This window comes from Natrinema sp. CBA1119 (assembly GCF_002572525.1).
Taxonomy (GTDB): Archaea; Halobacteriota; Halobacteria; order Halobacteriales; family Natrialbaceae; genus Natrinema.
The window spans coordinates 342,748-397,848 of record NZ_PDBS01000008.1 but is presented as its reverse complement, the minus strand read 5'-3'; the positions used below and the strand labels follow the sequence as shown (position 1 = coordinate 397,848).

Below are 55,101 nucleotides of genomic sequence, written 5' to 3'. Positions count from 1 at the left end.
GGGGCGGCTGGAGCCTGGGCTATCTCACGAGTTTCGACACGGCAAGCGCCGCGGTCCTCATCCTAGCGACGGTCGTCGGCGGCTACGACATCGCCAAGACCGCCTACTACGAGGTCACCAACCGGACGCTCGGTATCAAGACGTTGGTGACGCTGGCCGCTATCGGTGCCATCGTCATCGGGGAGTACTGGGAGGCCGCGGCAGTGGTCTTCCTGTTCAGCCTCGGCAGCTACCTCGAGGGGCGGACGATGCGGAAGACCCGGACGGCCCTCCAGGAACTGCTGGAGATGACGCCCGACACCGCGACTGTCCGTCGCGACGGGGAGCTTCAGGAGGTGCCCGCCCGCGAGGTCAAGGAGGGTGAGATAGTTATCGTCAAACCGGGCGGGAAGATTCCGGTCGACGGGTCTGTCGTCGACGGTGAGAGCGCCGTCAATCAGGCGCCAGTCACCGGCGAGAGCGCGCCCGTCCACAAGGCCGACGGCGACGAGGTCTACGCCGGGACTGTCAACCAAGAAGGTGCACTGGAGATTCGGACGACGGGCGCGGGTTCGGACACGACGCTCGAACATATCATCCGCCGCGTCGAGGAAGCCCAGGAGGCCCAGTCGCCGACCGAGAGTCTCATCGACCGGTTCGCGAAGTACTACACGCCGGCCGTCATTGCCCTGGCTATCGGCGCGTATGCAGTCACGCAGAACGCGATCCTGTCGCTGACGCTGTTGGTCATCGGCTGTCCGGGCGCGCTGGTCATCGGGCCGCCGGTCAGCATCGTCTCCGCTATCGGGAACGCCGCCCGGTCGGGCGTGCTGATGAAGGGCGGTGAACACCTCGAACGCGCCGGCAAGATCGACCTCGTCGCCTTCGACAAGACCGGCACCCTCACGAAGGGCGAGACCACCGTCACCGACGTCGAGGGATTCGGCGTTGCTGATGACGAGGTCCTCTCGCTCGCGGCGACCGCCGAGAAGAAGAGCGAACACCACCTCGCCGACGCCATCGTCGACGCGGCGCGCGAGCAACCGACGGCTGCGACGGACGGTGGGGCCACAGTCGCCCAGGCGGACGATACGGACGCGGGGCGCCAGTCGATCCCCGATCCGGACGACTTCGACGTGGTCGCCGGCAAGGGCGTCATCGCCCACGCCGACGGCCACGAAGTCGTCGTCGGCAACCGGGCACTGCTGGACGACCGCGACATCGACATCCCCAGTCGGGTCGCCGAATACGTCCGCGAGCGTGAGGAACGTGGCGAAACGGTCGTCCACGTCATCCGGGATAGGGACATCATCGGCGCAATCGCGCTGCGGGACGAACTCCGGGAGTCCGCCCCCGGCGTCGTCGCGGCACTCCAAGACGCCGGCATCGAGACGGTGATGCTCACCGGCGACAACGAGCGAACGGCCGCTGCCGTTGCCGGGGAGGTCGGTATCGACGAGTACCGCGCCGAACTTCTCCCCGAGGACAAGCAGTCCGTCATCGAGGCCTACCAGTCCGACGGCCACGTCGTCGCGATGGTCGGCGACGGCATCAACGACGCGCCATCGCTGGCGACCGCCGACGTCGGCATCGCGATGGGTGCCGCGGGGACGGACACCGCCATCGAGACGGCTGACATGGCACTGATGGCCGACGACCTCGAACGCATCCCGTACGCGGTCACACTGAGCAAAGCGACGCGCTGGAACGTCCTCGAGAACGTCGGGCTCGCGGTGCTGACCGTGACCGTCCTCCTCGCGGGCGTACTTACCAGCTACGTCACCCTTGCGTCGGGAATGCTGGTCCACGAGGCCAGCGTCCTCCTCGTCATCCTCAACGGGATGCGACTGCTCCGCTACTGACCACGAGACACGATCACCACCACCACAACTCATGACATCGAATTCCACTGCGACTGACGCGACCCAGGCTAGAACCAATTGGCAGGTAGACTACGACGTCGATCCGATCGAAATCCGCGACCCCGTCGCGGAGGCCCTCGGCGTCCTCGAACCGGGCGACCCGTTCGTCATCACCTATAGAGACGCGGTGAAAGAGGCGGGACACTCCTGTCCGACTGCCTCGGGCGCCTACCGGATCGTCCAGCTCGGGCTTGACGCCCTCTACCCCGACGGCTATCCAGTCCGGAGCGAAATCGAGGTTCAGGCGGCCGGCCCGCAGGACGATGCTGCGTACGGCGTGATGAGCCGTATCATCTCGTACGTGACTGGCGCGACCGACGACGACGGATTCAGCGGGCTCGCCGGCGGCTACGGCGGCCGCCGTAATCTCCTGCGCTTCGACGTGTTCGACCCGGACACGGCGGAGCCGACGTTCCGGTTCCGGCGAGCCGACACGGACGAGACCATCGAAGTGACCTACCACGTCAGCGACGTTCCTGACGGTGGGCCCGCAATCGGGAATCTTCAGAGGATTCTGGATGGGTCCGCGAGCGAGGAGCAACGGGAGGCCTTCGCTGACGCCTGGCACCGCCGGGTACAGGTCGTCCTCAGCGACGACTCGCTGTTCACCGTTGAAGCGGTGTGAACGTGTCGGTCTACCCCTCACACTCGAAATAAGTTACTGCGGTATACTATCAATCTCCTCGAGCGCCTCAGTAGCGACATCACCGAGTTCTCCGGCCTCGATATGTGAATACCGCTCTCTCACCATCTCCTCCGAATTGTCGAGATACCGGGCGGCAACCGTGTATCCGAATGCTCGAACGAGAACTTCACCCATCCCACGCCGGCCGCCGTGGGGAGCCAGATAGTCGTGTTTCGGATGGTCGATGTCGATTTCTGCAGCGTCCGAGAGTCGCTGGAGAATGGACCGAGCACCATCAGTCGTGATCGACGGGGGCCGCACATCCTCGTCGAGCGCCAACAGAAGATCCCGAGCATACTCGTTACGTCGCTCATCGATTGCATCCGGCTGTTCCCCTCGGTCAGCGAGTTCCTCCTGGACGAGCCCCGCAAGTGTTCGTTGGTCGAACGTCGGAAACACCGCCCACCGTTCGGTCGGTGGGTCCATCAGCTGGCGGTAGCTCCGCAGCGGCGAAATTACCGGGTCGGGGAGACTGGCTGCGTCCCACTGCTGTTTCTCCCGGTAGACGTCCATACTCCCGCCGTCGATCGAGAGGTCCTCCCATCGGACGCCGCGCCGGCGCGGGTCGTTCGGGTCCCGGAGTAGTTCCCCGACGCGAACGGCGGTGTACGCGAGAACGAACACCAGGGCCCGGTCACGAGCCGCCTTCAGCGCCGCGTAGTGCGCTCGCTGCTTGTCGACCGGATCAGTACCCTCCGGAAGTGTCATGTACGCCTCGGCGGCGTCGCGGGCCCGTTCGTCGACGTAGCGGGTGAGGGCGTGGCGCTGTTCCGACGTCCAGGCCTGCTGGTCGCCGGGCTTGCGGCCGTCGTCCTCCGGCAGCGGGGGGCCATTGCACTCGCCTGCTGGGCGTAGTGCGCCTCGAGGTACCCCTCGTTGATGCACCAGCCACACCACGCAGAGATATAGCGGTAATATAGTAACCGTTAGAATTTCCCGCCCGCAGATTGTCACTGTAGACAATGGACCATCTCGACGAAATCTCCGTCGAAGAACTCCAAGACGCCCTTGGCAAGGTTGAGGGAAACAAGCCGACACAACGGTTGTTAGCAGCGATTGCGTACAAGAACGGCCTGACGCAGACTGAACTTGCAGAGTGGCACGACACTGGTCGAAGAACTATCTACAGTTGGCTCATGCGACTCGATACGGACAAACCGCTTGAGCAAGCTGTCCCTGATGCCCATCGATCCGGGAGAAAACGAAAGCTCTCAGAAACACAGCAAGATGAGTTTGAACAAACCGTTCACGAACCTCCCAAGGAAGTCGGTATCGACGCGCCGGCGTGGACGCCGGCGCTCGTCCAGGAGTTTCTTGAAGAAACCTACGGCGTCGAGTACTCCTATCCGAGTTGCCGTCGGTTGCTCAAAGAAGCTGGACTGAGCTACCAAAAACCGCGCCGTACAGCCGCCGAAGCCGAGGAATCAGACACAGAAGAGTTCCGCGACGAACTCAAAAAAAAAGCGAGCGGAGATGGACGCCACAGTAGTCTGCATCGATCAGACCAAGGAATCCGTCCAGGTTGAGCCGCGTGCCGCATGGTTTCCGCGCGGCACGCGGCCGACCGTCGAACTTTCTGGCCAACGCGACTGGACGTGTCTGCTCGGCGCGATTACCGAAGACGGCGAGTGCTTCTTCTCACGATTCACCGAGTACGTCACCGCCGATCACGCAAAACATTTTATCCTCCCGTTATGCAAAGAATTCGAAGAAGATTTGATCGTTGTACTCGATGGAGCGCCGTATTTACAGGCATCAGCCGTCACGGATCTGGCGACCCGTGACGACCTCGTCTTCGTCACGTTACCAGCAATTCCCCGGAACTCAACCCAGTGGAAGAGTGCTGGAGACAGCTGCAATCAGCACTTAGCAACCGATTCTTCGACTCGCTTTCTGAGCTGACAACAGCGATCGATACCGCTCTTGATCAACTCTCTATCCATAGTCTGAGCAATTATTTCTAACGTCTACTATAGGTTTGTACAGTGTTCTGTTTGAGCCCTCGATCACCGGCGAGGTGTCGGGCATACTCCCGAAAGACGCGTTCGTCGAGATCCTCGAAGGTGGGCTCTCAGTCAACATCGTCGGGGACGATCCCGGTCCAGTCGTCGTCGCGGTCGCCGTCGGCCCACTCAGCGAACCGCTCGAGCTCGCGTGCTGCGTTTCGTCGGTAGTTCCCGCCGTCCCCACCGCGGCCTTTCCCCCTTGTCTTGGAGGTAGCGCTCGAACGAGTCGATAAATGGGGTCAATTGCGTTCCTCCTGTGGATGTATTCCGGTCCATAGTGTTCTCTCTAAGTGCCTAATGGAGTCAGTCACACAGACAGACGCTGCCCTCCCGGATCTGACTCACCGCGAACTGATGGACAGCGATTGCGAGTTCGGTCATTGCGTCCGCTTGTTCTTCGGTTGGACGACCGCCACCGTAATAACTCTCAGTCCGGTTCTCATTGTAGAGGTTCCTCATCTCCTCTGCAGTCTGCCTCTCGAATAGCCCGATCTGATGGGCACGTTCGTAGCTGAACTGATGGTCCTGGAAATCTTGGAGTGTATCGGTCGTCATCGAGAGGGCATACGCCTCGATGGACCGTTCAATGGCCCCGAAACAGACCTCGATGACGGCAGTGTAGTACCCGTCTTGTGCTTGGAGTGTGTCGACAACTTCGAGAAGGCGACACGCTTTCGTCAGCTGTGTCTTCCAGTCTGCATCAGCACTAATCCGTCCGACCTCGTCCAACCATCTCGAAGGCGTCCTGCGCACGCTCAAGTGCTGCGAGCACAGATGACGGGTCTGAGCCGCTACTCATCGGCAGCTCCTTCCTCCAGAAGGAGGTTTTCGACAGTTTCGAAGTCACTCGTCTTGTAGACTGGAATTCCCGAGACGATGATTTCCCGAATGTCATCGGTGTAGGCCGGAATCGCTTGGACGGCCTCGACGTCGATATCGTACGCGTACCGGTCACCATCGAATTCCATCTCTTCGAGGTCGCGTGCGATGGCGTTCGCTTCTCGTTGGCTTTCGGCCCGCCCAGAGCGAGCCAGCACCCAGAGATCGATATCGCTTCGTCGGTCAGCATCTCCCCGGGCAACACTCCCATACAGGATGATGCCGACGACGTCACTAATGTTCTCACGGAGCTTCGTTACAGCAGTTTTGACCGGCTGGTGATACTCCGATTGGGGAATCCGAAGAATCGGATCGTCTGGGATAGAAAGGCGCTGTCTGTTGATCTGAATAAGGCGCTGGTTGCTTTTGGGAGATTCTGTGACCAGATCATTCGAACTGAGAACATTCACAGCCCGTCGAACGGACTGGTGTGAATGGCCGATCTGCGTCGCAAGTTCTCGCAGGGAAAAGTCACTGAATCGATGGTTTGTTAAAAATAAAAGGACATCACTCGTCGCCTTATGTTTAAATAATTCCGGATCTGAAGGGGGTATAGAAAGCGAAATATATGCTCCGGGCGAATCCGTACTTTCCGTCTCGCGGTTCATATGCCGTGACACGGACTACTACTATAAAAACATTATATGTGGTTCAGATTCTGCTTAAATACTCACTATCGGATCAACGTGCTTGCGGAGAAAGACATTCGGATACCGAGTTCGTCGACGATCTCGGAAACAGTGACGGGACCGTGCTGCAAAATGGGGGCATAAATCTGAGCGAGTATTGACGTCTCAAGAAGGTCGACGACCGTCTGAAGCTGCTGAATGGGTGGCTGGCCCGCCCGGGGAGGTGAGTTCGCCATCCCGATCACGAATTATCGATAATTCGTGATCAGGCTTCCGGCTGGGGAGGTAAATTCGAAACCCACTCGGTAACTGCAGAAAGACCCCCACTCTCAGCGTCTCTACCCCGGAGAAAGCGCCGTCGTGAGGCGGTTGCAGCATTCGTGCTTCACCGACAGCGTCGGGGTACTTCAATTTGATCGTGATTACTCTGATAATCACGACCAGCAAGCAAACCGAAGGAACCCATCGGTTTTGGGAGTTTCCAGACGCCTACCCGCCGATAGACGATAGTGAAACAGTTCTAAACTGTATACACAATATTGAATTGTCGGGGAACTTGCGAAGCCGGTTGATCCCGCTGGATGACCAAATTCCCTTTAGTCAGCCCGCCATACAGTCGATAATGGTAGAGACTCCGGATTCGTTACGCCTTCTCTACGAGACGCCACTCGAAAAGCGCGGGGACCAGTACACGGTATCGATCCCGAAGGCGTTCGTCGACGAAAGCTCACTCACAACTGGTGACGTCTACCGGGTGGCGCTGCTTGCCTCAGCGAACGGAGTTCGAGATAGACAGGCCAACTCGGGACTGCGCCAAACGACTACCGTGCTCGGAATCGCCACGTGAATTATAGTACCCACTGAAAGTCACTGTACATCTAATCGCATGACCACGTTGCGATCAGTGTGTAAATCGTTTCAGTGGCTACTATAGCTATCCGATCTCGAGTGCGACGGCCTCGGTAGGCCCGACGTCGTGATCGACGAGGGAGCTCGCTGTGAGATGCCATGCCTTTCCGCGAGTTCGGGATCAACTTGCTCGTAGTGAACGCTGAACTCGGTCAGAGCGACGGCGAGCAAGAGGTTTTTGCGTCTCTCGGTGAGAGACATCGCCGGCGTTAGCCGCGGCTTCTCGTATAAACTCTTCCGTCATAGAAACGCCGGCCAGAGGCCAGCGTTGAGCCCCATCCAATATCAATGGGTATCGACTTGGGTGGGTCCGAAATCGGGTTTGACAATTTGGCTATTGGCTTCACGTCGGAACGTGACTCGATTTCGGAAGACGAGGGACCGTATGTCTCGGGTCGGGCGGATTCTGTCGGGCAACGACTAGAACCCATTCCCCCTCGTCATCATCATATCGAGTCCGTTTTCGAATAACTCTATTGGCCAGATACGTTGGTAACAATGATGTTACCAGCGGCTGAAGGCAAGTCCCGTTTACTCGTCGGCCGACTCGGCGCTGTCGTCCTCGTCCAGGTGCCGTTCTTTCTGGGCGACGTCGGTAGCCGGCCAGTCCTCCCGTTGATACTCTTCAGCATGTTCGGTGTTGACGTGCTCGAGGCGTTCGGCCGTACCGCCGGCCGTGAAGTCGTAGTCGTCAAGCGACGGGCACCCGTAGATCCGAACGGCGGAGTGGCGGTCTGAGTCAGTTATCTCTGAGGAGTTTGAGAAATGATGGTAAGCACACATGCGAACTTAACGCTGGGTCATCTATACGCCATCAGTGATATTGGCAGAGTCGTACTAAACACACAGCGGATGCAACTGACCAGTCAACGATCGAAATCACCGTTCACACCACTATTTTCCCCGTCGACATCACCTGTTGATTGGTCAGTTCATGAGGGGGATCTTGTGCCGTCCAATGTTCAAGCGATCGCTCGTATCGCGGCTCACTCGTAGACGTAAACCGCGCCCGCGTCCTCGCCGTTCTCGTCATCGTAGGGGCGGCCGACGAGTGCGGTGTCGCCGCTCATCGCGACGGCATCGGCGAACCCCTTCCCCTCGCCGCCCTTGACGAACCGGATCTCGCGTTCCCATGAGCCATCCGTTTCCTTGAAAACGTACGCCTCAGCCGTTACGTTGATCGCGCTGGGAGAGCCAACCAGCGTCGTCGAGCCGACCAGTGCGAGCGTCTCGCCGAAATCAGCGCTGTCACCGGTCTGGGTCAGCCGTCCCTGTTCTTCCCAGACATCCCCGGATCGGCCGTAGACGAAGACCGAACTCCCCTCGTGTTCGCCACTGTTGTACTGCATGACGAGTGCGCGGTCTCCCTCGAGGGTAACCGAGCGGCCGAACGCGTCGTACTGTCCGAGTCCACCCCGGGTGATCGGCTCCCGCTGAGTCCACGCCCCTTCCTCGCGGTCGAAGACGTACACCGCGCCCCCATCGGTCCCGGAGTCGGTCGGGTCGGCGTTGTCGGCCGCCACGAGGGCAGTCCCGTCCGACAGCGCAACCCCGTTCCCGAACTTACCGCTTCCGAGCCCCGATTCAGGGGTCAACGTCGTCGACTCCTCCCAGGTGCCGTCGACCCGCTCGAAAACGTCGACCGGCCGGCCGTCATAGAACCCGTCGTCGGATCCGACCAGCGCCGTGTCGCCGTCGATCACGATCGGGTAGTTGACGCCGTCGCCGGTGACCGATAGTTCCGGCCCGCTGTCCCACGAATCGCCGTCGCGTTCGTAGACGACGACAGTGTTGTTATCGGCTGCGACCATGATCGTTTCACCGTCGATCACGACCTCGTCGCCGTTCGCCGCCTCGAGCGTCGTCCGCTGCTCCCACGAGCCGTCGGATCGCTCGAAGACGTACGCCGAGCCGTCTACTGACCGGGTTCCCATCGAACCGACGACAGCGGTGTCGCCGTCGAGCGCGACCGACTCGCCGAAACCCCCCATTTCCGAGTCCTCCACGAACAGTGTGGCAACCTCCTCGGCGTCCGCCGAGAGTTCCGGGACGGGTTCGCTGGATCCGCTTTCAGTTCCATTTCCGTTATCGTCGCCATTTCCGGTTTCGTTATCGTCGCCGTTTCCCCCATCGCTTCCCGCACAGCCCGCGAGACATCCGAGCCCGAGACTCGCTGTCGTGGCGAGGACTCGTCGTCGACTCCGTTCCATACTCTCAAATTAAGAGACAGTCACATGAATGTGATGAAGCGATGATCCAGCCGGTCAGTTTTGACTCCCGTAATAGGGCTTCTATCAGTGGGTACCGGCACATCTGTCCGCCGTCGAAATTAAGAACGACGGTCGTGAACCATCGATTTCATTGGTGTAATTCCCAGCAGCGATTAACACATTGCGTATGGTACGCTGCTGGAGGACTTGAGCATCCGCGAGCGAAGCGAGCGGTTCACCGCCGGAGCAGGGTAACACCCCGCGACGGCGGCCTTTTGGCATCATCAGAACCGCAAAGCGGTTCTGATTAGCAGTCAGAACGCATTGCGTTCTGACAGCATCAACGGGTTTTGCCAGGGGGTGAGGCGAGCGTCTCCGACGTCGCCGATGCCCCCGGTAAAAGAGGTTGCTGTACTTACCGCTCGGTCATAGTCTCATCTCTTCCCTCCTAAGCGGACTCGACAATACTCGTTATCGATGTCCCATCCTCTCCTACTGCTGGAGCAGCACCGTTGTCCCGTCTCGAATCGGCTAGTTTAGTCTTCACCAGCGCGGCGCGCGCTCTGTGCGCCGCGCAATTGCCCTCTCCCCTTTGAGGCACTATCGGAGGGAAACCTGGCAACCCCAATATCCGAGCCAACCGCTGAAACAGCGGCGGAAGCGCAAAATTTTTTCTGTTTCAGCGGTTTAATTTCGCACTTGAATTGAATCCATCGACGTACTGGTCTTCCCACTCGCGCCGGGCCTCGAGCTCGCGCTGGCCGCGAGCAGTGATTGTGTAGTAGTTCGTTCGCTTGTCGAGTTCGCCTTTCTCGACGAGGCCCTTGTTGACGACCTCGTCGAGATTGGGATACAGCCGGCCGTGATGGACCTCCGTCTCGTAGTAGTTCTCGAGTTCGTCTTTAATCGCAAGACCATGCGGCTCGTCTTGGCCGGCGATCACATACAAGACATCACGCTGAAATGAAGTTAAATCGTACATATCGAAATTATTGAGTATAGTGCTATAAGCGTTCCGAGAACTGGTGAACGAAAACACACTTCAGGGGCAGCATGTGCGCGAGAAACGGGTGTCTCTTTCTGACGAACCCACAGCGAGAGAAACTATTCTGGAGTATACTCGTCGCAGCGAGCCTCATGTTCGGTTCATTACACCATCTTAATTATACTGGAACCATCTCAGAGATCATTCAGGTTCCGCTGTTATCGTTTGCGTTAGCCTTGTTTTCGGCACAGTATACGAAGTTAGTGGATCACTCTTGAATCCAGCCATTGTCCACGATCTGTACAATGCTTTCCGTATGATTGCTAGTTATTTGAGATCTAATACTAAATCATCTCACCGATCCGATCGACTAGCAGACTGCAGGGACGACTATGGAGCAACCTCGAGCGCAGTCTCTTCCGTCCGTTCAAGCGTCTCGAGGTAGGCTTCGGCGTCAAGCGCTGCCATGCTGCCGGTGCCAGCGGCGGTGATCGCCTGTTGATAGTGCGGATCGGCGACGTCGCCGGCGGCGAAGACGCCCTCGACCATCGTCTCAGTCGTCGCGCGGCCGGCGTCGTCGGTTCGAGTGGAGAGGTACCCGCTCTCGTCTCGATCGACGGCGGTCCCCTCGAGGAACTCGGTGTTGGGCGTATGACCGATCGCGTAGAACACGCCGCCGACATCGGCGGTTTCCCGGTCGACGCTGGTCTCGGCCTTCTCCGCGGGATAGCCGTCGGGATGGGAGACGAGCGTCGCGCCGGTGACGCCCTCCTCCTGTGAACCGTGGATCGCCTCGAGTTCGGTGTTCCAGCGGAACTCGATGTCCTCGTTGTCACGGGCTCGGTCGGCCATGATCTCGGATGCGCGCAGTTCCTCGCGGCGGTGAACGATTGTCACGCTGTCGGCGAACTTCGCGAGGAAGAGCGCTTCTTCCATCGCCGAATCGCCGCCGCCGATCACGAGGACGTCGTCGCCGCGGTGGAACGCGCCGTCGCAGGTCGCACACGTCGAGAGTCCGTATCCCATCAGTTCGTCCTCGTTCTCGGCACCGACCCAGCGAGCGCTCGCGCCGCTCGCGACGATCAGCGCACGCGTTTGCAGAACGTCGCCGTTCGAGCGTTCGAGTTCGAACGGGCGCTCTTCGAGTGTCGCGTTCTCGACGGTTCCGTGCGTGAATTCGGCGCCGAAGCGGGTCGCCTGGTCCTTGCCGTTCTGGATCAGTTCCATTCCACCGATACCCTCGGAGAAGCCGAGGTAGTTCTCGACGTCGGTCGTCAGTGTCAGCTGACCGCCCGGTTCGGGTCCCTCGAGCACCAGGGGCTCGAGGTCGGCCCGCGCGGCGTAGACGGCCGCCGAAAGGCCGGCGACGCCGGAGCCGACGATCACTACGTTGTGAACGTCCGCAGTCGTTTCAGTTTCCTCGTTCATTCGGTGTATCCCTCGATCAGGGTACGGAGTCGGTCTTCCGGCAGCACGCCGGAGTGCTGTTCGACCTGCTCACCGTCCGCGAAGAGGGCGAGCGTCGGCACGCCGCGAACGCCGAACGAACCCGCGAGTTGCTGGTGGTCGTCGACATCGACCTTGGCGATCACGGCCTCGGTCGTACTCGCCAGCTGCTCGAGGACGGGATTGAGCATCTGACAGGGGCCACACCAGTCAGCGTAGAAGTCCACGAGAACGACGTCATACTCCGTCGTGACGTCCTCGAGGTGACTTCTCCCGTCGATGTAGATCGGTTCGTCGAGCGATTCTCCGGAGGCATCGCGTGCATCAGTTGCCATCACCACTACGTATGGACTGATAGCGTTTAAAGGTTTTGTGCGAATTGCACAATATAAGCACAGACACGTTTGAATCACCTCCGTACCGCGTACACTACGATGAACGTCCAAATCTGCAAAAATCAATAAATTGCCGATTCAGAGCGGATAAAGGGATATGACGACGCTTTTGATGATTGAATCGGCTCGAATGGTTTTACGCACTTCACGAATCGGCCTGGTCGGTTTTGTGCAGATATCTAACAACCGGTTATTCGACGGAGTCGGTCGACTCCTCCGAGGGATCCGCGTTGAAGCGGGCGAAATACCCGGCTCGCGTTCCGACGCGCGCTTCGAACGCCAGTCCACGCCGTTCGACGCGGCGTCGCAGCCGTTCGAACCCGACGAAGTGCGGGTCGGGGAGCGATTCGCCGACGACGAGCCGGCCGTCGGGTTTCAGGACCCGCTCGAGTTCGTCGAGAGCCCGCTCCTGATCGGGTATCTCGCCGAGGACCAGGACCAGATACGCGGCGTCGAACGTGTCGTCCGGATACGGAAGCGAGCGCGCGTCGCTGCGGATCGCGTCAACGTTCGACTCTCCCTCCTGTCGCATTCGCGTTCGGAGGTGCTCGACCATCTCCGATTGGACGTCCGCGGCGTGCAGCGTCCCCGACGGTCCGATCGCCCGCGCGACCGTCCCCGTGTAGTAGCCGGTTCCTGGTCCGACCTCGAGAATACGTTCCCCGGGCTGGGGCTCGAGCACGTCGCGCAGCCTCGAGCGAGTGATGACCGGGCGCGGGAGGTCGATCGCGTGGCGCTGGGCGTACGGACACGGTGACGGATTCGACCGCCACCGGAGGGCGTATCCGAACCCGGCGAGCAGCGCGAGTCCGAGTAGGGCGGCGATCGCTCGCGAGGTGCGACGAGAAAGCATACGGATACCGTCACCGCGGACGGTCTACAGTCTTTCCCGACCGACGCGGACGCCGCGGGCTTGCCGTTGCTGCCCCAATCACAATCCCTCTCGAAACCGATCGTGTAGTATGTCCTATACGCTTCGCACGCAGGTCGACGGCGAGTTCGACGACGTCGTCGCGGAAACGACCGACGCCCTCGAGGACGAGGGGTTCGGCGTGCTCTGTGATATCGACGTCCGGGAAACGCTCGAGAAGAAACTCGACGAGGACTTCAGACAGTACAGAATCCTGGGTGCATGCAACCCGCAGTTGGCCCATCAGGGACTCGAGGACGATCTCGAACTCGGAACGTTGCTCCCGTGCAACATCGTCGTCTACGACGATGACGACGGCGTCGTCGTCAGCGCGGTCGACCCGCAACGTCTGATCGGCGTCGCCGAAAACGACGACCTCGACCCGATCGGTGACGACGCGTACGAGCGCTTCGAACGGGTTCTCGAGTCGCTATAACTCGAGTTTGGAGCGGCAATTCGGAGTCGGTCTCGCCCTGTCATACGTTTCACCTAATTGCAGGCGCTAAGGCCCTTTCCTCAACGAGCGACCGGAGGGAGCGAGTAGGGAGGGGATACAGCGCCGTCATCATCTTTCATCAATACGATACTGCTGGCCCGCAGGCCCACGCTATCGGTAACTTTATGCGTATCTACCTCGTATATACACTCAATGGATCGGTACGAGGTCGAAGGACACGAAGTTCTCGAAGCACAAGCCAAACGATCCGGCAACGGAGCGCACGTTTACGTTCCGAAAACGTGGGCCGGCGCGACCGTCAAAGTGGTCCGCGTCACCGATCCATCCGACGAAGACGAGTAGACCATGCGCTACAACTACCGGTACAGGCTCAAACCGACCGACGAACTCCACGAGCGGTTAGCGTGGACAGAACCTCTGCCTACTCCGAGCAGAAGCTCCTCCCGGACCTCAAACGCGAGTGGACAGACCTGCAGGACGTCCACTCGAAGGTGCTTCAGAAAGTCGTACAACGTCTGTATGACAACCTTTCGACACTGAAGGGGCGGAAGGACAACGGCTACCGCGTCGGAGAGCTTCGGTGGAAAGCCCCGCAGGAATACCGTTCGATCAAGTACAGTCAAACCGGCTTCAAGCTCAACAACACGAGCGGTCGGCCTGTACTCTCCCTTTCCAAGATCGGCGACGTTCCGATGGTCTCCCACCGCGAGGTCCCGGACGACGCCACGATCAAGGAGGTCGTCGTCAAGCAGGAACCGACCGGTGAGTGGTTCGCCGTCCTCGGAATCGAAACCGAGAACGACGCGGCACCGAAGCCCGAGAATCCCGAGAAATACATCGGAATCGACGTGGGGATCCTGAAGTACGCCCACGACAGCGACGGGACCGCCGTCGAAGGTCCCGACCTAACCGACGAACGCGAGCGGTTAGAACGCGAACAACGCAAGCTCTCGCGGAAGGAACACGGCTCGGCGAACTACCGCACGCAACAGCGCATCGTCGCCCGACGCCACGCCGACCTGAAGCGGAAGCGTCGGGACTTCCTGCACAAACTCTCGAACTACTACGCCCGGGAATACGACCTCGTAGCGGTCGAAGACCTCGACGCGAAGGGGTTGATGGAACTCCCCTCGAACAGCCGCAACCGCGCCGGAGCGGCGTGGGGAACGTTCCTTCGGATGCTCGAATACAAGTGCGACCGCGAAGGCACGCACTTCGTGGCCGTCGAACCGGCTGGAACGACCAAAGAATGTTCCAACTGTGGCGTTGCGACCGACAAACCGCTGTGGGTACGCGAACACTCGTGTCCCTCATGCGGATTCGAGGCGGACCGCGACCTCAACGCCGCCTACAACATCCTTTCTCGCGGACTCACCGAAGTAGGGGTGGTTCACCCCGATTCAATGCCTGCGGAGACTGCGCTCCCTACGGGAACCGATTCGGTTCCTGCAAAGCGCGTCTTAGAAACAGGAAGCCCCGTCCTCAGCGAGGCCGTCAGGCCGAGCAGGGCGGGGTAGTTCACGTCGGCACCGCATTCGCTTATGAAACGTGGCGGTGTCCGTCATGCATGGCGGATCCGAACGATGACGACTTCGACCCCACGACGCCCGAACAGCGGGAGATCGGCCGCGAAATGGTCGACGAGAGTACGGGCCTCGGCTCGGTGATGGCTCACGCGTACCGGGGGGAACTCGGCCGGGTAGATACGTGGCGACAGCGCCTCGATCAGACGACGACGTGGGCGGTGACCGTGATGGCGGCGATCCTGACGTGGGCGTTCTCGAGTTCCGACAACCCTCACTACATCCTGTTGATCGGAATCATAGTCGTCACGGTCTTCCTCGGCATCGAGGCGCGGCGGTACCGGGACTACGATGTCTTTCGGGCGCGCGTTCGGATGCTTCAGGAGAATCTGCTCGCAACTGCCCTGGACCCGTCACGGGACGTCGAACGCACCGACTGGCGAGTAGAACTGAGTCAGGACTACCGCGAGCCCGCGGTGAAAGTATCGATGCAGGAGGCCCTCGCGAATCGCCTGCGGCGCGTGTATCTCGCGCTGCTCGGCATCCTCCTCGTCGCGTGGCTCTTCAGAGTGACCGCGTTCGCGGCGAGGGAAGACTGGATCGAAACCGCCGCGATCGCTCGAATCCAGGGACCGGTCGTGATCGCGGTTGTCGTCGTGTTCTACGTCGCGTTGCTCGTGATCGCGCTGTGGCCACGAGAGCGCCAGGCGAAGGGCGAATTTCGCAACGGAAAAGAAACGGAGGGCGATTGGAAGGATTCGGACACGGAGGACGAGTCGCAGGACCGATAATCGACCGCAGGTCCCGATTCGAGTCCGACCGCGCGAAACCAGGGCGCGCAGTTGTTCGGCTCCCGCTCGAGGGCTGTCGCCTCAGACTCGACGTATGGACTGAACGAAACGCTCTCCGCACCGTGAATTTACCACTTCTCGCACCTATCTATAAACAGCGAGAGAATCCCGCCGTTCACGGCGGGCGTGAATCGCATCACTCGGCTACACTCTCCACCGTCGATAGCAGACTGGATATTCACTGTGAATCCCATCATTAAGTAACCAAACCAACATAGGCTATGTATGGCGATTCAGGTCACTCGTACCTACGTTGGTTCCATTCAAAACCAGCGACAGGTCTGCGATGACCTTGACTCGCTCGTCGATTCCGCCTCAAAAATTTGGAACGTCGCACGATGGACGGCAGGCCGTGTGTGGGATGCAATCGGTGAGATCCCCAACGAAGCCCCGCTAAAATCGTACATGAAGAACCAAGCGTGCTGGAAAGACCTGAATGCACAATCCAGTCAGAAAGTCATCGAAGAACTTTCCGACGCTTTCCAGTCATGGTTCAACCTGCGACAGACGGACGACGAGGCGAATCCGCCCGGCTACCGCAAACACAGCGATGAACGCCCGCGTAGTACGGTCACGTTCAAAGCAGACGGGTTCAAACACGACCCCAAGAACAATCGCGTACGGCTCTCAAAGGGGAGGAACCTGAAAGAACACCGTTCAGATTTCATTCTTTGCGAATATCATACATGTCCAGATATTTATCTCTCAGAAATCAACAAAGTACAGAACGTTCGAGTGGTTTGGAATGGCGACGAGTGGGAACTACACTTCGTCTGCAAAGTTGAACTCGAAACTACTGACTCAACAGGCGACGGAGTAGCAGGCATCGACCTCGGCATCACAAATATCGCCACGGTCGCATTCCCTGATGAATATGTTCTGTATCCCGGCAACTCGCTCAAGCAAGACAAGCACTACTTCACTCGTGCAGAGTACGACACTGAAGGCGAGAGCGATCCGTCTGAGAAGTCAATGTGGGCGCGTCGAAAACTCGCAAACCGTGAGACACACTACTACCACGTTCTTACGGATGCCATCATCACTGAATGCGTCGAACGGGGTGTTGGCATACTCACAGTGAGTTGGCCTGAAGATGTGCGAGACTCGGACTGGGGCAAAAGGGGAACAAGAAGTTGCACTCGTGGGCGTTCGATCGCATCTACCAGTACCTCGATTACAAGGGAGAGATACGCGGTGTTGATGTGTTGAAAGAGAACGAGTGGGACACGTCGAAGACCTGCTCACGGTGTGGCGACGACACGATGTCTAACCGTAAGCACCGTGGCTTGTACATCTGCTCGTCGTGTGAATTGGTAGCCAACGCGGATTGTAATGGGGCGGAAAATATGCGACAGAAGATAACTCCGAGTCCTCACGGCGAGGATAGGAGTAACGGCTGTGTGGTGGTTCGAGAGACCGGAGGTCTCTCGTCATCACGAAAGGCGCTATGCGCCTTTCGAACGACACAGCCATCGGTACACCTGTTCGACCGCGAGAGCGGGACGTTCAACACGAGAGAACAGGTCGTATCGTAGACCGGCAAATATCCCACCCGCGGTACGGGAAGCCTCGCCGTTTACGGCGAGGAGGATGTCACCTTCGGGGTACGTATCGATAACCGTGAGCGACTCGTCTGCCCTCCGACAGCGGTCCTACCATTCCCGTTCCAGTCCGTCGAGCAGCCGATCGACATCGGTTGCAGTATTGACCGCGTGGACGGACGCCCGAACGGCGTTCGGAGATGGCAGTTCTCGAACAACAATTCCGTCGGCGGCCAGCCGTTCGACCGTCGCCGCCGGATCGTCGACATCGATCGTTACGAGCCCCGATTCCGGCGCCGAGGGACTGAGAAGGCGGTCAGCTGGGATACCAGCTATCAGTCGATTGGCAAGCTGGCGGACCCGGCCTTCGATCCGGTCGGTCCCGACTTCTTCGATCGCGTCGATCGCTTCCCGGAGCGCGACGTGCGGTGCCGGGTTCGCCGATCCGACCTCGAACCGCCGCGCACCGGCAGCGTACTCGTAGGGGTCGGCGGACGGTGTCTCGACGCTCCGATAGCCGACCGTCCGCGGCTCGAGGCCCTCGGCAACGTCACGGTCGACGTAGAGGAAGCCGCCGCCCCACAGCCCGAGCAGCCACTTGTGGCCGGCGGCGGCGACAGCGTCAGCGCCCCACTCCGCGACGTCCATCGGGAGCTGTCCAGGGACCTGGACGGCGTCGACGAGGGCGAGCGCACCGGAATCGTGGGCGATATCGACCAGCTCCGCTACCGGAAGCTGCGTCCCATGGGTCCACGTGACCGCGCTGAAACAGGCGAGCCTGGCGTCGGCGACGGCCTCGGCGAACCGATCCGGATCGATTCGGCCGCCCTTCGTCTCGACGACGCGAACCTCGACACCCTCTCGTTCGAGGCGCTGCCACGGGAGGACTCCAGCTGGATGCTCGAGATCCGTCCGGACGACGAGGTCGCCGGACTGCCAGTCGATCGCATTGGCGATCGCGTTGATCCCGGCCGTGGTGCTTTCAGTGAGTGCGATCTCGTTCGGTTCGGCGCCGACGAACGTCGCGACCCGCTCTCGAGTGCGGTCGAACGCCTGAAACGCAGTTTCGTAGGGGTCGTCCCCGACCGGCGATTCATACTCGTGGGTGCGGACGAACTCGTCGGCGGCGTCGACGACGTACTCCGGGCTCGGTCCGTGGGCGCCAAAATTGAGGTAAACACCCTCCTTGAAAGCGGGAATGTCCGCCCTGAGTTCGGTCGGCGTCATCGTCGTATTCGGTTGCATACGGTATCCGACGAACCCAGTAGATAATAATCTTGGGAAAACTGTGAAATACTGAGACTGGCTGCCCTGAACGAGCGGTTCGTCGACGAGTGACGGCGATCACGCTTGACGGCTACGAACTGATCGACATCGCGGAATGTAGCTTTCGGCTGTGTATTCGGACGTCGCGTCGCTCGGCGCAGACCGTCGCTACCCGCTACGGACGAACAGTCGATCGGAGTCGGTCGTCACCGTCGCTTCGAGACCGATATACGAACCGAGCCGTCTGACGACCTCGTCGATGAGCCTCTCGTCGAGTACGCCGAGCTCGCGATCGGTTCGAGTCGCGTCGACTGACGTGACCGCACCGGCGGGTCCGGCGACGGCTGACGTCCACGGCTAGTCCTGTTCACGCGCTCGGCTGCCCTCTCGAGAGAGGCACAACTCTCGTTTAGACATCGCCATTCCAGCTGCCCGCGGTTGCTCGACGGGGTCGGATAGCAGTAGGTCCGTTTCTCGTGTGCTCGTCGCCGGTCGGGTTCGACGACACTCGTGCTGAGTCTGTCCGAGGACAACAACTGTCGCCGGTATCGACATCTCTGTCTCATCTCAAGAACGTGCTATCGTGGGTTTCGGATAGCTTCGAGGGAATCCGCGACCAAGAGCCGTCGCTGATACAATAGATACAATAGGCAGCTATTATCGGTACTTCCCAACTGGTGTGAGAGCTGAAGCTATAGTAGCCGTCTACCATCGTAGCTGGACGGCCGCGTACGACACCGACGAAGAGGAGGCAGAGTGATGCAGCAAACGCTCGTTGACTGCGCCTTCTGCGACGCCCTGCCCGGCACCAAGACTGGCGAGGCGCACACCTGGGAACAGGACGAGCGGGTCACCCACCCGATCTGTGTCGACTGTGCCATCCGAGCGGAGCCGGATCCCGAAGAGTGCGATCACGTCGCCTGTGACGGGTGTGGGCTCGTCGTCGACACGCTCGCGGCACTGACGGGGTTCCGCGTTGAACTCGAGCATCTCGAAGGGGCGCTCCAGCTTTGTGCCCGCTAACCCCGGTGGCCTTGAGACGTACTGGACGCGCGACCTCGAAGAACACCTCGTCGCGACGCCAGCAGAGTGACCCAAACACTCTTTACTGGTTCACTGTAAACTGTAATCAAGAACAACCCGTGTCACGCACCTCAAACCGCGCCGACGGCGACATCGTCCGCGACTTCCTCTCGGTTGCAGACCTGCTCGAGGAGCCACAGCTGGCCCAGCTGTACGCGTATCTCGCTCGGGAGGGGGAGGCGACCGTCCAGGACGTGATGGACGACCTCGAGCTCGCCCAGGGGACGGCCTACAGCTACGTCAACCGGCTCGTCGACGCCGGCGTCGTCGAAGTCACCCACGACGAGCAGCCTCGGCGGTACGCCGCCCGCGAGATCGACCTGACCGTGACGACGACCGTGGGGGACCGGGAATACACGATCACGCCGGCGCTCATCGATGCCGTCGGCCGGCGCGAGACGAACGCCGACATCGATACCTACATCGACCGCCACGGCGTCGCCGGCCTCGCGACGGCGCTCACCTACGCCGTCGCCCGCGAACGCGGCGAGGTGACCCACCGGCTAATGGCTGAAGATCTCGATATCTCCCCGCTGGCTGCGGAGCTGATCCTCCAGGCGCTCCGGCCCGTCGTCCACGAGCACTACGACATCGAGAAAGGAGGAGCGGGACTCGACGAGTTGGACATCGACGACGGCGACGTGGCTGACGACGCGTGAGCACGCTTCATATCGCCGACACCGGCCTGTTCGTCGCGATGGGGCAGCCGTCAAACAGCCGTTACCAGGCTGTTCGGCGATTCGCTCGCCGGAACGACATCACCTTCGTCCTCCCGGAACGGGTGTACGAGGAGCTGACCGTCGACGACCCCGACGTCAAGGCACCGCCCGTCGACGCCGCGATCGACGAGGGCTGGACGACGGTTGCGTCGCCACTCGAGTTCTCCGAGCCTGTCGTCTCGCGGGTGATGGACGGGGTCCAGCGGTACATCGCGAACGCCGATGACCGACCCGCCGACGAGGTCGAACGCGCGGACGTCGCCCTCGCTGCGCTAGCTGCCCAGCACCTCCGTGCGGGGACGGCGGCCGAGGTCTCCATCTACACGACCGATATCGCGGCCGGCGAAGGGGCCGAGACCGTGCTCGCGAGTGAGGGGTACGGTGACTCGGTGACGTTCGTGAACGGCTTCCGGTTCATCGAGGACTTGGTCACCGGAGACAGCTGACGGGATTTTGGTCTGTTTCGGTGGAGAGGACACTCGAAAGCCCTCGACCGCTCGATGTCCCGCGATCGCCGCTGCGCGCCTCGTACCTGCGGTGCTTGCGGGGCCGGGGGACGACCGAGGCGGCCTCGCCCTTTCTGAGTCCGTCAGGACTGTAGATGGCCCACCGAGCGACGTGGCCGGCTGGACAGGTGTGTACGTCCCGGCCCGCCCCGCTCGCCGCTGCCGCCCTCCGCGTCGCTCGCGACCGCCCATTCCTGGCGTGCGGGCGCTCTCCGCACCGCCCGCGCCCGTTCCGTCGAGGCGAGACCGTCTTGATAGTACGTTTTCGCCCGATGATCGCGCCAGAGGTCGGCGAGATCCGCGGCCATAGATTCGACAACAATACCGACTGCGGCTGCCTCTCGGTATACGCCCGGATGCGTTCCGGGAAGATCGTCCGGTTCCATCGTGCCCCGCTCGAGGAGTCGGAACTCGATCGTCCGTTTGATTGCGACGAACGAGGCTTCGATGACGAGCGTATAGTATGCAGCATCGTACAGGGCTTCAGCACCAGCGAGCAACCGACAGGCCTTCCGCAACTGGAGGAGCGCTGCGTCTTCTACGTCGAGTCCGGGCTCGACTTCTGCCGGTCGCCGTTCGAACGCCGCCTGTGCGTTGTCAACCAGCTTTTCGATTCGTGTACTACTCATCGGTGATCACCGCTTTCCGGATGGATTGGAGTCGATCACTGCCGTATATCGTCACGCCCTCCGTGAAGATTTCACGGAGTTTCGGACCCGCTCGTCGTGCACTCTCCGCAGATTCGACGTACGGTTCGAAATCGAATCGATCGCCGTCGAATCGCTGCTCGCTGAGGTCGGCGACGACATCCGTAACGACGCGTCGGGCGCTCGTCCGATCACCGTCGACGACGACGAACAGATCGATGTCGCTCTGCCGGTCAGCATCGCCTCGAGCGACGCTTCCGAACACGACGATACCGAGAACGTCATCGATGTCGTCCGTTTCGGTTCCTACATCTCGGACGTGGGTTAGTCAACCAATCCCGTATCGGGGAGTCACCCAGACGCGTCCGTCTCGTCGACCGCGGCCGCCCATAGTTCGGGGAGGCGCGCATAGCTCGTCGCGTTCCCGACGAGCGCCTCGACGGTCGTGTACTCGTCGACGGCGTGGACGGTGTCGGTTCCGAGCGCGAACTCGACCGTCGGAATCCCGGCGTTTCGCAGCGTCTTCGCGTCGCCGCCGCCGGTGGCGCTCCGTCGGTACACTCGCTCGCCGGTCGTTTCCTCGGCGCTTGAGGACACGGCCTCGACGAGCGGACTCTCGACCGGTTCGGCGGTGCCGACGCTCCAGGAGACGTCGGCGACTGTGATCCCCTCGCAGTCGGCGACGCAGTCCCGGATCTCCGAGAGGACGTCGGGCGTCCGGACGCCGGCCGTCAACCGAATATCGACCTCCGCGCGGGCGGACCCGGGGACGCTGTTGATCGCCTCCCCGCCCTCGAGGACGCCGAGGTTGATCGTCGGGGTCTCGAACAGTTCGCGGGCGGTCTCGGCGCCCATCGTCGGTTCGTAGAAGGCGATCGATTCGTCGATGATCGGCTCGATGGCGGGATCGACCTCGAGCCGTCGCGTCCCGAACCGCTCCCGCAGCGTCGTTACCGCGTCGTAGAGTCGGTCGATCGCGTTCTCGCCGAGCACCGGCCGCGAGCCGTGTGCGGCCTCGCCGGTCGCCTCGAGCGTCAGCCAGATGCTCCCCCGATCGGCGACCGTCACGGAGTGACGCCCCACCTCGCAGGTCGGTTCGCCGATGACGCAGGCGTCGGCCTCGAGGCGGTCGGCCTCGAGCAACGCGGGGAGGCCGGCGTCGCCGCCGACCTCCTCGTCGCTGACGAACGCGAACGCGAGGTCGACGGGCGGTTCGACGTCCGTCTCGGTGAACGCGCGGATCGCGAACAGCATCGCGGCGACGGCTCCCTTCATGTCGGTCGCGCCGCGGCCGTAGAGGCGGTCGTCGACGCGCTCCCCGAGGGGATCGAACGACCACACGTCGGCGTCGAACGGCACCGTATCGAGGTGCCCGTTGTACAGGAGCGTTCGATCGCTCGCGCCCGGAAGCGTCACGAGGAGATTCGGCTTCGCCGGATCGACGGCGAACCGCTCGACGTCGACCGGAAACTGCGAGAGGTACTCCTCGAGCAAGGCGGCGATCTCGCGCGTGTCGCCGGGCGGATTCGCCGTGTCGACCGAGAGCAGATCGAGCGCGAGGTCGATCAGGTCCGAGCGACGGTCGGCGACGTAGGCTTCCAGTTCGCCGGATTCGCCGGTCGTCATCGTGATCTCACTCGAGCTTCCCGGCGAGAACCTTCGCCGCGGTGAGGATCGGATCCCAGACGGGGCTGAACGGCGGCGCGTACGCCAGATCCGCGTTCTGCAGTTCGGTGACGGTCATTCCGGCCGTCAGCGCCGTCGCGACAGTGTCGATGCGCTTTGCGCCCTCGCGGCCGACGACGGTGCCGCCGAGCAGTTCGCCGCTCTCGCGGTCGGCGACCAGCGTGACCGTAAGTTCCGCGCCGTCGGGATAGTAGTGGGCGCGCGACGACGCCGAAATCGTGATCGAAATCGGATCGAAGCCGGCCTCGCGAGCCCGTTCCTCGTCGACGATCCCCGTTCGGGCGGCCCCGAGGTCGAACGCCTTCACGATGGCGGTGCCCGCGATCTCGCCGACCGGCGTCGGGTCGCCGGTGACCGTCTGTCCGATCGCCCGTCCCGCGCGGTTGGCCGTGAGGGCCAGCGGGACGTGGTCCGGTTCGCCGGTTACGACGTGCATCGCCTCGGCGTTGTCGCCCGCTGCGTAGACGTTCTCGTAATTCGTGCGTCCGTACTCGTCGGTCGCGATGGCCCCGGTCGGCCCCAGTTCGATACCGGCCGTCTCGGCAAGTTCGGCGTTCGGTCTCACCCCGACGCCGACGATCGCGATATCGGCGGCGACTGTCTCGTCCTCGAGTGCAACGCCGTCAACCCGCTCGTCGCCGACGAAGCCCGACACAGCGGTATCGAGGTGGAGTTCGACCCCCTGCTCGCGCAGGTGGTCCTCGACGACCTTGGCGACGGCCTCACCGAACGGCTGGAGGACGTGGGGAAGCATCTCGTAGAGGTGGACGTCGACGCCGCGGGCCGACAGCGCTTCGGCCATCTCAATCCCCACGTAGCCGCCGCCGACGATCGCGGCCGTCTCGGGTCCGTAGTCGGTGACGTACTCCTCGATGGCGTCGGCCTCGTCCATGTCGTGGATGGTGAACACGCCCTCGAGTCCGAGTCCCTCGAACGGCGGTTCGATCGCGCTCGCGCCGGTCGCGACGAGGAGGTCGTCGTAGGGCTGCTTGTGGGTCTCGTCCTCGGTCTCGACCGTGACCGTTCGCGCCTCCGGATCGATGTCGACGACCTCCGCACCCGTCCGCAGGTCGACGTCCCGTTCCTCCCGGAACTCCTCGGGCGTCACGGTGACGAGGTCGTCCAGTTCGTCGACCGCCCCCTTGACGTAATAGGGCATCCCGCAGGCGGCGTAGGAGACCCACTCGCCCTTTTCGAAGACGATCACCTCTCGCTCGGGATCCTCTCGTTTCGCCTTGCTCGCGGCGCTCATTCCCGCGGCGTCACCGCCGATAACGACGAACGTCTCGGTCATACGTGAGAGGTAGGACGGCAGCGCAAAAAGTATTTCTGGAAATTCCCAATACTATACAATCAACTACGGCTATTGCTTCGGTGCAGTATCTGTCGTCACGAGTCTCTGCTCGACGAGTTCGGTACGGTCCGCAGCGTCATGATCTGTGTGGAAGCGTTCATCACTCAGGTCGACGGATCACTCGAGGTCCGCGTTTCGCTTCACGCCCGCGGATCGCTGCGTCTCCCGGTCAGCGTTACGGGCCGAACACGAGCAACTCGAGTGAAGTCGGATCAGGAGCCCGATGATACCGAGCACTGCGAAGATCACCACACCCTGTGCGATCCCAACGATCATCCCGACTGACGTTCCGCCGGCGATGGCGGCGGTCCCCGGTCCGACACAACAGAGACTCGCGAGCCCTGCCAGCCCGAGCAGCGATTGACTGGAGACGTCCGAACCCATACGTGAACTTGCAGGCAGAAGGTAATATGCGTTCGGCCGATTTTCCGAGTCAGCGATTGCGGTCTCGAACTGACCGCTCGTCGATCCCACCCGCGACGTTCCCATTCTCGTGTCGAACAATGCAGGAGGCTCTTGCACGCGATTCGTTTCCCGGTCTTCGCTGGCGCAGCGTTCGGTGATGTACTTCCACGAGTCGGTGGCGATCTCGTAGCGGTCGACGGTAAAATCCAGAACTGATTTTTGTGGTGGGCCCAATACTCTCCACGAATGACGCTGCCAATCGACCCCACCCGGATCGATCCGGACGACATCGGTGGGAAACAGACGACGCTCGAGATGGACCACGAGGACGCCATCGAACACGTTCGTGAGGTGTTCACCGACGCGGGGTTCGGCATTCCCGTCGAGTTCTCCCCGTCGGAACTGCTCAACGAAAAGGTCAATGCCGACCGCGACCCCTACTACGTGCTCGGCGCGTGTAACCCGACGGTGGCCGACCGGGCACTCGAGGCGACCGACGGTAAACTCGGCGCGCTGTTCCCATGTAACGTCGTCGTCTGGGAGGAAGAACCCGGTCGACAGCGCATCTACCACGTTTCGATCATGCGGATCGCGCGACTTGTCGGAATGGCACCGGACGACGACGAGATGGCAGACATCGTGGCGGAGACGGGCGAACTGGTCGATACTGCGTTCGAGAATCTGTAACCATGGGATACCACACCTTCGACGCGTCGCGGGCTGACAAGTTAGAGGAGGCCGGGAAGCGATATCGCTTCCTCTCGGCCGAGGAACTACTGTGGGCGCTTTCGCTCTCACCGGACGACACCGTCGCCGACCTCGGCAGCGGGACCGGCTTCTTCACCGACGACGTCGCCCCGTACGCCGGCGAGGTCTACGCAGTCGACGTCCAGGAGGAGATGCAGGATTACTACCGAGAGAAGGGTATCCCGGAGAACGTCGATCTCGTGACCAGCGACGTAAGCGACCTGCCGTTCGACGACGGCGGCGTCGACGCTGCGTTCTCGACGATGACCTACCACGAGTTCGCGAGCGCGGAGTCGCTGGCCGAGATTCGGCGGGTCCTCGCGCCCGCCGGTCGGCTCGTCGTCGTCGACTGGGCGGCCACCGGAACCGGCGAGAACGGGCCGCCGGTCGACGAGCGCTACAGCGCCGACGAGGCGGCGGACGCCCTCCGCGAGGTCGGGTTCGCCATCGAACACGAGGCCGTCCGACCGGAGACCTTCCTGCTGATCGCGGTGCTCGAGTGAGAACGCCGGCGACTCGTTCGAACGCGGTTTCCAGCCCCGAGGTCACGTTTCTCGGACGCGAATCGAGAAGAGCGCGCGCTGGCATGCCCTTCCTTTTTCCCGGCAGTTGTGGGCGGTTCTGTGATGGACGATACTGATCGAACCGTCCCACGACGGCAGGCGCTACGCATCGGCGGTGCGACGCTGTTCGGAATCGCGGGACTACCGAACGGGATCGGAATCGGAGCGGCCGCACTCGAGCGGACCGCACAGGGGGACGAGGACGGCGGGACCGGAGACGACGGCGGACTCGAAGAAACGCTGGTCGCCTCGAGCGGGGAAGTCGACGTCGGAGCGGACGAGAGCGTCGAGACGTGGCTGTACGAGGAGCAGTTCCCCGGACCGGAGCTCCGGGTCGGCGAAGGAGAGACGCTCCGCATCTCGCTCGAGAACGGGTTGTCCGAGGGGACGACGATCCACTGGCACGGCGTTCCCGTACCGAACCCGATGGACGGCGTTCCGGACGTCACGCAAGCGCCCGTCTCGTCCGGCGAGACGTTCGAGTACGAGTACGAGGCGTCGCCGGCGGGCACGTACGTTTACCACAGCCACGTCGGGTTACAACTCGACAGGGGACTCTACGGACCGCTGATCGTCGAAGAGGAGTCGACCCACGTCGAGTACGACCGCGAGTACACGTTGCAGCTCGACGACTACCTCGGGGAGGAGCCGGCGCTCGACTCGATCGAAGCCCCGCCGGGCGGCGGTGGCATGGGCCCCGATGGCGGGCCAGGCGGAGATGGCGACGGGATGGGGCCCGATGGCGGGCCAGGCGGAGACGGCGACGGGATGGGGCCCGATAGCGACGGACGCGGTGACGGTCGCGGACCGAACGATGGAATGGGACCGGGTAGAGACGGCAACGGAATGGGACCGGGTAACGGAATGGGTCCTGACGACGGCATGAGTCCCGGCAGTGACGGCGGACCTGGCGACGGTCCCGGGCCCGGCGACGGCATGGGACCGGGCAGTCAGATGATGGGTCAGCGACCCCCGTACGAGGGACTGCTTGTCAACGGCCGCCTCCCCTCGGATCCGGCCGTATTCGAAGTCGAAGAGGGCGAGCGCGTTCGGCTGCGGTTCATCAACCCCAGCAGCGCCACGACCTATCGCGTCGGGGTCGGCGGCCACTCGCTGACCGTCACGCACGCCGACGGGCGACCGGTCGAACCCGTCGAGGTGGATTCGTTCGTGATGAGCATGGGCGAGCGCTACGACGCGATCCTCGAGGCCGACGCCCCCGGCGAGTGGGCCGTCGTCGCCGAACCCGTCGTCGGCGAAGAGGACCCCGCGGAGGCGAGACTGCGGTACGCAGACGCCGCCGCCGACGGCTCTGTCGACCGGCCGCAGTTCGACGGCGACGAACTCGAGTACGAGGATCTCGAGGCGCTCGAGCCGCTGGATCTCGACGGGGAGCCGGATCGAACGTTCGACCTCACGCTGTCGGGCGGGATGATGGGCAGCGCCGACGCCGACGCGTGGACCATCGACGGCGAGACGTATCCCGACGCCGACCCGTTCGAGATCAGCGAGGGCGACCACGTCCGCGTGCAGATGGTGAACCGCAGCCCGGCGATCCACCCGATGCACCTCCACGGCCACTTCTTTCAGGTCGGCGACGCGGTCAAGGACACCGTCCTCGTCGCGCCCCGCGGCGATCAGGTGACGTTCGACTTCCTGGCGGACAACCCCGGCGACTGGCTGTTCCACTGTCACAACGTCTATCACCTCGAGCGAGGGATGGCACGCGTGTTCGAATACGAGTGACGGCGGCCGCACGATCGCGCGAGGCGGTCGCCGATCATGTCGACCGATCGGTCGTCGGACGCTCGTCTCGATCGCGACTGATCTCACGCGTCTTCGATTCGTTCGATCGCCTCATCGAAGCGCTCGATGGGCTGTGCGCCGACGAGCGTCCCGACGGATTCGGAGTCCGGATCGAAGACAGCGAACGTCGGCGTCCCCCGAACGCCAAACGAACGTGCTTGCTCGTTATCCGCGTCGATCTCGTCTTCGAGCGCCGACCATCGATCGTCGAGACACGACTCGAGCGAGTCGGCGTCGACGCCGTCGACCGAGCGCGTGTACTCGAGGAGGTTCTCGGCTGTAGCCCAGCCGGAGTTCTTCTCGCCCTGTTCCTCGAAGATCGCCGCGTGCCAGTCCCAGTACGTCGATGGGTCGGCGTCACGAACTTGGTCCCACACGCACTTGCCGGCGATCGCGGCCGTCATCGAGTCCGCACCGAAGTACGGCAGTGAGATGAATATGATTCGAACCGTCCCCTGTTCGACGTACTCTCGAACGAGGTCGGGGAGCGTCTCCCGTTCGAACTGTTCGCAGAACGGACACTGGAAGTCCGTCCAGTAGTAGATATCGAGCGATGCATCGGACGCACCCATAATCGGCTTTCCCCGCAATTCGACGCCGAGTGGGGACGTCTCGTCGCTCGAGTGAAACGACGGGGAGAGGTCGTGAGCGGTGTCGTCGGATCGCGTGAGATAAGTAAGCGCCGCCGACGCCGAGAGTTCCAACGAGACCTGTAACGAGAGCGCGACGAGACGGCTGATCGAGCGACATCGATTGTTCGCGCTCACGTTTACGCTACCCGCCCTAAACGGATCCGCCGATTTGCTGGGTCAGCAAAATTGGATCGAGAGCTCGTCCGTCCCGTTCCGATTCGCCCATTCGGTCACTCCCGACGGTCCGACGATGAGCAGTGATCGAACAGCGGAAACGGTGTCGAGCGCAACGAGTGTTTCGAGCGATCGAATCCAGTACTACGAGTCCACGACCTCGAGCGTCCAGTCGCCGTCGGCCTCGACGTTGAGCCAGACGGGGCCGCCCGCCTTGTACGACCGCGAGTTATCGAACTCGCCGGTCCGGTGGACGAGTATCTCCCGACTGCCGTCCGCATCGTAGCCGTCGACGATGAACGTGCCGTCACCATCGTGTGTCGCGACGACCCTGATGCCGCCCTCGGTCCACAGCGGCCCGACGAACGCCGATCCCGTCCCGGTCGCCTCGAGCGGAAGGTCCTCGAGTTCATCGCTGTCGACCGTCGGCTGTGAGAGGTCGATCGACCATGCGCTGTCGGCGTCGACCTCGAGTCTGTAGGCGTCGTCGTCGACGGCCATGATCGATTCGCCGGTGGCATTCCCGGACGTGGTCAGCAGATTCTCGTTGCGTCCGGTACCGTCGGGTTTCGTCACGTCGACAGCAATCTCCCCGCCGTCGTGGGAGACGTTCGCCACGAGGATCCCCTCGTCGAGGTCGAACGTGGCGGTGTCGCCAGAGCCGGATCCCTCAAACGTGTGGGACTGGCCCGCCTCGAGAATCGTTCCGCTCGGTCGCTCTCTGTTCTCGGTTTCGTCGGTGCCGTTGGCGCGCTCGAACGTCTCGTCGACCAGATCCGAGGGAGTGATGACGTCGAGGCCGCGGTGCTCGATGTGATCGAGGAGCAGTCCGAAGTCGTCGAGTGACATCCGATTTTCGTTGACACCGATGTCTTCTTCGTCGACGATCCGCGGAACGCGCACCACGGTGAGATGGTTGTACTGATCGGAAAGGTTGGTGTGGCGGCGAACACCGGTGTGAAGTGCGGGACCCCAGATGAACGGAATCATGTGCATCTCGGTCGGCGGCACGCTCGTCGTTCCGGCGTTGTACAGGAACGTTGACTCGTGAATCTCTCTCGCGAGGTCGTAGGTCGTTGCATCCATTCGGTCCTCGGGAACGAACAGGTGACGCGATCCGTCCTCGAAGCCCTCGTCTGCGAGCGCGTCTCGAGCAGCTTCGAGGACCTGTCGCTGCTGGTCCTCGGACTGTTCCGGCAGGGGCGTCGACACCTGTGGGAGCGAACAGACGTCCCAGCCGCGGTCTCGGAGGTCGCGTAATTCGGTGCGCCCCATCCGACCGGCAGCTCCGATTTGCTCGGGGCTGACCGGAACCGCCGCGGTCCAGTCGCGCTCCTCGAGAATCTCGGCCGCGATGTCGTAATGCGAACCGTGGCCGCCGTAGAACGCGAGGATTGCGGCACCGTTGGCGGCCGATTCGGTTCGGCGAAGGTCGTCGACCAGCAATTTGGTCGGTCCGCCGTCCGGCCCGTCCGCGATGATATTGAGGCCGGTGACGTTCGACAGGTCCGGGTCTTCCCCCGGCTTCTGCTGGTAGCCACAGTCCATTCGGAACCAGCCGTCGTACCCGTCCGGAACGATTCGAATACTGGTGAGGCGTTCGCTCCGCGTCGGTGCGAGGAACTCGACGATGATCCGATCGGCGGATTCCGGTTTGACCGCCAGCGAGGTGTCCCAGTCCTCGAAGTCGATTCCGTCGTCGAACCGAACCTCCATGCCGGCCGTCGCCTCGTCGCTTTCGACGACCGCCGCTTGGGATCCGAGTCGCGCCTCGTCGGAAGCGGCCGAGAGTTTGCCAGTTCGGGAGGACCACTCGTCGAGATCCTCGAAGTCAGAGACTACCTGCCCCGTCTCGATAGCGGGCCAGTGCGTGGGGCCGGACGACATTTCGCCCCTGCCGACTCCGTTGCCGTCGTCGTCCGATAGAATGTCCATACAGCCAGCGACCGTCGTCGATGCGGCACCGAGTGCGGCGAGCATTCGCCGTCGAGACGGCCCCTCGTTTGCGTCGCGTTCATGACTCATTGTAGATAGGTTACTCGTCGTTACGTTCTCTCTCCGATGGCGTAAACGGAACCGTTGATTTGCTGACCCAGCAAATCGGAGTCGGTGATTTCAGTCATCCCTGCATCGGTGCAGCTAGATGTTCACGCGCGATTCGATCAGCGGGTACCTGACGAACCTCGCTGCAGCGGTCTCGTACCCGTTCGAGACGTGGCGAGGGACGATCGGACTGGTACTCGTGACGGTCGCCACCTACGTTCTCCTGATCCTGAGTACGATGCCGGGATTCTCGCTCCAGATGCTCGGCGACGGATTCCACTGGTTCGAGTACGTCCTCGTCTCGCTCACGGAGACAGTTTACCGGACCGACGGCTGGTCGGGGCTCGCGGTCATCGTCCTCTACGCCCTGCTTTCAGGTGTCGCGGTCGTCAACGCCGTTGCGCAACTGCGGATCGTTGGTCTCTCGAGTCTCACCGATCTCTCCGGCATCGTCCCGGGGCTCCTCGCGTCGGGCTGTGCGAGCTGTGGTGCCGGCCTCCTCGGCTTTCTCGGGTTCGCCGGTGGGATGGCAGTGCTCCCGTACGACGGCGCGTTGCTTCGCGTCAGCGGGCTCGCCCTATTGGTGTTCTTCCTCGGACGTGCGGGCCATCCGGAACACTGTGTGATCACGACGGAGGCGACGAAATGACGGCACACGACTTCGTCCGATCGATCCGATCGGATCGGCGAGCGATGCTGTGGGGAACGGCCGCCGGAATCGGCGTGGTCCTGCTGTTCGGCCTCGTCACCGGTCTCATTCCGAACCCGCTGTACGTTCGGATGGTCCCGCGGACGCCCGTCGACTACCTGTTTCTGCTGTTGACCGCGCTGCTGGCGGGCGTCTACGCGGCACAGCGACTGGCGACCGAAGTGGTCGATCCCGACCTCGAGGGTGACGACGAGAGCGAGGCCGGCGGTGCGAGTAGCGAGGATCGCTGGGCGCTCGGCGGTCTCGTCGGCGGGTTCCTGGCGGTCGGTTGTCCGATCTGTAACGTCGCCCTGCTCGCCCTGTTCAGTTCGTCCGCGCTTATGACGTACTTCGATCCGTTACGACCGGCCCTCGGTGCGCTCTCCGTGGCGATTCTGGCGGGACTGATCTACGCTCGCCATAGGCGGTCGTGTCCGGCCTGCACACCGTGATGCGTTCGTCGACGTGGTCCGTGCGCTCGAGGCGTTCCGGTTCGATGCCGTCTGGTTACCGTTGGGAGACGAAACGGACGACGAACGTCCGTAGTCACGAGTACCACCCGAGTGTGGGTACAAGACAGTGACGACGATTTGCTGAGTCGGGGAATCGTGGCCTATTTGGCACTGAACGACGGGGTCTATCGTGTGCAACACGGAGGCTCCTCGGATTCGGCGGAAATCTTCCAGATCCTCGCGGACGAGTACGCACGGAAGATACTCCTCGCCGCGGATCACGGGCCGAAGACCGCGAAAACGCTCAGCGAGGAGTGCAACGCCTCGCTCACGACGATCTATCGGCGAGTGTCGACGCTGCAGGACCACGACCTCATCGAGGAGCGGAACACCGTCGATACGGACGGCTCGCATCGAAGCGAGTTCCAAACGTCGCTCGAGGAACTCCACGTCGATATCACCGATGGCCAACTCTCGCTGACGCTGGAAACGCGCGACGAGCTCGCTGACAACTTCACGTCCCTCTGGAGCGATCTCCGGGGTGACGACTGATGGAAGCGTCGTTCGTGATCGCCAAACTGTTCACGTTCGTGCTGAGTCTCGGCGTCGCGTATCTGGCGTATCACGGCTATCGTCGCAGCGGTCAGACGCCGATGCTGTACGTCTCCGGCGGGTTCGTCTTCATCGGCGCCGGCGCGATCTGCGAGGGGCTCATCTACCAGGTGTTCGGGACGACGATCGCGTCCGCCGCCCTCGTGCAGGCGGCCATCGTTTCGAGCGGGATGGTGCTCGTTCTCATTTCGTTGACGAAGTGATATCGCACCTTCCCGAGCGACATTCGCGCTCTTCGTTCACCCTTGCCGCTGTCCCTTTTTCCGACTCGGGGAATCGTCGTACTGGATTTACGATTCCCACCGAAACGTCGACGTATGAACCGGCGTCTCTGGCTCCGATCGATCGCCGCCTCGAGTGTCGCTACCACAGCGGGCTGTCTGGATTCCCTCTCGAGCAACGAGGGGCAGGCAGACGACAGCGACGGTAGTGAACGGGAGCATGCCGACGGAGCGGTTCTCGGCCCACCGAATCAAGATCTGAGCGAGTCGTCGCATCCGAGCTACGGCGACGACGTTCCGTCGGTCGAACTCCCCAACCAACTGACCGGTGAAACCGTCTCGACGAATCAATTCGAGAGCAGCCGGGCAGTTTTGATGACATTCTTTTATACGTCGTGTCCCGATGGGATGTGTCCCGCGTTGATACTACGACTCCGTCGTGCACAGGAAGTTGCCGCTGCCAACGGGTACGGTGAGGATGTTCAACTGCTCGCGATGACGTTCGATCCGGAACGTGACACGGAAGACGCGCTTCGAACGTTCGCCGACCAGCAGGGGGTCGATCTCGAGGCCGGGAACTGGGACTTCCTCAGACCGGAGCGGTACGAAACGGCGAAAGAGATCTTGACCGACCGGATCGGGTTGCCGCTCAAGAAGGTCGATGCCGAGAAGTACGATTCGCTCGAGTATCAGTTCCCCCACTATAATTTGATCTTGCTCGCGAACGAAGACGGGATCGTCGAGCGAGCGTATCCCCGAGGTGCAACGGTCGAGACTTCACGGGTAGTCGCCGATCTCGAAACGGTGGTGAAAGCGTAAGATGCGCAGGCGAGATATCCTCGCCGGAGTCGGCAGCCTGGGTACGATCGGTGGCGCAGGGGCGCTGGCGATACGCGGTCCACCGTCGTTCGGAGATGGAACAGACGAGGCCCAAAGCGGGAATTCGGATGGGACGGGATCTCCGGACACCGAACCGCTCACGATCGAGACGATCGATGCGCCGGGAAGCGAAGCCGGCGAGGTCCGTGTTCCGGCGTCCGACCGACCGACGTTCATCGATTTCTTCGGCACGTGGTGTCCGCCGTGTATCGAACAGATGCCCGCACTTGCGGTGGCGAACGATCGCATCGGTGACGACGTGCTGTTCATCTCGATTACGAGCGAAGCGATCGGCAGATCAGTGACGAAAGCGGAACTGGTCGACTGGTGGGAGAAACACGACGGGAACTGGTCGCTCGGTCTCGATCCGACTGCGGAACTGACTGCACGGTATCTTGCGGGTGGCTATCCCTCCGCCGTCGCGATCGATACGTCCGGACGCGTTCAGTGGTCGGACACCGGCGTCAAAACGGCGGACGAACTCGTGGCGGGGATCGAACAGGCGCTCGAGGCAGGGACGGACGCGTGATCGACGTATCGCTTCTGTCGACGGTCGTCTTCGCGCTCACTGCCGGCGTCGCGACCTTCTTTAGCCCCTGTGCGTATCCGTTGTTGCCGGGATACGTCGGGTTCTACGTCAGCCGAACGGACGGCGACGATGCGTCACTCGGTGGGGCAACGATCCGGGGAATCGCCGCAGGTAGTGGCGTTCTTGGAACCCTCATGGCCCTCATCGGGGTGACGTTCGTGATCGGCCAGCAGACGCTATCGAACCTGACGATCTTCGAGTCGCTCGTCGGCGGACTGCTGGTGGTCTTCGGCGTACTCGTTCTCGCCGGTCGCGCCCCCTCGCTGTCGATTCCGCTTCCGGAGCGGCGCTCGAGCGTCTTCGGATTCGGGCTTTTCGGCGCGGGCTACGCGCTCGCTGGGGCCGGTTGCGTCGCGCCCGTCTTCCTCGCGGTGGTCGCCCGCTCGCTGTCGCTGCCGACCGAGGCGGCGGCGCTCGTCCTGCTGACCTACGTCGGTAGCATAGTCGCCCTGATGATTGCGGTGACGGTCGCGACCGGAATGGGGCTGGTCGCGAGTGCGGGTCGGTTCGCGGCCTATTCGGAGCACCTGAAGCGACTCGCCGGATGCCTGATGATCGTGGCAGGGGTTGGACAGCTCTATCTGGCACTCGTTGTCTATTAGCAGTAATAGTAGCATGATTTCATCAGACAGAATAACTCGTGTAATTCACGGTCAGTACAGCAACCTCTTTTGCCGGGGTCCTCCCTCGTTCGTTTCACTCACTCGGTCGAACCCCCGGCAAAACCCGTTGATGCTGTCAGAACGCAACGCGTTCTGACTGCTAATCAGAACCGCTTTGCGATTCTGATGATGCCAAAAGGCCGCCGTCACGGGGTTTCACCCCGATCCGGCGGTGAACCGCTCGCTTCGCTCGCGGATGCTCGGTCCTCTCCGCAGCGTTCCATTCGCACGTGTCGAATCAAGTGATCCAGTTTCGGGGACCGTTTTGCATAACAAATTCGTATTACCGTCTACTGTTAGAAGAACAGCGCTGGCACGGAGTTGCGGAAGATGTTGAGCGAGATAACGAACAGGAGTCCGACGACGAACCAGTTGAACGCGCGCTCGTCGAACTCGAGGCGTCGGAGATACGTCCCCAGTAGCAGGCCGACGATCGTGACGACGGCGATCATCGACCCGAGCCAGAGCCGGTAGGTCGTCAGGAGATCGGTGAACAGCGCCATCTGTACGATACGAACCGTGAATATCGTTCCGAGAACCATCGCCAACCCGCCGATGTATCGCTCGGCGTCCCGCTCGAAGGTGTGAAAGTACGCCGGGAGCAACGGCCCGAGATTCGCGAAAGCGAGCAGAAAGCCCTGGGAAAACCCGGCCGTGCCGAGTGCGATGGGATGGTGTGCTTCCTCGACCGTCACGAAGTTCTGCACGACCTGAAAGACGACGTAGCCGAGGAGAACGAGACCGATAGCGAAGGGGACGAGCGGTCCGGCGCTGTACGTCGCCAGCGCTGCGACGCCGATGACGGTCCCGATAACGGCGAGCAACAGGAGCGACCACTCTTCGCGAACGAACGACCGCCCCGTTCCGGTTTCCGCGATCTGGAACATATTGAGCATCCACGGGGGAATTGCCAGGACGACGACGGCGACGGTCGGATCGACTACCGTCGCGAAGATCGGTGTCATGATGAGCGAGTAGCCAAAGCCGGTCATCCCCTTGACGATGCCAGCGACGATCGCGACCAGGCTCAGTACGGCGAGCAATCCGACTGAAAGTTCGGACTGAACACCCTGTCCGACGTTCTCGAAACCCGGGAAGAAGACGATCGAGGCGACGAGGACGGTCAGCGTCGCGCCGACCATCGTCACCTCGCGGTACTGGAACTCGAAGAGATTCGTGACGAACTGTTCGACGTCGACTGTAGATTCGGGAGCACTCATACTAGTTCGAAGGCGCATCTCGACCGCTCGAAATCGCCGTTTCGAGGACATCGGTCGGCCACCCGTATTCCACTGTGCGATTCGGCGAGATTTATCGAAGCCCGAGTTAGCGGTACTCTGGAAAATCGTCGAATTAGACCTTCTCGAGCTTGTTTCCAGGGACACTCTAGAAATAGCTCTGTCGTCAATAGAGGCAACATTAGCCATCACTGTTCCGATCGTCGGCACACGGTCATCATAAGTCCTCGTCTGCAGAGCGATCGACCGAGAGTGCAATAGTATTGTGCATTTTCTACAAAACACTGAAATGCGTTCGGACCCTAGCAGTGTCGATGACCGAACCCACACCCTCGGAGCCGACCGACGACGGTCGCGCGACCCAGAAACCAGTCCAGCTACACGACATGGCCGACTACGACGACCTGCTCGCGGCACACGACCTCGTCTTGCTCGAGTTCGTTACGTCCGGCTGTGGAATCTGTGCGTCGATGGAGCCGGTGCTCAGCGGGGTCGCGCGCAGCGCACCCGGCGTCGTGGCGACGGTGAACGCCGGTCTCGTCCCGGATCTCGCCGCCGAGTTCGGCGTCCAGAGCGTCCCGACGCTCGTCGTCCTGCGCGACGGCGAGGAAGTCGCCCGTCTCGACGACGGGTTCCAGAGCAGTGAAACGCTCGTGGACGTACTCGAGACGCACGCGGCGAACTGACGTCGCCGACGACTGTACCGAAGATCAGATTGCTGCTACTGCTGTACCGGGTTCGGCGCGCCTCCCGAACGAAGTGGTAGTTCCGAACGCCGATCCGTTTTCGTCACGTCTTTTTCGACTACGAGGTCCTCGAGGACGAGCACGTCGAGTCCCATCCCGTAGAAGTCCTTGATCGCCTGCGTCGGCGTCCGGACGATCGGTTCGGCGTGATCGTTGAACGAGGTGTTGAGGACGACCGGTACGCCCGTGATGTCGGCGAACTCGGAGATGAGCCGGTGATAGCGCGGGTGCTGGTCCTCACGAACGGTCTGGGGGCGCGTCGAGTCGTCGGCCGGATGCAAGACGGCCTCGAGTTCGTCGGTTCGCTCGGGCCGGATATCGTAGGCATCGATCATGAACGGTGCCGAACCGCCACCGATGAGGTATTCCTCGGCGGCCGACTCGAGCATCGACGGCGCGAACGGCCGCCACTCCTCACGGTGTTTGACGAACCGGTTGACCCGGTCGCGAGACGCGGCGGTGCGGGGGTCAGCGAGGATGCTCCTGGCACCGAGCGCTCGCGGCCCTAGCTCCAGCCGTCCCTGGAACCAGCCGACGAGGTCGCCGTCGGCGAGCCGTTCGGCGACGTACCGCTCGAGGTCGTCCGGTTCTCTGTACTCGAGTTTGTTCGTTTCGAGGGTCGAGTGGATCTCCTCGGTGTCGTACTCGGGACCAAGGTAGACGTCCGTCTGGTGGTCGACAGCCAACGGCGGCTGCTGGGACCAGCCCGCACCGAGCGCGAGCCCGGCGTCGTTCGCGACCGGCTGGACGAAGACGTCGTCGACGTGTGGCGACTCGCGGATGCACTTGTTCAACTTGCAGTTCAGCGCGACGCCACCGGCGATCGCGACGTTCGCCGTGTCCAACTGGTCGATGGCCGTTTCCGCGATACCCACCACCGTTTCCTCGAGCAGTTTCTGGGCGGTGTGTGCGAGGTCTTGCTCCCACTGGTCGAACTCGCCGGGCGTCTCCGTTCGCGACCGGTCGAACGCGTCCTCGAGGATTTTGACGCCGTGGCCGGTCCCCCAGCGCTTCGTCAGCTCGGTGACGTCGTAGTCGGCGCCCGTGTCGATTAACTCGCGTAGGACGCCCTCTATCTCCGGATTGTCCTCGCCGTAGGGTGCCAGTCCCATCACTTTCCCCTCGCCGTTGAACATCCGGTAGCCGAGGAACTCGGTCACGACCGCGAAGAAGAGACCGAGACTGTTCGGGTGTTCGTAGGTGTACGCGCGCGTCAGGCCGTCCTCGTCGCCGCGCCAGACGGCCGTCGAGTCGTACTCGCCCTTCGCGTCGACCGTGAGGACGACGCCCTCGTCGAACCCCGACGGGTGGAACGCGCTCGCGGCGTGACAGCGGTGATGTGAAATCGTTTCGATCGGCGGCACCGACGAGTCGATCGACTCGAGGCGGTTCTCGATCTGTCGGGTCGGGACGAACCGACTCCGAACCTGCGTGATGAGCGTCTCCTCGAGTGCAGTGAGTTTTCGTCCGACTCCGGGCGCTCGGATCGCATCAGAGACATAGTGTGAAGCGATCTTGCCACGGAGCTGCGGCTCGTATGGAAGAAAGATACGATCCAGGTCCGGAAGGGACAGGTTTCGATGGTCGAGACACGCCCGAATCGCGTGTTCGGGAAACGTCTCTGTCGCGTGTTTGTCCCGCGTGTATCGCTCTTCCTCGACGCCGAAGACGGGCGTCCCGTCATCGAAGAGAACGGCGCTCGGGTCGTGCTGGCCGTAGAGCCCGATCGCCGGTTTGAACGCGAGTTGATAGTCAGTCATGGCTCGTGAAAGTAGCGTACTATAATCCAACCCGGGAGACGGCAAAACAACGCTGACGATTTGCTGACCCAGCAAATCGTCGGCACCGTAGTCGTGTTCGTTGTCGACCTGGTGCTGGTGGGCCACTCTTTCACGTCTCTCGACGCGATCGAGCACTCTGCCCGGGACCCGCCCAGCGCGACGCCCGCGAGCAGTTCACCGACCGTCAGTGTCAGATACCGCTCGAGGCGTATTCACGTTTCTCGTCGAAGCTTCTCCGACAGCAGAGAGCTGTAGTCCCGATCGAACTGGGTACCGGTTCATGAACAAGAAAACTGTTCACTCGGGGCCGGAACCCGCTGGGCCGCACGTTCGTCTTCCAGTTCCCGTTAGCGAACCCGAACTGTGCTGTCACGACGGCCGTCCAGCGCCTTGACGACGGCGTGACCGTTCCAACGACTGCCGACGTTAATTTGCGGCGCAGTTGTTCGGCCCGAGTTCGAGCGCCTCGACGTCGCCGCCGGGTTGCTCCCTGCCCCAGTTGATCTGCTTGATCTCGTTGTAGTTTGCCGGTTCGTCCGTGAGGCTCTCGACGATCGTCTCGACGAACGCTTCCTCGTCGTCGTCCTCGACGTAACTCAGGAGTTCGTTGGTCGTCTCCGCCCGGAGGTCGCCGAGTTCGGTCGCCAGCGGACGAATCGACTCGTCGCTGAAGTGACCCGGAAGGACGACGGTTTCGTCCTCGAGGGCCGTCAGTCGCTCGAGGCTATCGAATAGCCGGCTGGCGGCCTCGCGGACGGCGTCTTCCGAGCTATCCTCGAGGTCGGGGCGGCCGACGCTGCGGAGGAACAGCGTGTCACCGGACAGCAGCGCGTCGCCGAACCGGAACGAGACGCTGCCGGGCGTGTGTCCGGGTGTGTGGAGCACTTCGAGGTCGCGGTCGCCGACGGAAATCGTCTCGCCGTCCGCGAGTTCCGTGACGTCCTCGAGGTCGCCGGCGTCGTCCCCGTGGAGGTAGTATGGGACGTCGAGTTCGCCGGCGAGCCGACGAGCGCCCGAGACGTGGTCGGCGTGGGCGTGGCTGTCCGCGACGCCGACGATCTCGAGGTCGCGCTCGTCGGCCGCGTTCAGATACCGATCGACGTACTGGCTCGGATCCACGACGACGGCCTCCTCGCCGTCGTGGGCGAGGTACGAGACGCAGCCCGTACCGGGACGGACGATTTGAACGACGCCGTCGGTGGCGTCGACGTCGTACTGGCGGTGGACGCGACCCCAGCCGTTCATGCCCTCGTCGACCGATTTCGCGTCGAATCCGTGCTCGCGGAGGAACTCCGCGGCCCGCGCCGACGTGATGCCGGCGACGCAGACGACCGCGATTTCCGTGTCTTTCGGGAGCTCGTCTAGGTGCCCCTCCAACGTCGAGTAGTCGTATTCCAGCAGTTCGTCGTAGATCGGGACGTTCGTGCTTCCGTCGATCCGCCACTCCTCGTAGTCGTCTTCGTTCCTGACGTCGAGGACGAAGAGATCGGCTGCATCGTTCTCGGCGATGCGTCGAGCGACCGCTGCCGGATCGAACTTAGTATTGCTCATTACACCCAATTCTATGGGATAGTGCTCCTTAAAGTCGTTGGTCGAGTGCACGCTACGAGACCTGAAAATCACCGGTCCCATTCAGCCTGATCTGTCGCTTCGACGGACGATCGACGATGGATTCGAGACGCGAACGTGAGATTTCGGCGATCACGATAAGAGGGGCGAACACCCTCAAACATGGTGAGGACAGCGTTCGCTCGAGAACCGAGGACGGATCTGGCGGACGATCCGGTTAGCCCTGGGCGGGAACTTCGGTGTCTGCCTCTGCGTGTTCGTACTTGTCCTCGAACTCCTGGATGAGCTGCCCCATCTTCGCGTACCAGTCGTTCAGCATCCGCTGCATGTCGTTCGCGATCTGGGTCGGGTCCGTCGGATAGTAGACGTGGTAGTAGCCGCCCTGTTCGTAGTTGATCTGCTCTTTCTGAATGAAGCCGCTCTGGAGCAGCCGCTGAATCGAGCGGTACGCAGTGGAGCGCTCGCGGTCGACCCGGTCGGCGACCTCGTCGATCGTCAGCGCTTCCTCGCTCTCGACCAGCACGCGGAAGCAGTCCTTGTCGAGTTGCTTGAGCCCGTGGATGCACTCGAGTAGCCCTTCACACTTCATGTCCTGCTGTAGTTGTTCTGCCATCGAATTTGCCATTGTACTATTGCGAGATAGGGAACGCGTCGGTATAAGGGTTTTGTGAATATTGTACAATCTCAATGAGGTGGGACCAGAACTGGGTGAGCGGCGTTTATGGCGTCAGTCCGCGGACGTCACAGACGCCTTCGTCTGGGCTCGCATCGTCGAGATCGTGCTGTAGATCACGGCCCCGCTGACCATGAACGCCGAGAGCAGGATCAGGACGAAGCCGACCGTGTTGAAGATCTCGATTCCGAGGTAGTCGCCGGCCTGCTGGAACGCCACGGCGATCGATCCACCCAGGAGCATCAGCCCGAAGTAGATTTTGATGTCGTCTTCGTTGACGATGCCAGTCGCGGCCGACCCGATTCTGGCGCCCAGCGCGCTCCCCGCGAGCAGCGGTGCGACGATCGAGAGGTCGACACCGCCTTCCATCCCGTAGAGGAACGAACCGATTCCGCCCGAGAAGACGATCTCGAACAGGTCGGTTCCGACCGCGACGGGAACGGGCACCCCGATGAGGTAGAACATCGCGGGCATGCGGATGAACCCGCCGCCGACGCCGAGGAAGCCCGACAGCAGCCCCGTCGCGAACGCGACGCCGAGGACCATCCACAGCGAGACCTTGATTCCGCCCGCAATCGTCATCATCGGCGGGACGTGGTACGACTGGATCTTCTTCGCGATGTCGGGGATCGCGTCCGGATCGATCTCACCGTTCGCGGCCTCGTGGTGACTGCCGCCGCTATCGTCCTCGCCGTCGTTTTTGAGCGCGTTACGCGTAACGAACATGCCGATCGTGCCCAGCAGGGCGACGTACGTGACGCCGATAACGCCGCTGGCGAGGCCGATGTCCTCGAGGTAGAACACCCCGATCCGGCCGATTTCGATGCCGACCGACGTTCCGACGATCATCAACCCGCCGAGTTTGTAATCGACCTGTCCCAAGTCGTGGTGTTTCAGCGTCGCTATCACGGCCGTCCCGAAGACGAACGCCATCCCGCTCCCGACGGCGACTCTGGCGGGGTATCCCATCACGAGTAACGCGGGCGTGACGAGGAACGACCCGCCCATGCCGAAGAAGCCGAACAGGACCCCGACCATGAAGCCAAAGCCCACGAACAGTACGAGTGTCATCAGTGCGATTCCGAATAGCTCCATCTATGCGTGTTTGATTCTTTCGACGACTGGCATTGCGACCCGCTCAAGCGCGCCGTACCCCACGTAGAGGACGAACGCTTCGAGGAGGACGGCGCCGACGAGCGCGCCTGCTTGTACTGCTGGCGAATATGCGGCAAGGTCGATCATCGGGATCGACCACCACCGTTCGGTTGTGTGCGGATCATGGTTTTCTACTCAGTATCGACTACCCGGAGGAGGGGTATAACGCTTTTGGGATTCACGCACAATATTACTGTGGTCAATCTCACGGCTAACCTACGGAGATATTCAAATAACTTATGGAGATATACAGTTCGTTCGACGACCGGCCTGTACAGTTCGGGCGCGGTCGAATCGACTACGTCGCGCGGTTCCACCGTTCAAAGCAGCGGAGTGTTACTGGCTGATAGTTGCCGGTGACCGCATCGCCGTCTCCATCGGTCGCAACCGATAGCTCGGATTTGGTATTGGTAACCACAAACAATATTATGGCGTCGGTCCTACGAGTAGTATGAAAGCGATCTGTGCGACCGACCTCTCCGCCGCCAGTGAGGCGACGATCGAGAACGAGACCTGCCTCGAGTGTCTCGGCCGAATCGGCGTCGAGGAGATCCACCTCGTGACCGTGATCCCGTCGAACGTCCACGCGGGCATGCCCGGGATGGACTTCGAGAAACGACGCGAGCAGGCGCTTGGGCGCTACCGCCGCGTCATCGAAGACGCAGGCTTCGACGTCGAAGCACACGTCGTCCGCGGCACGCCCCATCGACGCATCAACGGGATCGCAGAGGCGGTCGGCGCCAGCCTCACGGTCGTCGGCTCGCGGGGAAAGAGCCCGCTCGAAAACCGCGTCATCGGCTCGACCGCACGCAACCTCGCACGGACGACGGTCGTCCCGCTGCTGGTCAACCGGATCGAACGCGAGGCGGACGAGCCGGCCGTCGTCCGCGAACACCTGTTTCAGCGGATGCTGTACGCGACGGACTTCTCGGAGAACGCCGAGCGGGCGTTCGAGGCCTTCTCGTACCTCCGTCACGCGACGCGGGAGGCCACGCTGGTTCACGTCGAAACGCCGAAGGATCCGGAACTTCCGGAGGATGCCGACCCCAAAGCGCGACTGGCGGAGCTGGCGACCCAACTCGAGGAGTGGGGGATCGAGACGCGAACAGCGGTCCGTCAGGGTGATCCAGCAGACGAGATCCTCGCCGCGGAAGACGAGTACGAGCCGACATCGATCCTCATCGGCTCGCGTGGGCACAGCAGGCTCCGACGACTGTTGCTCGGGAGCGTCTCCGAAGACATCGTCGCACGGGCGGACGGAAACGTCATGCTCATTCCACCGGATCGAATGGCCTGACGCAGGCTGTGAACCGGTTTGTGCATGCCGGTCATGGTCCTGAATGACTCTATCGTAGCCACTGAAACGATGTACACACTGGTCACAATGCTATCGTGTGATCAGCTGTGCAGTGACGTTCAGTAGCTACTCTCGTTCGACGGACTCGAACGCGAGTAGTCCGTTGGAAGAGACCCGCGTTATTGACGAGCACGTCGACGTCGTCGAACTGCTCAGCTTCGTCGAGCGTTGACTCGAGATTGTCGACGCTGGAGACGTCGCAATCGACGTAGGTCGCCGTCGCCTCGAGATCGTCGGTAATCAGTTCGTGAGTCGGCGTTAGTGGAAAACGACGGGGACTGACTCCCCTGTACTCCTTTATTCAATGCTCACGTAGCGAGCGTATGATCACGCGCGTTCTCGTCCCCATGGACAGTTCGGAGATGGCTGGGAAGGCACTCGAGTACGCACTGGAGACCCATCCAGACGCCGAGATCACCGCGTATCACGTCGTCGGGACACCGACGGTGATGATGGGCGAAGCGGTCGGTCTCGCATTGGCCGATGATCTCGAAGCAGAGGCAGAAAAACGCGCTGCGGTCGTCTTCGAGGCCGCTCGTGATATCGCCGCCGAATACGATGCGGCAATCGAAACGGACGTCGGGATCGGTCACCCGGTGCGAGCGATTCTCGAGTCTGCCGAGGACTATGACGCGATAGTGATGGGAAGTCACGGTCGACACAGCGAAGACATTACGCGCGGCTATCTGGTCGGCAACGTCGCGAAGGAAGTGTTCCGCAGATCACCCGTTCCGGTAACGTCCGTCCGGTAACTCCGGACGGTGAAATCGGGAGTCGTGCCGATATGATGGAAGCGGATGAGGCGCAGATTGACGGACCGCGGTGAGTTACCCGGAGAGATCGCGCCGTTCAAAGTACTCTCCGCTGACGACGTCGAGGACGACGACGGCGAGCAGGAGAACGGAGATGTCCGACCACGAGATTTCGCCGTCGACGAGGATCGCACCGGGGTCGACGTATCGGGAGAACGCGACGTTGCCGAGCCACTCGTAGTCGGTATCGAACGTGAAGGTATCGAGCAAGAACAGACCGAAGACTGAACCGGCTCCGACGGTCTGTGCTCGACGAACGGGATCGAACGCGACCGAAGCCAGGAGTGGCTCCTCGAGCACCTCTCTCGACTGGATCTCGAGGCGCGCGGCGAATCGACGCTGCTCCAGCACAACGATCCGTGGACGCCACCGTTCATGCGAACGAACGAGGTCGAAGTCGAACTCGAGGTCGTTCCGGAACGACTTCGTCGCGAGGCTCCCTGATCGGTGCGCTCGGTCATCGAACGATCGTCACTGGCACCGGCGATCGCCGCGTTACGGTTTCGGCGACACTTCCAAGCAACACCCGCGCGACGCCAGAGCGACCGTGACTGCCCATGATGACATGGTCGACATCGTTCTCGTCGACATACTTGAGTATCGTTCGTGCGGGCGGCCCCGTTTCGACTGCGGTTTCGAGTGTAGTCGTCTCGAGAATACCCGCGTCGTCCGCTCGAGTTCGAGCCTGTTCGCCGAGTGCTTCGCCGCGTTCGACGGCCTGATCATGGACCTGCGCATCGTAGTATCCACCGCCTCCGTAATCGCTGTATACTCCTTCCATTGGATCGACGACGTGTAACGTCGTGATCGTCTCGCCGTCGTAATTCGAAACCGCGTGGTCGAACGCGGCCCACGATTGCTGCGATCCGTCGAGCGCCACCAGTACGTGCGTCGCCATACTGTGAACACGTCGCGAGTAGAGAAAAAACTCCCCCGGAGCGAGCGAGACGATCAGCCGTGCATCGCGTTTCTCGGCCGACCCCGTCACCGAAGGGCGAGAATTATTGCCCGTATCGATGAACAGCACTGTATGTACGACCGCATTCTCGTCCCGACCGACGGACGCGAGAGCACCGAACGGGCGATCGACGAAGCGATCGGTCTCGCCAGCGAACACGACGCCACGCTTCATACGCTATACGTCGTTAACTCGGCTTCGATCGCCCCCGGAATCGACTTCGAGGATCTCGAGGAAGTCGGTCACCAGGCGGTCGACTACGTCCGCAACCGTGCGACGGCCGCCGGCATCGAGCACGTCGAGGGTGATGTCACCCACGGCCTCCGTCATCGATCGATTATAGCGTACGCCGACGAACGCGATATTGATCTCATCGTCATCGGTCGCCATCGAGAACTGGACCATTTCGTTCGCGGGAGCGTGTCGAAGCGTGTTTTCGAGGAGGCATCGGTCCCCGTATTACTCGTCGAGTGAACGGGCACTGCCGGAGGGGGAGCCGCGACCGAACGCGGGCGATCGATCCGCAACTCACGTGACTCGTCGCCGATGCGTTTTCAGAAAGTGATAGAACAACGTCGCAATGACACAGTTGCACCACTCCGTCGACGAAGCCCAGCAGGAACAACCGCACGCCTCCAGCAGCCAGACGATCAGTAACACCGTGATGTAGATCACGCCGACGAGATGCAAGATCGGCCTCCAAAACACGGTGAAAAAGACGACAACCCTCGCGAATAGTGGCTTGATACGTTTGGGACAGATATAATCGTCCGGTGCAGTTCCGACAAACCGATAGTAACACGTCTGAATCTCTTCGGTCGACGCCGTTTCCGAACGGGGCGATTCAGAGCCCATCAGTATTACAATCTGCACACCGTCCGCGGGGCCGTGTTCAGATTAGTTATTTTATACGTACGCGTAGCTCTGGAACCACGTTTCGGCGGTATTCGGTTTGGCGTTTCTGGAGCAATTTTCGAACTGGTAGGTTTGTCGTTCTACTTCTTGAAAGAGACGTTCGACGGCGTTCCGATTTCCGTGTGTCTCGTGTGGAAATCGGAGGTCGTATCGATTGAGTGCAGCTTTCAGCCACGGTCCAGAATCGACGAGAAACACGTCGTCGTCGACGTCATGTTTCTCGGTGAGTTCAGAAAGAAAGATCCAGATAACACCCTCGTTCCGCGTCGAAAACAGCCTGAAATGGAGTAATTTGCCCGTTTCGGGATCGACAGCAGCATACAGCCAGTAGCACTGATCGTCGAGTTGGATCACGGTTTCGTCGAGCGCAACGTGATCCGGTTGGCTTCCCGTTGTCGGCTGTAGATTGGCTTTCTGTACCCAATTATGGATCGTCTATCTCGCCCGTTCGACACCGAACTCCCTAAGAAAAGAACAATATCCGAAAGTGATAACTCTGACAAATGGAGCTGGATACTCAATCGCATCAGCTCGCGCGGTGTCGCCTCTCGCTCCACAAAATCCAATTGAATACCGCTACTAGCGCCGTTGCGGCGACTGAATTCGGGCATGGACACCTATAGTTCTGACCGCCTCGCTTTTCAGACCGTATCTGAACAGCGCTGGGGAGGGATAGCAGGTAACTACCCCAGATGGAGGACTTCCCTACACAGTAGAATAATGATGGCCATCCGAGAAAGAGCCCTGCAATTACTACCAGAAAATCAGCCATCATTATTACGACTTGGACACCGTACTCGGGAGCATGCCCGGCCCGACGTTCGGCTTCGTGTCCTCCGAGAACGTCCCGTTGTTCACCGACCTGTACGAACTGCGAATGATGCAGGGATACGCCAATCGAGATCACAACCCGCGGGCGACGTTCAGTCTCTTCGTCCGCGACCTGCCGACGAATCGCGGCTACATGGTGGCTGCAGGTCTCGAGCAGGCGATCCATTACCTCGAGTCGCTCTCGTTCGACGACCGCGCCCTCGAGTATCTGAGCGAACAGGGATTCGACGCCGCGTTTCTCGAGCGGCTGGCGGACTTCGAGTTCACGGGCGAGGTCCGCGGCCTGCCCGAGGGAACGCTCGTGTTCGCGAACGAGCCATTGCTCGAAGTGACGGCACCGATCCTACAGGCCCAACTGCTCGAGACGGCCCTGATCAACCAGATCGGGTATCAGTCGCTGATCGCGACGAAGGCGAGCAGGATGCGAGACGTGATCGATCGGACGGGGAACGACCAGCGCCTCGTGGACTTCGGTTCCCGTCGTGCCCACGGGACGGACGCCGGGATGAAAGCGGCACGCGCTGCGTATATCGGCGGCTTCAACGCGACCTCGAACGTCGCCGCTGGCGAAGCGTTCGGTATCCCGGTCTCCGGGACGATGGCACACTCGTGGGTGCAGAGCTTCGATCGGGAACGGGACGCGTTCGAGGCGTTCGTCGGCGAGTACGGCGACGACAGCGTGCTCCTGATCGACACCTACGACACCGTCCGCGGTGCGGAAATCGCGAAGGAGGTCGCTGAAGGGGTGGACGTTTCGCTTCGCGGAGTCCGACTGGACTCCGGCGATATCCCGGCGCTCTCGAAAGCGGTCGACGAGGTCATCCCCGAGGTCGACCAGTTCATCTCCTCGGGAATCGACGAGTACGCGATCCGCGAGTTCTTCGATCGCGACGGTATCGCGGCGGGGTTCGGTCCGGGAACCGCGCTGGTGACGAGTACGGACACGCCGAAAGTCGAGGGAGTGTACAAGCTCGTGGCCGTCGAACGCGACGGGGAAATGCGACCGACCATGAAGCTCTCGCCGGGAAAAGTGACCTATCCGGGAGCGAAGAGCGTCAGACGGACCGAATCGGACGGGCAATACGCTGGCGATACGCTCGGTCTCCGTGACGAGGAACTGGCCGGAGCGGAGCAACTCGTCACCGTCTTCGAGGGCGGTGATCGTGTCTACGAACTCCCGGACATCGACGACATTCGGGACACTGCGCGGGAGAACCGCCGGAAACTGCCCGACGAACACCGACGAATCGAGGGTCCAGATCCGTACGACGTTCGAATCAGCGACGGACTTCGGCAGGAGACGGAGGAACTGCGAGAGCGCCTCGAGTCGCGCATCAGCGAATAGGTTGTGAAGGCACGACGAGCGGGACCGAGGTGATTCGGCCGGTTGAGCGCGGACACCACGCTATCGATGCGGTCGGACTCGAGCAGAGACAAGCCGGCCCCCTCGTGCACCCGATTCGATCCCTTCGTCGATCCGGCCGAGAATCCGCCGATGGTCGGCTTGGGACGGACCGTGCCGGTCCCTTTATTCGTTGTGAAGTAGTGGTTTCGTACTGACCTATGACCCAGCGACACGCGATCGAGCGGGTCCTTATTCCGACCGATGGAAGCGAGGGCGCTCTGTCGGGAGCGAGACGAGGTATCGACCTGGCTCGAGCAGCGACCGCAGAGATCCATGTCCTCTCGGTCGTCGATACGAGGGAGACCGGCGTCTTACGGACCCGGTTCGACGAGGAGGGAGCGGAGCCGCAGACGCTGCTCGAGGCCGACGCCGAAGCGGCCGTCGAAGCGGTCGTCGACGTTGCCGACCGCACGGACGCGACCCTCGACGTCACTACGGCGGTCGAGCGCGGGGCCCCGCACGAAACGATCGCCGAGTACGCATCGGCCCACGATATCGACGTCGTCGCGATGGGGACGAAGGGCCGAGCGGGTCTCGAGCGGGTGTTGCTCGGAAGCGTCACCGAACGCGTCCTCCGAACTGTCGACATGCCGGTACTGGCAGTGCCGCCGGGGACCGACTCCCTCGCTCCGGACGGACAGCCGTACGAAAACATTCTCCTCCCGACCGACGGGAGCGAGGGGGCAGCGGTCGCGGTCGACTGGGGAATCTCGCTGGCGGACTCGTTCGATGCGATGGTCCACACCCTCTTTTCGGTCGACACGAGCCGTATTCCAGCGACGCCGACGCCGAGTGACGTCTTGACCGACCTCGAGCAAACCGGGGAACAAGCACTCGATGAGGTCCGAACTCGCGCGACGGACGACGGTGTAAGCGTCACCGGGCTCGTCGCGAGCGGCCCGCCGACGCGGGTGATCATGCAGTACGTCGACGACAACGACATCGATCTCGTCGTGATGGGGACCCACGGTCGGTCGGGACTGCCCCGACATGTCCTCGGAAGCGTCGCGGAGAACGTCGTTCGAAACGCCGACGTCCCCGTGCTTTGCGTTCCGATGGTCGACGACGCGTAGCCGAACTGTGATATCGAGTCGCGACGCAGCGTCGCCGGACTATCGAAACGGTTGACACCCCGCCGCTGGGAACGGGAGGTGACTTTTTCTATACAGCTCTCGAAACAGTAGTGTATGTCTGTTGATGAACTGCAGGAGTACGGACTAGTCGAGATGAATGACGGAGAGATTCGGGACTTCCTGTCGAGCCAGCAGATGGGCGTACTCGGCCTTCCCGGTGACGAAGTCCCCTATCTCATCCCGGTATCGTACGGGTACGACGGCGACGAGCGGCTCTACCTCACGTACCTCATCGGATCCAGCAGTCGAAAGAAAACGCTGAGTGACGAAACGGACACCGCGAGCTTCCTCGTGTTCACGGTCGACACGATGTACAACTGGCAGAGCGCTCTCCTGACGGGGACGCTCAGCGAGGTCCCCGAGTCGGACTGGGACGCGCTCGAGGAGACGCTGAGCGACGCGTGGCGGCCGAGTCTCATCGAGACGGCGACCCTGTCCGGAGACGTCGCGGTCTTCGAGCTCTCGATCGAAGAGCAAACGGGCATCAAACATCAGGGCCTGCCGTCCGCTCTCCGGCCCGACACCGAGTAGCGGCCGTCGAAATGACGAGCCAAGCGTCTCGCATATCCCGCCGTCGATGGCCGCGCTCGGGTTCTCGAGACCACTCGCGGTCACACAGGGTGTCCGGGACTGACGTTCAGGGGGAATGTGGTTTCGAATCTCGCTCAGTCCTCGTCGACGGGCGTCTTCACCACAGTCACCGGTTTTTCTGCCATCCGAGCGATGCGCTCTGCGACGCTGCCGAGCAGTCGTCGGTACTCGCCGGGGCGATTCTTCGAGCCGACGACCGTGAGTCCGATATCGGCGTCGTCGGCGTACGCGAGGATTTCTTCGTGCGGGACGCCGTGGCGAATCTCGGTCTCCGTCGAAACGCCGGCCTCGGTCGCCTGGTCGACGATGTCCCCGACCGCGTCGCGGCCGGCTTCTTCGAGCGCGTGCTCGAGGCCTTCGAACTCGTGGACGTACTCGTCACCGGGGTAGGAACTGTACGCGTCGGCGTCGACGACGTACAGCACGTGCAGTTCGGCGCCGTATCGCTGTGCAGCGTCGATCGCGTGCTCGATAGCGCGGTCGACGCCGGGACTCATATCGGTCGGGAGCAGCAATCGATCGTACATCGAGTAGCTAGTATCGTGACAACATGATAAAAATCGGGGACAGTTCCATCGACTGGAGAGGCCCTGCTCGATTCAAATAGATCCCCGTGGAACGGTCTCGTATGCACCTTGGAATCGTCCTCGAGACGAACGACCCGGAACGCGTCTGGAACGCGTTTCGACTGGCGAACACGGCGCTCGAGTCCGACCACTTCGTCGAGATGTTCCTACTCGGTGACGGCGTCGAAGCGCCCGACCGCGAACACCAGCAGTTCAATCCCCACGGGCTGATGCTGAAGTATGTCCAGAACGACGGGGAACTTCTCGCCTGTGGCACCTGTCTCGATTCACGAGACCTGACCGAGGATCGGCTTCGTCCGCGCGGGACGATGGGCGATCTTCTGGAATGTATCGAACGGGCCGACGAAGTGATGACGATCGGATGACCGCTCTGTCGCTCGCTCTTCCGATTCTATCGCCGGTAACGACTAGCTGACCGTCAGTACCGGCACCGTCGATCGACGGACGACGCGTGCCGTGGTACTCCCCAGTAACCGCCCGGATCCGACGGTTCGGCCGCGCGTTCCCATAGCGACCAGCGCAGCGTCGACGTCGTCGATGTAGTCGAGCAGTTCGTCCGTCGGGACGCCCCGCCGACGGTCGGTTGTCACGGGGAGGTCCCGCTCCCGCGCCATGTCCGCGATCGTTTCTGTCGCATTGTCCCCGCCCTCTTTGAGCGATCCGATGATACTTCGCGGGACATCCTCGAGATCGTAAATCGTCGTGTCGAGGACGTACACGGTGTGAACGGCCGCGTCGTACTTCTCAGCGACGTCGAGTGCGGCTTCCGCGGCGCGTTCGGCGGCGTCGCTCCCGTCGGTCGGAATCACTACGTTCTCGTACGGACCGACGTCCCGGTCGGGTTCCTCGGTCCCTTCGGGGAGGCGGATCGACAGCACCGGCACGTCCGAGAGCATGACCACGCGCTCGGTGGTACTGCCCAGACGAGCGCGCTCGGCACCGGTGTGGCCGTGGGTCCCCATGACGATCAGGTCGACATCCTGTTCGTCGACGTACTCGAGGACTTCCCTGTGGGGGATCCCCTCGCGAACCTCCCGCGCGGCATTCAGTTCGCGCTCCTCGGCTCGGTCCGTGACTCGGATCGTCGCTTCCCGTCCGCGACGCTCGGCCGGGGCGTGGAATTCCTCTCGCTCGTCGGCGTCGAGAGCGGCGGGTTCGGTCCCGGTGTCGATGACGTAGAGCGCGTGAACGCTGGCGTCGTACCTCCAGCCCAGTTCCGTCGCGTGGGCGATCGCCACTTCGGCTCCGGGACTGCCGTCCGTCGGGACGAGTACGGTCGTGAACATGCCAGTCCGTTCAACCTGGGCGCCCATCAATCGCACAGGTTCTTTCAGCACACCTGATGTGTACGATCCCCGCGATCGGACGAGCTGTCGATCCCGAATTATCAGCCGACGAGGATCCCGCTGACTCTGACGTCCAAACACACCGCACGACGCGTCCGGGTCCGCTCGTTCGTCACTCGTCCGTGTACGATCCCTCCTCGAGTCGGACCGCCGGAACCGACGGCGGTGCGTAGTATCGGACGACGTGGACGTCGTACGTGGGGTCTTCCGCGACGCCGCCGGCGACGCTGGTCACCGGTTCTGCGATCTCGCCGACGTTGTCGGTTCCGAGGAAGACGACCGCCGGTCGGACCTCCGCGGCGATCGATTTGATCCGCGCCGCGATCGCCGCCGGCGCGCTCCGATCGATTCGCTCGTATCGGAACGCGGCCTGCGGGGCGATATCGGTGACGCCCTCGTGGAGCTTTCCGGCGACGTACGGGACGCCAAAGGGGTCGTCCTCTCCGTCCTCGTACCACCCGACGTCGATCGCGTACGCTTCGTCATCCGGAACGACGGTCAGGGCGATCACGTCTTCGTCCAGCGCCTCGCCGTACTCGGCCGCGCGAAGCAGCGCCGCCTCGGCCAGATATGACCCGTCGAAGGGAACGAGAAACGTCATTGCTACCGTCACCTTCGCTACTGGAGGTGAACAAGGTTGGGGTGTCTCCGCGCGGTCGTTCACCGGACGACGGTGACTGGAACCGGTGCCCGGCGGACGACCGCCTCGGTGACGCTTCCGTACACCGCGCGCTCCGTGCCAGTCCGTCCGTGGGCACCGAGGACGATGTGATCGACGTCCTCGTCGGCGGCGTACTCGAGAACGAGGCGCGTCGGATCGCCGATGTCGGAGTCGGTCGCGACCGACCGGTCGTAGTCGGCGGCGATCTCGTCGACCTCGGCGAAGAGCCGATCTCGTCTCTCGCCGACGAAGCGATACCACTCGTCGGAACCGAGCATCGGTTCGTAGTTCGACGTGACGGCCTCGTCCGCGTAGTCGGGTTCGAAGAGATCGATCACGTGGTAGGCCGCGATTTCCGCTTCGGGAAACTCGCGCAACGCGTGCCGAAGCGCGCGCGAACTCAGCGGCGATCCGTCGACGGGAACGAGAACCGTTCGTGGCATACGAACGCTACCGGCTGAGACGTCATAGAGTCACGGGGAATTCCCGCCTCGACGCGGAACCGGGAGCCCTCTGAACCGGCTGTCGCCCCGCGCTCGTACGGTGGTTACGGGGACGTCGGAAGCGATCCATCTCTGGCAATCGTCGCGTACCGGGAACGGTCCCCCGACATTTTGTAGATCGGGCGAGTCGACTCTGAACGGATGCAATTCGACGTCACCGCGACCGACATCGGAACGAGTCGACCACTCGCGGAGAGTCTCGACTCGGGGCGGGCGCTCGATCGGTTCCGCCGCATCGTCGCAGCGCAGAACGGCGACCCGGCGATTGAATCGAACGATCTCGAGCCGGGTGGGAAATCAACGATCGTTCGAGCGGAGCGGTCCGGGTTCGTGACGCGCGTCGACAACAGGCGACTCTGTGACCTCGCACGCCGCGCGGGCGCGCCACTGGACGCCCGCGCCGGGCTCGTGATCCATCGAACGGACGGGACAACGGTCGAGTCCGGCGATCCGCTGTACACGATCCACGCCGAGACGGAGCCCAAGCTCGCGGAAGCGGACTCGCTAGCGGATCGCCTCGAGGCGATTCGCGTCCGGAGCAAGGCCGACGCGCTCGTCGAACGTCGATAGCGTCAGCCGATTCAGCGGTAAGCAGTGCGTCGTCGGCTCGAACGAAGCGGTTGACGTCGGAGTCACCGTCACCTCAGGTTTGGCGGTAGCGCTCGGGAAGATACGGGGCTACCGGGTCCGGCGCCAGGCCGGCGAGACGCTCAGCGATGTTCGCGAGGGGTTTTCGCAACAGGACGTAGACGGCCGACACTGACAGGAGTGCGACCGTGACGACGGTGACGGGCCCGTCACTCATGACGACGAGCGGGACCGCTACGAGCCCGGCGACCGTGAGGTCTTCGGGTGCGCCGTCGTAGCGCACGAAGCGGCGGGGTCGAATCCAGCGGTCGTGATAGTGACTGTAAACCGCTCGCTCGGACCCCTCTTCCCACGGTCGTAACTCGAGGCCACCGCCCAGGACGTCAGCGACGGCGTGGAGCGCCGACGCGGAAAGCGCGACGGCGAGTGCGACGGTCATCGTCGACGGTGCGACGACCGCGAGCGCGACCGTCGGAACGGTGGCGAGCGACGCGTAGACCGGATAGTGGAGCGTCTTCCGATGGCCCGCGTAGAGATCGAGGTCGGGGAGCACCCCGCCGACGAGGCCAGCCGCGAAGGCGGCCGGGGCGAACTCCGGGGCGATCGCGAGGACGGGGAGGGCGAGTACCATCCCCAGAGCACGTGTGTCGTCGCCATCATTGTGTCCTTCAATAGAGGACGGATCTATAAGTATGTTTCTGGCGGCCGAGACCCTGCTGGGACACTCGGAGCGGGACTCCAGATGCGCTGAAGGGTTTCGGTGACCCTCTTCTGCGTAACTGGCTCGCTTTGACATCCTTCCGGCTCTGAAGCGGGTCTTTCCGTAATGAATACCACGTGTCATTCCGAGTAGGAGACACTCGTGGCAATCAATTAATTAGTTCGGGGTAGTTCTCCCTGTTGGAGGGAGCTATGCCAATAGATGATTTAGCCCGAAGCGATGTTGTAACGGCTGATCCAGACGCGTCAGTCGCCGAGCTCGCGGCCACGATGGATCAGGAAGGTGTCGGCAGCGTCATGATCACGGACGGCGATTCGCCGGTCGGCATTGTGACCGATCGCGATCTGACCGTGCGCGTCCTCACTGACGATGCCGACCCGTCCGGACAAACGGCAGCAGACGTGATGACCGAAGATCCCCAGACGATCGATCGAAACGAGGGGTTCTACAAGGCGACGAACCTAATGGCC

The 55,101-nt window shown here is 62.0% G+C and carries 54 protein-coding genes and 11 pseudogenes (2 of these 65 cut by a window edge); 31 read left to right on the top strand and 34 right to left on the bottom strand.

All coding sequences use genetic code 11. The features are described 5' to 3' along the window. A protein-coding gene (locus CP556_RS24195) for a heavy metal translocating P-type ATPase (RefSeq protein ID WP_098728117.1) crosses the window boundary here: on the top strand, positions 1 to 1,841 show its 3' portion. It extends 79 nt beyond the left edge of the window; only the last 1,841 of its 1,920 coding nucleotides appear in the window; the start codon falls outside the window, past its left edge; it ends in the stop codon at positions 1,839 to 1,841. 31 nt (positions 1,842 to 1,872) lie between these two features. Further along, positions 1,873 to 2,526: a hypothetical protein gene (locus tag CP556_RS24190; RefSeq protein WP_098728116.1), complete on the top strand. Its 654-nt coding sequence runs from the start codon at positions 1,873 to 1,875 to the stop codon at positions 2,524 to 2,526. A 33-nt stretch (positions 2,527 to 2,559) separates the two neighbouring features. Here CP556_RS24190 and CP556_RS24185 read toward each other — a convergent pair. Beyond that, a pseudogene (locus tag CP556_RS24185) lies at positions 2,560 to 3,503 on the bottom strand (site-specific integrase); the annotation flags it as partial. A gap of 45 nt (positions 3,504 to 3,548) precedes the next feature. Between CP556_RS24185 and CP556_RS24180 the strand changes: the two are divergent. Beyond that, positions 3,549 to 4,550, top strand: a pseudogene (locus CP556_RS24180) (IS630 family transposase). Between the two features lie 2 nt (positions 4,551 to 4,552). Here the strand turns inward: CP556_RS24180 and CP556_RS27080 are convergent. From CP556_RS27080 to CP556_RS24120, 10 genes and pseudogenes are all read right to left on the bottom strand, one after another. Next, positions 4,553 to 4,868, bottom strand: a pseudogene (locus tag CP556_RS27080) (site-specific integrase); the annotation flags it as partial. A 27-nt stretch (positions 4,869 to 4,895) separates the two neighbouring features. Beyond that, positions 4,896 to 5,325 (bottom strand): annotated as a pseudogene (locus tag CP556_RS24170) (DUF8154 family protein). 58 nt (positions 5,326 to 5,383) lie between these two features. Then, on the bottom strand, positions 5,384 to 6,079 hold the full coding sequence (locus CP556_RS24165) for a nucleotidyltransferase domain-containing protein (protein ID WP_176548337.1): 696 nt from the start codon (positions 6,077 to 6,079) through the stop codon (positions 5,384 to 5,386). Positions 6,080 to 6,180: 101 nt separating this feature from the next. After that, positions 6,181 to 6,336 (bottom strand): annotated as a pseudogene (locus CP556_RS27470) (ArsR family transcriptional regulator); the annotation flags it as partial. Between the two features lie 1,204 nt (positions 6,337 to 7,540). After that, the gene (locus CP556_RS24145; RefSeq protein WP_098728113.1) at positions 7,541 to 7,792 is read right to left on the bottom strand and encodes a hypothetical protein; all 252 of its coding nucleotides are present in this window, start codon (positions 7,790 to 7,792) and stop codon (positions 7,541 to 7,543) included. 203 nt (positions 7,793 to 7,995) lie between these two features. Then, positions 7,996 to 9,219 (bottom strand): FG-GAP repeat protein, encoded by a 1,224-nt coding sequence (locus tag CP556_RS24140; protein WP_098728112.1) that lies wholly within the window; start codon positions 9,217 to 9,219, stop codon positions 7,996 to 7,998. A gap of 679 nt (positions 9,220 to 9,898) precedes the next feature. After that, a complete protein-coding gene (locus tag CP556_RS24135) occupies positions 9,899 to 10,201 on the bottom strand; it encodes a PadR family transcriptional regulator (RefSeq protein ID WP_098728111.1) in 303 nt (100 codons plus the stop codon). A gap of 393 nt (positions 10,202 to 10,594) precedes the next feature. After that, positions 10,595 to 11,632, bottom strand: a complete 1,038-nt coding sequence (locus CP556_RS24130; protein WP_098728110.1) for an NAD(P)/FAD-dependent oxidoreductase — start codon at positions 11,630 to 11,632, stop codon at positions 10,595 to 10,597. Further along, the gene (gene trxA / locus CP556_RS24125; RefSeq protein WP_098728109.1) at positions 11,629 to 11,985 is read right to left on the bottom strand and encodes a thioredoxin; all 357 of its coding nucleotides are present in this window, start codon (positions 11,983 to 11,985) and stop codon (positions 11,629 to 11,631) included. The genes CP556_RS24130 and trxA overlap by 4 nt, the downstream gene beginning before the upstream one ends. Before the next feature lie 250 nt (positions 11,986 to 12,235). Beyond that, complete coding sequence (locus CP556_RS24120) at positions 12,236 to 12,898, bottom strand: class I SAM-dependent methyltransferase (protein WP_098728108.1); 663 nt, start codon at positions 12,896 to 12,898, stop codon at positions 12,236 to 12,238. Between the two features lie 109 nt (positions 12,899 to 13,007). On the opposite strand from CP556_RS24120, the gene CP556_RS24115 reads away from it, so the two are divergent. The 5 genes and pseudogenes from CP556_RS24115 (at position 13,008) to CP556_RS24100 (ending at position 17,321) form a co-directional block, all read left to right on the top strand. Beyond that, positions 13,008 to 13,391 carry a DUF302 domain-containing protein gene (locus CP556_RS24115; protein ID WP_098728107.1) on the top strand — a complete coding sequence of 128 codons (384 nt, stop codon included), beginning with the start codon at positions 13,008 to 13,010 and terminating at the stop codon, positions 13,389 to 13,391. 213 nt (positions 13,392 to 13,604) lie between these two features. Then, positions 13,605 to 13,754: a DUF2080 family transposase-associated protein gene (locus CP556_RS25640; protein WP_141551651.1), complete on the top strand. Its 150-nt coding sequence runs from the start codon at positions 13,605 to 13,607 to the stop codon at positions 13,752 to 13,754. Between the two features lie 62 nt (positions 13,755 to 13,816). After that, positions 13,817 to 14,929, top strand: a complete 1,113-nt coding sequence (locus CP556_RS24110) for an RNA-guided endonuclease InsQ/TnpB family protein (protein ID WP_394340757.1) — start codon at positions 13,817 to 13,819, stop codon at positions 14,927 to 14,929. A 50-nt stretch (positions 14,930 to 14,979) separates the two neighbouring features. After that, positions 14,980 to 15,726, top strand: a complete 747-nt coding sequence (locus tag CP556_RS24105) for a DUF2270 domain-containing protein (RefSeq protein ID WP_098728106.1) — start codon at positions 14,980 to 14,982, stop codon at positions 15,724 to 15,726. Between the two features lie 285 nt (positions 15,727 to 16,011). Continuing rightward, a pseudogene (locus CP556_RS24100) lies at positions 16,012 to 17,321 on the top strand (RNA-guided endonuclease InsQ/TnpB family protein). 117 nt (positions 17,322 to 17,438) lie between these two features. On the opposite strand, the gene CP556_RS24095 reads toward CP556_RS24100, so the two are convergent. Continuing rightward, positions 17,439 to 18,572: an aminotransferase class V-fold PLP-dependent enzyme gene (locus CP556_RS24095; RefSeq protein WP_098728105.1), complete on the bottom strand. Its 1,134-nt coding sequence runs from the start codon at positions 18,570 to 18,572 to the stop codon at positions 17,439 to 17,441. A gap of 780 nt (positions 18,573 to 19,352) precedes the next feature. Between CP556_RS24095 and CP556_RS24085 the strand changes: the two are divergent. From CP556_RS24085 to CP556_RS24075, 3 genes and pseudogenes are all read left to right on the top strand, one after another. Further along, a pseudogene (locus tag CP556_RS24085) lies at positions 19,353 to 19,686 on the top strand (DUF7558 family protein). Between the two features lie 49 nt (positions 19,687 to 19,735). Further along, a complete protein-coding gene (locus CP556_RS24080) occupies positions 19,736 to 20,335 on the top strand; it encodes a DUF7437 domain-containing protein (protein ID WP_098728103.1) in 600 nt (199 codons plus the stop codon). Beyond that, on the top strand, positions 20,332 to 20,841 hold the full coding sequence (locus CP556_RS24075; RefSeq protein WP_098728102.1) for a PIN domain-containing protein: 510 nt from the start codon (positions 20,332 to 20,334) through the stop codon (positions 20,839 to 20,841). Before CP556_RS24080 ends, CP556_RS24075 begins: the two co-directional genes overlap by 4 nt. A 143-nt stretch (positions 20,842 to 20,984) precedes the next feature. Here CP556_RS24075 and CP556_RS24070 read toward each other — a convergent pair whose 3' ends face one another. The 5 genes and pseudogenes from CP556_RS24070 to CP556_RS24050 all read right to left on the bottom strand — a co-directional run bounded on the left by CP556_RS24070 (position 20,985) and on the right by CP556_RS24050 (position 24,972). Next, on the bottom strand, positions 20,985 to 21,530 hold the full coding sequence (locus tag CP556_RS24070) for a DUF8154 family protein (RefSeq protein ID WP_255291593.1): 546 nt from the start codon (positions 21,528 to 21,530) through the stop codon (positions 20,985 to 20,987). After that, positions 21,523 to 21,852, bottom strand: a pseudogene (locus CP556_RS24065) (nucleotidyltransferase domain-containing protein); the annotation flags it as partial. The gene CP556_RS24070 and the pseudogene CP556_RS24065, both read right to left, overlap by 8 nt. Positions 21,853 to 21,899: 47 nt before the next feature. Then, the gene (locus tag CP556_RS24060) at positions 21,900 to 23,174 is read right to left on the bottom strand and encodes a M20 family metallopeptidase (RefSeq protein ID WP_098728101.1); all 1,275 of its coding nucleotides are present in this window, start codon (positions 23,172 to 23,174) and stop codon (positions 21,900 to 21,902) included. 7 nt (positions 23,175 to 23,181) lie between these two features. After that, positions 23,182 to 24,528: an FAD-dependent oxidoreductase gene (locus CP556_RS24055; RefSeq protein ID WP_098728100.1), complete on the bottom strand. Its 1,347-nt coding sequence runs from the start codon at positions 24,526 to 24,528 to the stop codon at positions 23,182 to 23,184. A 177-nt stretch (positions 24,529 to 24,705) separates the two neighbouring features. Next, positions 24,706 to 24,972: a hypothetical protein gene (locus CP556_RS24050; protein ID WP_098728099.1), complete on the bottom strand. Its 267-nt coding sequence runs from the start codon at positions 24,970 to 24,972 to the stop codon at positions 24,706 to 24,708. Positions 24,973 to 25,239: 267 nt separating this feature from the next. Between CP556_RS24050 and CP556_RS24045 the strand changes: the two genes are divergently transcribed. The 3 genes from CP556_RS24045 to CP556_RS24035 all read left to right on the top strand — a co-directional run bounded on the left by CP556_RS24045 (position 25,240) and on the right by CP556_RS24035 (position 28,049). Further along, complete coding sequence (locus CP556_RS24045) at positions 25,240 to 25,680, top strand: DUF302 domain-containing protein (protein WP_098728098.1); 441 nt, start codon at positions 25,240 to 25,242, stop codon at positions 25,678 to 25,680. Positions 25,681 to 25,682: 2 nt separating this feature from the next. Further along, positions 25,683 to 26,243, top strand: coding sequence for a class I SAM-dependent methyltransferase (locus CP556_RS24040; RefSeq protein WP_098728097.1), 561 nt, complete (start codon positions 25,683 to 25,685; stop codon positions 26,241 to 26,243). Positions 26,244 to 26,366: 123 nt separating this feature from the next. After that, a complete protein-coding gene (locus CP556_RS24035) occupies positions 26,367 to 28,049 on the top strand; it encodes a multicopper oxidase family protein (protein ID WP_098728096.1) in 1,683 nt (560 codons plus the stop codon). Positions 28,050 to 28,132: 83 nt separating this feature from the next. On the opposite strand, the pseudogene CP556_RS24030 reads toward CP556_RS24035, so the two are convergent. Continuing rightward, positions 28,133 to 28,859: pseudogene (locus tag CP556_RS24030) on the bottom strand (DsbA family protein). Positions 28,860 to 29,059: 200 nt separating this feature from the next. Next, positions 29,060 to 30,940, bottom strand: coding sequence for a polysaccharide deacetylase family protein (locus tag CP556_RS24025; RefSeq protein ID WP_176548336.1), 1,881 nt, complete (start codon positions 30,938 to 30,940; stop codon positions 29,060 to 29,062). A 118-nt stretch (positions 30,941 to 31,058) separates the two neighbouring features. Between CP556_RS24025 and CP556_RS24020 the strand changes: the two genes are divergently transcribed. From CP556_RS24020 to CP556_RS23990, 7 genes are all read left to right on the top strand, one after another. After that, positions 31,059 to 31,607, top strand: coding sequence for a hypothetical protein (locus CP556_RS24020; protein ID WP_098728094.1), 549 nt, complete (start codon positions 31,059 to 31,061; stop codon positions 31,605 to 31,607). Further along, a complete protein-coding gene (locus tag CP556_RS24015) occupies positions 31,604 to 32,098 on the top strand; it encodes a hypothetical protein (RefSeq protein WP_098728093.1) in 495 nt (164 codons plus the stop codon). Before CP556_RS24020 ends, CP556_RS24015 begins: the two co-directional genes overlap by 4 nt. Positions 32,099 to 32,290: 192 nt before the next feature. Next, the gene (locus CP556_RS24010; RefSeq protein WP_098728274.1) at positions 32,291 to 32,650 is read left to right on the top strand and encodes an ArsR/SmtB family transcription factor; all 360 of its coding nucleotides are present in this window, start codon (positions 32,291 to 32,293) and stop codon (positions 32,648 to 32,650) included. Beyond that, entirely contained in the window at positions 32,650 to 32,913 is a 264-nt protein-coding gene (locus tag CP556_RS24005) for a DUF7521 family protein (protein ID WP_098728092.1), read from the top strand. Before CP556_RS24010 ends, CP556_RS24005 begins: the two co-directional genes overlap by 1 nt. Before the next feature lie 114 nt (positions 32,914 to 33,027). Beyond that, positions 33,028 to 33,750 carry an SCO family protein gene (locus tag CP556_RS24000; RefSeq protein WP_098728091.1) on the top strand — a complete coding sequence of 241 codons (723 nt, stop codon included), beginning with the start codon at positions 33,028 to 33,030 and terminating at the stop codon, positions 33,748 to 33,750. Position 33,751: 1 nt separating this feature from the next. Next, positions 33,752 to 34,339, top strand: a complete 588-nt coding sequence (locus CP556_RS23995; protein ID WP_098728090.1) for a TlpA family protein disulfide reductase — start codon at positions 33,752 to 33,754, stop codon at positions 34,337 to 34,339. Next, entirely contained in the window at positions 34,336 to 35,001 is a 666-nt protein-coding gene (locus CP556_RS23990; RefSeq protein WP_098728089.1) for a cytochrome c biogenesis protein CcdA, read from the top strand. The genes CP556_RS23995 and CP556_RS23990 overlap by 4 nt, the downstream gene beginning before the upstream one ends. Before the next feature lie 356 nt (positions 35,002 to 35,357). On the opposite strand, the gene CP556_RS23985 is transcribed toward CP556_RS23990, so the two are convergent. Further along, positions 35,358 to 36,281, bottom strand: a complete 924-nt coding sequence (locus CP556_RS23985; protein WP_098728088.1) for a sulfite exporter TauE/SafE family protein — start codon at positions 36,279 to 36,281, stop codon at positions 35,358 to 35,360. 332 nt (positions 36,282 to 36,613) lie between these two features. Between CP556_RS23985 and CP556_RS23980 the strand changes: the two genes are divergently transcribed. Next, entirely contained in the window at positions 36,614 to 36,985 is a 372-nt protein-coding gene (locus CP556_RS23980) for a thioredoxin family protein (protein WP_098728087.1), read from the top strand. Between the two features lie 35 nt (positions 36,986 to 37,020). On the opposite strand, the gene CP556_RS23975 is transcribed toward CP556_RS23980, so the two are convergent. The 5 genes from CP556_RS23975 to CP556_RS26305 all read right to left on the bottom strand — a co-directional run bounded on the left by CP556_RS23975 (position 37,021) and on the right by CP556_RS26305 (position 42,310). Then, a complete protein-coding gene (locus tag CP556_RS23975) occupies positions 37,021 to 38,805 on the bottom strand; it encodes a carbamoyltransferase family protein (RefSeq protein WP_098728086.1) in 1,785 nt (594 codons plus the stop codon). Positions 38,806 to 39,252: 447 nt separating this feature from the next. Beyond that, the gene (locus CP556_RS23970) at positions 39,253 to 40,377 is read right to left on the bottom strand and encodes an MBL fold metallo-hydrolase (protein ID WP_098728085.1); all 1,125 of its coding nucleotides are present in this window, start codon (positions 40,375 to 40,377) and stop codon (positions 39,253 to 39,255) included. A gap of 235 nt (positions 40,378 to 40,612) precedes the next feature. Further along, positions 40,613 to 41,020, bottom strand: a complete 408-nt coding sequence (locus CP556_RS23965) for a helix-turn-helix domain-containing protein (RefSeq protein WP_098728084.1) — start codon at positions 41,018 to 41,020, stop codon at positions 40,613 to 40,615. Positions 41,021 to 41,122: 102 nt separating this feature from the next. Continuing rightward, the gene (locus tag CP556_RS23960; RefSeq protein WP_098728083.1) at positions 41,123 to 42,163 is read right to left on the bottom strand and encodes a sulfite exporter TauE/SafE family protein; all 1,041 of its coding nucleotides are present in this window, start codon (positions 42,161 to 42,163) and stop codon (positions 41,123 to 41,125) included. Next, on the bottom strand, positions 42,164 to 42,310 hold the full coding sequence (locus tag CP556_RS26305) for a DUF7512 family protein (protein WP_176548335.1): 147 nt from the start codon (positions 42,308 to 42,310) through the stop codon (positions 42,164 to 42,166). A 364-nt stretch (positions 42,311 to 42,674) separates the two neighbouring features. Between CP556_RS26305 and CP556_RS23955 the strand changes: the two genes are divergently transcribed. Next, a complete protein-coding gene (locus CP556_RS23955) occupies positions 42,675 to 43,520 on the top strand; it encodes a universal stress protein (RefSeq protein WP_098728082.1) in 846 nt (281 codons plus the stop codon). A gap of 82 nt (positions 43,521 to 43,602) precedes the next feature. On the opposite strand, the gene CP556_RS27075 is transcribed toward CP556_RS23955, so the two are convergent. Continuing rightward, positions 43,603 to 43,821, bottom strand: coding sequence for an SDR family NAD(P)-dependent oxidoreductase (locus CP556_RS27075; RefSeq protein WP_255291612.1), 219 nt, complete (start codon positions 43,819 to 43,821; stop codon positions 43,603 to 43,605). Positions 43,822 to 43,903: 82 nt separating this feature from the next. Here CP556_RS27075 and CP556_RS23945 point away from each other — a divergent pair, with 82 nt between their 5' ends. Then, the gene (locus CP556_RS23945) at positions 43,904 to 44,332 is read left to right on the top strand and encodes a universal stress protein (RefSeq protein ID WP_098728081.1); all 429 of its coding nucleotides are present in this window, start codon (positions 43,904 to 43,906) and stop codon (positions 44,330 to 44,332) included. A 75-nt stretch (positions 44,333 to 44,407) separates the two neighbouring features. Here CP556_RS23945 and CP556_RS23940 read toward each other — a convergent pair whose 3' ends face one another. Together CP556_RS23940 and CP556_RS23930 are read right to left on the bottom strand one after the other, a co-directional pair. After that, positions 44,408 to 44,743: a hypothetical protein gene (locus CP556_RS23940; protein ID WP_255291592.1), complete on the bottom strand. Its 336-nt coding sequence runs from the start codon at positions 44,741 to 44,743 to the stop codon at positions 44,408 to 44,410. Between the two features lie 106 nt (positions 44,744 to 44,849). Beyond that, positions 44,850 to 45,290: a universal stress protein gene (locus CP556_RS23930; RefSeq protein WP_098728272.1), complete on the bottom strand. Its 441-nt coding sequence runs from the start codon at positions 45,288 to 45,290 to the stop codon at positions 44,850 to 44,852. Between the two features lie 132 nt (positions 45,291 to 45,422). Here CP556_RS23930 and CP556_RS23925 point away from each other — a divergent pair, with 132 nt between their 5' ends. Beyond that, positions 45,423 to 45,824 carry a universal stress protein gene (locus CP556_RS23925; protein ID WP_098728080.1) on the top strand — a complete coding sequence of 134 codons (402 nt, stop codon included), beginning with the start codon at positions 45,423 to 45,425 and terminating at the stop codon, positions 45,822 to 45,824. A 432-nt stretch (positions 45,825 to 46,256) separates the two neighbouring features. Here CP556_RS23925 and CP556_RS23920 read toward each other — a convergent pair. Then, positions 46,257 to 46,876: pseudogene (locus CP556_RS23920) on the bottom strand (IS6 family transposase). Positions 46,877 to 47,070: 194 nt separating this feature from the next. Here CP556_RS23920 and CP556_RS23910 point away from each other — a divergent pair. The 3 genes from CP556_RS23910 (at position 47,071) to CP556_RS23900 (ending at position 50,165) form a co-directional block, all read left to right on the top strand. Next, a complete protein-coding gene (locus CP556_RS23910; RefSeq protein ID WP_098728078.1) occupies positions 47,071 to 48,441 on the top strand; it encodes a nicotinate phosphoribosyltransferase in 1,371 nt (456 codons plus the stop codon). Between the two features lie 218 nt (positions 48,442 to 48,659). Beyond that, complete coding sequence (locus tag CP556_RS23905) at positions 48,660 to 49,574, top strand: universal stress protein (RefSeq protein ID WP_098728077.1); 915 nt, start codon at positions 48,660 to 48,662, stop codon at positions 49,572 to 49,574. A 114-nt stretch (positions 49,575 to 49,688) separates the two neighbouring features. Continuing rightward, the gene (locus CP556_RS23900) at positions 49,689 to 50,165 is read left to right on the top strand and encodes a pyridoxamine 5'-phosphate oxidase family protein (RefSeq protein WP_098728076.1); all 477 of its coding nucleotides are present in this window, start codon (positions 49,689 to 49,691) and stop codon (positions 50,163 to 50,165) included. 134 nt (positions 50,166 to 50,299) lie between these two features. Here the strand turns inward: CP556_RS23900 and CP556_RS23895 are convergent, their stop codons facing one another. Further along, a complete protein-coding gene (locus CP556_RS23895; protein WP_098728075.1) occupies positions 50,300 to 50,752 on the bottom strand; it encodes a universal stress protein in 453 nt (150 codons plus the stop codon). Positions 50,753 to 50,853: 101 nt separating this feature from the next. Between CP556_RS23895 and CP556_RS23890 the strand changes: the two genes are divergently transcribed. Further along, positions 50,854 to 51,177, top strand: a complete 324-nt coding sequence (locus CP556_RS23890) for a DsrE family protein (RefSeq protein WP_098728074.1) — start codon at positions 50,854 to 50,856, stop codon at positions 51,175 to 51,177. Between the two features lie 42 nt (positions 51,178 to 51,219). Here the strand turns inward: CP556_RS23890 and CP556_RS23885 are convergent, their stop codons facing one another. From CP556_RS23885 to CP556_RS23875, 3 genes are all read right to left on the bottom strand, one after another. Further along, on the bottom strand, positions 51,220 to 52,098 hold the full coding sequence (locus tag CP556_RS23885; protein ID WP_176548334.1) for a universal stress protein: 879 nt from the start codon (positions 52,096 to 52,098) through the stop codon (positions 51,220 to 51,222). 172 nt (positions 52,099 to 52,270) lie between these two features. Beyond that, complete coding sequence (locus tag CP556_RS23880) at positions 52,271 to 52,759, bottom strand: universal stress protein (protein WP_098728072.1); 489 nt, start codon at positions 52,757 to 52,759, stop codon at positions 52,271 to 52,273. Positions 52,760 to 52,818: 59 nt separating this feature from the next. Continuing rightward, a complete protein-coding gene (locus CP556_RS23875; RefSeq protein WP_098728071.1) occupies positions 52,819 to 53,262 on the bottom strand; it encodes a universal stress protein in 444 nt (147 codons plus the stop codon). 201 nt (positions 53,263 to 53,463) lie between these two features. Here CP556_RS23875 and CP556_RS23870 point away from each other — a divergent pair, with 201 nt between their 5' ends. Then, on the top strand, positions 53,464 to 53,892 hold the full coding sequence (locus CP556_RS23870; protein WP_098728070.1) for a hypothetical protein: 429 nt from the start codon (positions 53,464 to 53,466) through the stop codon (positions 53,890 to 53,892). 73 nt (positions 53,893 to 53,965) lie between these two features. On the opposite strand, the pseudogene CP556_RS23865 reads toward CP556_RS23870, so the two are convergent. Continuing rightward, positions 53,966 to 54,570 (bottom strand): annotated as a pseudogene (locus CP556_RS23865) (metal-dependent hydrolase). Between the two features lie 252 nt (positions 54,571 to 54,822). Between CP556_RS23865 and CP556_RS23860 the strand changes: the two are divergent. Continuing rightward, positions 54,823 to 55,101, top strand: the 5' portion of a protein-coding gene (locus tag CP556_RS23860) for a CBS domain-containing protein (protein WP_098728069.1). 141 nt of this gene lie beyond the right edge of the window; 279 of the gene's 420 nt are visible here — the first part of the coding sequence; its start codon is at positions 54,823 to 54,825; the stop codon falls past the right edge of the window.

What these genes read in the sequence shown, in the direction of transcription:
- CP556_RS23955 (WP_098728082.1), top strand. Translation starts at nt 42,675, where the DNA reads ATGAAAGCGATCTGTGCGACCGACCTCTCCGCCGCCAGTGAGGCGACG.
- CP556_RS24105 (WP_098728106.1), top strand. Translation starts at nt 14,980, where the DNA reads ATGGCGGATCCGAACGATGACGACTTCGACCCCACGACGCCCGAACAG.
- CP556_RS24015 (WP_098728093.1), top strand. Translation starts at nt 31,604, where the DNA reads ATGACGGCACACGACTTCGTCCGATCGATCCGATCGGATCGGCGAGCG.
- CP556_RS23985 (WP_098728088.1), bottom strand. Translation starts at nt 36,281, where the DNA reads ATGAGTGCTCCCGAATCTACAGTCGACGTCGAACAGTTCGTCACGAAT.
- CP556_RS24020 (WP_098728094.1), top strand. Translation starts at nt 31,059, where the DNA reads ATGTTCACGCGCGATTCGATCAGCGGGTACCTGACGAACCTCGCTGCA.
- CP556_RS23900 (WP_098728076.1), top strand. Translation starts at nt 49,689, where the DNA reads ATGTCTGTTGATGAACTGCAGGAGTACGGACTAGTCGAGATGAATGAC.
- CP556_RS23960 (WP_098728083.1), bottom strand. Translation starts at nt 42,163, where the DNA reads ATGGAGCTATTCGGAATCGCACTGATGACACTCGTACTGTTCGTGGGC.
- CP556_RS24045 (WP_098728098.1), top strand. Translation starts at nt 25,240, where the DNA reads ATGACGCTGCCAATCGACCCCACCCGGATCGATCCGGACGACATCGGT.
- CP556_RS24070 (WP_255291593.1), bottom strand. Translation starts at nt 21,530, where the DNA reads ATGAGTAGTACACGAATCGAAAAGCTGGTTGACAACGCACAGGCGGCG.
- CP556_RS24190 (WP_098728116.1), top strand. Translation starts at nt 1,873, where the DNA reads ATGACATCGAATTCCACTGCGACTGACGCGACCCAGGCTAGAACCAAT.
- CP556_RS23870 (WP_098728070.1), top strand. Translation starts at nt 53,464, where the DNA reads ATGCAATTCGACGTCACCGCGACCGACATCGGAACGAGTCGACCACTC.
- CP556_RS23925 (WP_098728080.1), top strand. Translation starts at nt 45,423, where the DNA reads ATGTACGACCGCATTCTCGTCCCGACCGACGGACGCGAGAGCACCGAA.
- CP556_RS24095 (WP_098728105.1), bottom strand. Translation starts at nt 18,572, where the DNA reads ATGCAACCGAATACGACGATGACGCCGACCGAACTCAGGGCGGACATT.
- CP556_RS23975 (WP_098728086.1), bottom strand. Translation starts at nt 38,805, where the DNA reads ATGACTGACTATCAACTCGCGTTCAAACCGGCGATCGGGCTCTACGGC.
- CP556_RS23890 (WP_098728074.1), top strand. Translation starts at nt 50,854, where the DNA reads ATGCACCTTGGAATCGTCCTCGAGACGAACGACCCGGAACGCGTCTGG.
- CP556_RS24135 (WP_098728111.1), bottom strand. Translation starts at nt 10,201, where the DNA reads ATGTACGATTTAACTTCATTTCAGCGTGATGTCTTGTATGTGATCGCC.
- CP556_RS24140 (WP_098728112.1), bottom strand. Translation starts at nt 9,219, where the DNA reads ATGGAACGGAGTCGACGACGAGTCCTCGCCACGACAGCGAGTCTCGGG.
- CP556_RS23980 (WP_098728087.1), top strand. Translation starts at nt 36,614, where the DNA reads ATGACCGAACCCACACCCTCGGAGCCGACCGACGACGGTCGCGCGACC.
- CP556_RS23885 (WP_176548334.1), bottom strand. Translation starts at nt 52,098, where the DNA reads ATGTTCACGACCGTACTCGTCCCGACGGACGGCAGTCCCGGAGCCGAA.
- CP556_RS24145 (WP_098728113.1), bottom strand. Translation starts at nt 7,792, where the DNA reads ATGTGTGCTTACCATCATTTCTCAAACTCCTCAGAGATAACTGACTCA.
- CP556_RS23910 (WP_098728078.1), top strand. Translation starts at nt 47,071, where the DNA reads ATGCCCGGCCCGACGTTCGGCTTCGTGTCCTCCGAGAACGTCCCGTTG.
- CP556_RS23905 (WP_098728077.1), top strand. Translation starts at nt 48,660, where the DNA reads ATGACCCAGCGACACGCGATCGAGCGGGTCCTTATTCCGACCGATGGA.
- CP556_RS24055 (WP_098728100.1), bottom strand. Translation starts at nt 24,528, where the DNA reads ATGACCGAGACGTTCGTCGTTATCGGCGGTGACGCCGCGGGAATGAGC.
- CP556_RS25640 (WP_141551651.1), top strand. Translation starts at nt 13,605, where the DNA reads ATGGATCGGTACGAGGTCGAAGGACACGAAGTTCTCGAAGCACAAGCC.
- CP556_RS24130 (WP_098728110.1), bottom strand. Translation starts at nt 11,632, where the DNA reads ATGAACGAGGAAACTGAAACGACTGCGGACGTTCACAACGTAGTGATC.
- CP556_RS23995 (WP_098728090.1), top strand. Translation starts at nt 33,752, where the DNA reads ATGCGCAGGCGAGATATCCTCGCCGGAGTCGGCAGCCTGGGTACGATC.
- CP556_RS23880 (WP_098728072.1), bottom strand. Translation starts at nt 52,759, where the DNA reads ATGACGTTTCTCGTTCCCTTCGACGGGTCATATCTGGCCGAGGCGGCG.
- CP556_RS23970 (WP_098728085.1), bottom strand. Translation starts at nt 40,377, where the DNA reads ATGAGCAATACTAAGTTCGATCCGGCAGCGGTCGCTCGACGCATCGCC.
- CP556_RS23875 (WP_098728071.1), bottom strand. Translation starts at nt 53,262, where the DNA reads ATGCCACGAACGGTTCTCGTTCCCGTCGACGGATCGCCGCTGAGTTCG.
- CP556_RS24165 (WP_176548337.1), bottom strand. Translation starts at nt 6,079, where the DNA reads ATGAACCGCGAGACGGAAAGTACGGATTCGCCCGGAGCATATATTTCG.
- CP556_RS24040 (WP_098728097.1), top strand. Translation starts at nt 25,683, where the DNA reads ATGGGATACCACACCTTCGACGCGTCGCGGGCTGACAAGTTAGAGGAG.
- CP556_RS24060 (WP_098728101.1), bottom strand. Translation starts at nt 23,174, where the DNA reads ATGACGACCGGCGAATCCGGCGAACTGGAAGCCTACGTCGCCGACCGT.
- CP556_RS23965 (WP_098728084.1), bottom strand. Translation starts at nt 41,020, where the DNA reads ATGGCAAATTCGATGGCAGAACAACTACAGCAGGACATGAAGTGTGAA.
- CP556_RS24115 (WP_098728107.1), top strand. Translation starts at nt 13,008, where the DNA reads ATGTCCTATACGCTTCGCACGCAGGTCGACGGCGAGTTCGACGACGTC.
- CP556_RS23930 (WP_098728272.1), bottom strand. Translation starts at nt 45,290, where the DNA reads ATGGCGACGCACGTACTGGTGGCGCTCGACGGATCGCAGCAATCGTGG.
- CP556_RS24000 (WP_098728091.1), top strand. Translation starts at nt 33,028, where the DNA reads ATGAACCGGCGTCTCTGGCTCCGATCGATCGCCGCCTCGAGTGTCGCT.
- trxA (WP_098728109.1), bottom strand. Translation starts at nt 11,985, where the DNA reads ATGGCAACTGATGCACGCGATGCCTCCGGAGAATCGCTCGACGAACCG.
- CP556_RS24035 (WP_098728096.1), top strand. Translation starts at nt 26,367, where the DNA reads ATGGACGATACTGATCGAACCGTCCCACGACGGCAGGCGCTACGCATC.
- CP556_RS23945 (WP_098728081.1), top strand. Translation starts at nt 43,904, where the DNA reads ATGATCACGCGCGTTCTCGTCCCCATGGACAGTTCGGAGATGGCTGGG.
- CP556_RS23895 (WP_098728075.1), bottom strand. Translation starts at nt 50,752, where the DNA reads ATGTACGATCGATTGCTGCTCCCGACCGATATGAGTCCCGGCGTCGAC.
- CP556_RS26305 (WP_176548335.1), bottom strand. Translation starts at nt 42,310, where the DNA reads ATGATCGACCTTGCCGCATATTCGCCAGCAGTACAAGCAGGCGCGCTC.
- CP556_RS24025 (WP_176548336.1), bottom strand. Translation starts at nt 30,940, where the DNA reads ATGAGTCATGAACGCGACGCAAACGAGGGGCCGTCTCGACGGCGAATG.
- CP556_RS24120 (WP_098728108.1), bottom strand. Translation starts at nt 12,898, where the DNA reads ATGCTTTCTCGTCGCACCTCGCGAGCGATCGCCGCCCTACTCGGACTC.
- CP556_RS24005 (WP_098728092.1), top strand. Translation starts at nt 32,650, where the DNA reads ATGGAAGCGTCGTTCGTGATCGCCAAACTGTTCACGTTCGTGCTGAGT.
- CP556_RS24050 (WP_098728099.1), bottom strand. Translation starts at nt 24,972, where the DNA reads ATGGGTTCGGACGTCTCCAGTCAATCGCTGCTCGGGCTGGCAGGGCTC.